The sequence below is a fragment of the bacterium genome (assembly GCA_016124905.1).
Taxonomy (GTDB): domain Bacteria; phylum Pseudomonadota; class Alphaproteobacteria; order Rickettsiales; family RI-342; genus RI-342.
Genome location: WGMV01000046.1, coordinates 1 through 44,511, shown reverse-complemented (window position 1 = coordinate 44,511; position 44,511 = coordinate 1). Strand labels below are relative to the sequence as shown.

At 58.9% G+C, this 44,511-nt stretch carries 38 protein-coding genes; 22 read left to right on the top strand and 16 right to left on the bottom strand.

The window, feature by feature from the left end:
• Positions 1 to 157 precede the first annotated feature (157 nt).
• Positions 158 to 3,481 (bottom strand): hypothetical protein, encoded by a 3,324-nt coding sequence (locus GC177_10970; GenBank protein MBI1276472.1) that lies wholly within the window; start codon positions 3,479 to 3,481, stop codon positions 158 to 160.
• A gap of 111 nt (positions 3,482 to 3,592) precedes the next feature.
• Between GC177_10970 and GC177_10965 the strand changes: the two genes are divergently transcribed.
• Together GC177_10965 and GC177_10960 are read left to right on the top strand one after the other, a co-directional pair.
• Positions 3,593 to 6,556, top strand: a complete 2,964-nt coding sequence (locus tag GC177_10965) for a bifunctional [glutamine synthetase] adenylyltransferase/[glutamine synthetase]-adenylyl-L-tyrosine phosphorylase (protein MBI1276471.1) — start codon at positions 3,593 to 3,595, stop codon at positions 6,554 to 6,556.
• A gap of 36 nt (positions 6,557 to 6,592) precedes the next feature.
• Positions 6,593 to 7,090 (top strand): thioredoxin-dependent thiol peroxidase, encoded by a 498-nt coding sequence (locus GC177_10960; protein ID MBI1276470.1) that lies wholly within the window; start codon positions 6,593 to 6,595, stop codon positions 7,088 to 7,090.
• On the opposite strand, the gene GC177_10955 is transcribed toward GC177_10960, so the two are convergent.
• Entirely contained in the window at positions 7,091 to 7,825 is a 735-nt protein-coding gene (locus GC177_10955) for an NAD-dependent deacylase (protein ID MBI1276469.1), read from the bottom strand.
• A 116-nt stretch (positions 7,826 to 7,941) separates the two neighbouring features.
• Here GC177_10955 and GC177_10950 point away from each other — a divergent pair, with 116 nt between their 5' ends.
• From GC177_10950 to GC177_10910, 9 genes are all read left to right on the top strand, one after another.
• Positions 7,942 to 10,335: a prepilin-type N-terminal cleavage/methylation domain-containing protein gene (locus GC177_10950; protein ID MBI1276468.1), complete on the top strand. Its 2,394-nt coding sequence runs from the start codon at positions 7,942 to 7,944 to the stop codon at positions 10,333 to 10,335.
• A 13-nt stretch (positions 10,336 to 10,348) separates the two neighbouring features.
• The gene (locus GC177_10945; GenBank protein MBI1276467.1) at positions 10,349 to 11,659 is read left to right on the top strand and encodes a hypothetical protein; all 1,311 of its coding nucleotides are present in this window, start codon (positions 10,349 to 10,351) and stop codon (positions 11,657 to 11,659) included.
• 75 nt (positions 11,660 to 11,734) lie between these two features.
• Positions 11,735 to 12,202: an SUF system Fe-S cluster assembly regulator gene (locus tag GC177_10940; protein ID MBI1276466.1), complete on the top strand. Its 468-nt coding sequence runs from the start codon at positions 11,735 to 11,737 to the stop codon at positions 12,200 to 12,202.
• Between the two features lie 11 nt (positions 12,203 to 12,213).
• On the top strand, positions 12,214 to 13,662 hold the full coding sequence (sufB, locus tag GC177_10935; GenBank protein MBI1276465.1) for a Fe-S cluster assembly protein SufB: 1,449 nt from the start codon (positions 12,214 to 12,216) through the stop codon (positions 13,660 to 13,662).
• A 13-nt stretch (positions 13,663 to 13,675) separates the two neighbouring features.
• Positions 13,676 to 14,434 carry a Fe-S cluster assembly ATPase SufC gene (gene sufC, locus GC177_10930; GenBank protein MBI1276464.1) on the top strand — a complete coding sequence of 253 codons (759 nt, stop codon included), beginning with the start codon at positions 13,676 to 13,678 and terminating at the stop codon, positions 14,432 to 14,434.
• A 3-nt stretch (positions 14,435 to 14,437) separates the two neighbouring features.
• Entirely contained in the window at positions 14,438 to 15,730 is a 1,293-nt protein-coding gene (locus GC177_10925) for a hypothetical protein (protein MBI1276463.1), read from the top strand.
• The gene (sufS, locus tag GC177_10920) at positions 15,714 to 16,982 is read left to right on the top strand and encodes a SufS family cysteine desulfurase (protein ID MBI1276462.1); all 1,269 of its coding nucleotides are present in this window, start codon (positions 15,714 to 15,716) and stop codon (positions 16,980 to 16,982) included. The genes GC177_10925 and sufS overlap by 17 nt, the downstream gene beginning before the upstream one ends.
• Position 16,983: 1 nt before the next feature.
• The gene (locus tag GC177_10915; GenBank protein MBI1276461.1) at positions 16,984 to 17,352 is read left to right on the top strand and encodes an SUF system Fe-S cluster assembly protein; all 369 of its coding nucleotides are present in this window, start codon (positions 16,984 to 16,986) and stop codon (positions 17,350 to 17,352) included.
• Positions 17,353 to 17,380: 28 nt separating this feature from the next.
• Positions 17,381 to 17,740 (top strand): iron-sulfur cluster assembly accessory protein, encoded by a 360-nt coding sequence (locus GC177_10910; GenBank protein MBI1276460.1) that lies wholly within the window; start codon positions 17,381 to 17,383, stop codon positions 17,738 to 17,740.
• A gap of 219 nt (positions 17,741 to 17,959) precedes the next feature.
• Here the strand turns inward: GC177_10910 and GC177_10905 are convergent, their stop codons facing one another.
• The 7 genes from GC177_10905 to dusB all read right to left on the bottom strand — a co-directional run bounded on the left by GC177_10905 (position 17,960) and on the right by dusB (position 29,006).
• On the bottom strand, positions 17,960 to 19,399 hold the full coding sequence (locus GC177_10905; protein MBI1276459.1) for a hypothetical protein: 1,440 nt from the start codon (positions 19,397 to 19,399) through the stop codon (positions 17,960 to 17,962).
• On the bottom strand, positions 19,399 to 21,030 hold the full coding sequence (locus GC177_10900; protein ID MBI1276458.1) for a hypothetical protein: 1,632 nt from the start codon (positions 21,028 to 21,030) through the stop codon (positions 19,399 to 19,401). The genes GC177_10905 and GC177_10900 overlap by 1 nt, the downstream gene beginning before the upstream one ends.
• Positions 20,837 to 22,540: a hypothetical protein gene (locus tag GC177_10895; GenBank protein ID MBI1276457.1), complete on the bottom strand. Its 1,704-nt coding sequence runs from the start codon at positions 22,538 to 22,540 to the stop codon at positions 20,837 to 20,839. Before GC177_10895 ends, GC177_10900 begins: the two co-directional genes overlap by 194 nt.
• On the bottom strand, positions 22,533 to 24,938 hold the full coding sequence (locus tag GC177_10890; GenBank protein ID MBI1276456.1) for a VirB4 family type IV secretion/conjugal transfer ATPase: 2,406 nt from the start codon (positions 24,936 to 24,938) through the stop codon (positions 22,533 to 22,535). The genes GC177_10895 and GC177_10890 overlap by 8 nt, the downstream gene beginning before the upstream one ends.
• Positions 24,939 to 24,950: 12 nt before the next feature.
• The gene (locus GC177_10885) at positions 24,951 to 25,250 is read right to left on the bottom strand and encodes a type IV secretion system protein VirB3 (protein MBI1276455.1); all 300 of its coding nucleotides are present in this window, start codon (positions 25,248 to 25,250) and stop codon (positions 24,951 to 24,953) included.
• A gap of 191 nt (positions 25,251 to 25,441) precedes the next feature.
• Positions 25,442 to 27,601 (bottom strand): HAMP domain-containing protein, encoded by a 2,160-nt coding sequence (locus GC177_10880; protein MBI1276454.1) that lies wholly within the window; start codon positions 27,599 to 27,601, stop codon positions 25,442 to 25,444.
• A gap of 355 nt (positions 27,602 to 27,956) precedes the next feature.
• On the bottom strand, positions 27,957 to 29,006 hold the full coding sequence (gene dusB, locus GC177_10875) for a tRNA dihydrouridine synthase DusB (protein MBI1276453.1): 1,050 nt from the start codon (positions 29,004 to 29,006) through the stop codon (positions 27,957 to 27,959).
• Positions 29,007 to 29,099: 93 nt separating this feature from the next.
• On the opposite strand from dusB, the gene ispD reads away from it, so the two are divergent.
• From ispD to GC177_10860, 3 genes are read left to right on the top strand one after another with little or no spacing between them, the layout of a single operon-like run.
• A complete protein-coding gene (gene ispD / locus GC177_10870; GenBank protein ID MBI1276452.1) occupies positions 29,100 to 30,317 on the top strand; it encodes a 2-C-methyl-D-erythritol 4-phosphate cytidylyltransferase in 1,218 nt (405 codons plus the stop codon).
• Between the two features lie 11 nt (positions 30,318 to 30,328).
• Positions 30,329 to 30,895 (top strand): phosphatidylglycerophosphatase A, encoded by a 567-nt coding sequence (locus GC177_10865; GenBank protein ID MBI1276451.1) that lies wholly within the window; start codon positions 30,329 to 30,331, stop codon positions 30,893 to 30,895.
• On the top strand, positions 30,885 to 31,388 hold the full coding sequence (locus GC177_10860; GenBank protein MBI1276450.1) for a nicotinamide-nucleotide amidohydrolase family protein: 504 nt from the start codon (positions 30,885 to 30,887) through the stop codon (positions 31,386 to 31,388). Before GC177_10865 ends, GC177_10860 begins: the two co-directional genes overlap by 11 nt.
• Here the strand turns inward: GC177_10860 and gshA are convergent.
• Together gshA and GC177_10850 are read right to left on the bottom strand one after the other, a co-directional pair.
• The gene (gshA, locus tag GC177_10855) at positions 31,377 to 32,639 is read right to left on the bottom strand and encodes a glutamate--cysteine ligase (GenBank protein ID MBI1276449.1); all 1,263 of its coding nucleotides are present in this window, start codon (positions 32,637 to 32,639) and stop codon (positions 31,377 to 31,379) included. The two genes, GC177_10860 and gshA, sit on opposite strands and share 12 nt — an antisense overlap.
• Before the next feature lie 105 nt (positions 32,640 to 32,744).
• Positions 32,745 to 33,536 (bottom strand): 16S rRNA (uracil(1498)-N(3))-methyltransferase, encoded by a 792-nt coding sequence (locus GC177_10850; GenBank protein ID MBI1276448.1) that lies wholly within the window; start codon positions 33,534 to 33,536, stop codon positions 32,745 to 32,747.
• Positions 33,537 to 33,603: 67 nt separating this feature from the next.
• On the opposite strand from GC177_10850, the gene GC177_10845 reads away from it, so the two are divergent.
• Both GC177_10845 and GC177_10840 read left to right on the top strand, forming a co-directional pair.
• Positions 33,604 to 34,518: a 4-hydroxybenzoate octaprenyltransferase gene (locus GC177_10845; GenBank protein ID MBI1276447.1), complete on the top strand. Its 915-nt coding sequence runs from the start codon at positions 33,604 to 33,606 to the stop codon at positions 34,516 to 34,518.
• The gene (locus GC177_10840; GenBank protein ID MBI1276446.1) at positions 34,515 to 35,123 is read left to right on the top strand and encodes an NUDIX domain-containing protein; all 609 of its coding nucleotides are present in this window, start codon (positions 34,515 to 34,517) and stop codon (positions 35,121 to 35,123) included. Before GC177_10845 ends, GC177_10840 begins: the two co-directional genes overlap by 4 nt.
• A 17-nt stretch (positions 35,124 to 35,140) precedes the next feature.
• Here the strand turns inward: GC177_10840 and GC177_10835 are convergent, their stop codons facing one another.
• From GC177_10835 to GC177_10815, 5 genes are all read right to left on the bottom strand, one after another.
• A complete protein-coding gene (locus tag GC177_10835; protein ID MBI1276445.1) occupies positions 35,141 to 35,539 on the bottom strand; it encodes a hypothetical protein in 399 nt (132 codons plus the stop codon).
• Between the two features lie 104 nt (positions 35,540 to 35,643).
• A complete protein-coding gene (gene ddpX, locus GC177_10830; protein ID MBI1276444.1) occupies positions 35,644 to 36,207 on the bottom strand; it encodes a D-alanyl-D-alanine dipeptidase in 564 nt (187 codons plus the stop codon).
• A gap of 3 nt (positions 36,208 to 36,210) precedes the next feature.
• Complete coding sequence (locus GC177_10825) at positions 36,211 to 37,395, bottom strand: DUF2914 domain-containing protein (protein ID MBI1276443.1); 1,185 nt, start codon at positions 37,393 to 37,395, stop codon at positions 36,211 to 36,213.
• Positions 37,392 to 38,174, bottom strand: coding sequence for an exodeoxyribonuclease III (gene xth, locus GC177_10820; protein MBI1276442.1), 783 nt, complete (start codon positions 38,172 to 38,174; stop codon positions 37,392 to 37,394). The genes GC177_10825 and xth overlap by 4 nt, the downstream gene beginning before the upstream one ends.
• Positions 38,175 to 38,246: 72 nt before the next feature.
• On the bottom strand, positions 38,247 to 38,858 hold the full coding sequence (locus GC177_10815; protein MBI1276441.1) for a hypothetical protein: 612 nt from the start codon (positions 38,856 to 38,858) through the stop codon (positions 38,247 to 38,249).
• A gap of 118 nt (positions 38,859 to 38,976) precedes the next feature.
• Between GC177_10815 and GC177_10810 the strand changes: the two genes are divergently transcribed.
• The 6 genes from GC177_10810 to GC177_10785 form a co-directional block, all read left to right on the top strand.
• Positions 38,977 to 39,741 carry a methyltransferase domain-containing protein gene (locus tag GC177_10810; protein MBI1276440.1) on the top strand — a complete coding sequence of 255 codons (765 nt, stop codon included), beginning with the start codon at positions 38,977 to 38,979 and terminating at the stop codon, positions 39,739 to 39,741.
• Entirely contained in the window at positions 39,738 to 40,814 is a 1,077-nt protein-coding gene (locus GC177_10805; protein MBI1276439.1) for an NAD(P)-binding protein, read from the top strand. The genes GC177_10810 and GC177_10805 overlap by 4 nt, the downstream gene beginning before the upstream one ends.
• Positions 40,815 to 40,929: 115 nt before the next feature.
• Entirely contained in the window at positions 40,930 to 42,822 is a 1,893-nt protein-coding gene (locus tag GC177_10800) for a hypothetical protein (GenBank protein MBI1276438.1), read from the top strand.
• 70 nt (positions 42,823 to 42,892) lie between these two features.
• Positions 42,893 to 43,129: a 50S ribosomal protein L31 gene (locus GC177_10795; protein MBI1276437.1), complete on the top strand. Its 237-nt coding sequence runs from the start codon at positions 42,893 to 42,895 to the stop codon at positions 43,127 to 43,129.
• 191 nt (positions 43,130 to 43,320) lie between these two features.
• Positions 43,321 to 44,031 (top strand): hypothetical protein, encoded by a 711-nt coding sequence (locus GC177_10790; protein MBI1276436.1) that lies wholly within the window; start codon positions 43,321 to 43,323, stop codon positions 44,029 to 44,031.
• A partial coding sequence (locus GC177_10785; protein MBI1276435.1) for a hypothetical protein occupies positions 44,028 to 44,511 on the top strand: 484 nt, incomplete at its 3' end. The genes GC177_10790 and GC177_10785, both read left to right, overlap by 4 nt.

Sequence of the window (44,511 nt, the reverse complement as noted above, 5' to 3'; positions counted from 1 at the left end):
CGACTGGGCACGACCGTGCCCCGCGCCTTATTGGCGCGTAACAGCGAGCAGCGCGAGCCAACAAAAAGCCGGAGCGAAGCGACTGGGCACGACCGTGCCCCGCGCCTTATTGGCGCGTAACAGCGAGCAGCGCGAGCCAATAAAAACCAGAGCCACGCTACTTCCTGTTAGGAGACCCCATCGGCTTACCAGCGGCAGGCTTGCTGTCCTTTTCAATCGCATCGCCAATCTGCGGTGCGCCGCTGGCGCTGTCCGCCATGGCGGCGGGAATATCGAAAATCTTGCGCAGAAATCCAGGTGTAAGAATGGAAAGTGGGTTCACCGTCACGTCCGGGTCTTTCAACGATCCTTTCATGCTGTAATTCACCGCGAACAAGCCGCCCTTGGAATCCCCGCCTGTCAGCAATTTGCCCAGAATGGGAATGCTGCCGAGAATGCCGTTGACCATGTAGGACGGAATCACCGCGCCGTCGGCATCAATGATCTCCTGTTTCGTATCCACCTTGCCGGTGAAGGTGATGCCGAGCGACGGCCCGATGGAATAGGCATCCTTCACTTCCAGAATGCCATGCCCGAACACAAACGGCGCATGCAATTTCTCAAACCCGATGCCGCCGCCTTCCAGCAATTCGGTAATGCCGGTGAGGGATGCCACGTTCAGCAGCTTGGCCAGCGCATTGGCGCGTGAGGTTTTGAACTTGGTCACGTTCAGCCTGCCCACCAGCGGATGCCCCGGTTTGGTGTCGTCATAATAGCCTTTGAGGTCGAGCTTGCCGCCCATCACATTGTCGCTGATATCCAGCACGCGGAAAAACTCCCCGGCATTTTCCGTCCCCATGCTCACGCTGCGTTTACCCTCGGCGTTCTTTTCCAGCTTATAGGTAACGATTTCTCCGCTACCAAAGGAGCCTTTGCCCTCGGCCTTGCTGCATAAATCCGCATTACAGCTCATGGTGAAGCTGACATTCTTCAGCTCGCGCTTATCGCCGAAAAGCATGCGTGACACGCTTGCATCCACTTCCATCGGCGAGGAATTCTTGGCGCCGTCATCCATCAGCTCATCGCTCTGGTCCAGCAATGAGGATGCATCGAGCACATCGCCTCTCAGCTTCACATTCACCACCCCGCCTTTACGGGTCATCTCCAGCTGCACATCGCTTTTGCCCATGCGCAGCACGGGCAGTTTCACTTCGCGCCAGCCGCCATCCCCATTGCTGCCATCCACCACGATGCTGCCCTGAAGGTTCAGCCCCTCGCCCGTCAGCTTGAGGTCCGGAATGCCGGTGATTTTGGTGGTATCGTCATAGGTTGCCGTCAGGCTGGCGCTGGCGGGTTTTCCGGCCGGCTTGCTGTAACCCAGCACCGGTACGTCCAGCGTGGCGTTCTTCAGGTCCGCCTGCACCTTGGTGATTTCACGCCCCTTGCGGACATTGGCCTCCACCTTGATCTGGCTGGTGCCGCCGAGCGTGCCCATCGGCCCGTTCGGCACGCCAAAGCCAAGGCGCGTCAGCCCTGCGCCGTCCGTGTCCACTTCCGCCGTGTAATCCACCGCCTCATCGGCCGAGCCGATAGCATAGCTCACGTTCAGTTTCGCGGGTACGTCGTTCAGCCTGGCGCTGCCCTGCAGCGTGAGCCTGTCATTAACGATCTTCAGTTTCCCATTCGCCGCGGAGACGTCATACCGGTCAAGCAGATTCGGGTTGCTCACATCGTGCAAATCCGCATCCACGCCGTAATGCATTGTCACCTTGCCTGCCGTGCCGATTTCCAGATGCATGGTATATTCACCGCTCACGCGCCCACCGGCATGTGCGGCATCAAGCCCCACCAGCTGTGATACCTCCAGCACGGGGTGCGAGAGATACGAAGCAACCGCCGAGGCGGGCCCTTCCACATGCGCGCGTAAATGCAAATTGGTGATGGGAATGAGAAAATCCTCCATATCCAGCGCCGCGTCGGTCACCTTCGCTTCGCCGATGCGCCCTTCCGCAAGCCGCGCCTTCAACCCACGCCCGGTAAACTGCACAAAGCCGTTCACACCGGTCACCGGCGTCATGTCATCGTAATAGCCGATGGTGGCATTCTCGAGTTCGAGCTGCGCAAAAAGCGTCTGGCCGAACGTGCGCTTGGCCGCATAGTCCGCCGCGCTCATGCGGAAGCGTCCCACCGCCTTGCTCACCGTGCCTTCGGTAATGTGCGTCAGCACCCATTCGCGCGGATCGGCCCCGGCGGTTTTCGGCCAGTAGCCTCCCAAGGCGGAGGCAGGAAAATTCTCCACCCGCGTGGTCACGTCAAACACGGGCCTGGGGCCTGAAACATCGAGCATTCCCTCAGCAGAGGCAGTGGCCTGCATGGTTTTGACCGATGCATCCTTCAGCAGCCACACGCCGGGCTTACCGCCCATGGTGACATGCGCCTGAAAATCGCGGTAATCGACCGGCTGATCATACCATTCATGCTGCACATAGGCGCCATGTTCGCTGGTGAGTGTGAGGTTGGCGCTGGTAAGTCCGCCCCAGGGGTTGAGCACAGCGTCGAGCGTGGCGTTGACGGTGCCGCGCAACCCCGCCACCGGCGCGAGTTGAGAATCCAGCAATGCGGCGATTGCCAGCGGTATGTTCCTGGCTTCCATATGCGCCTTGCCCTGCTGACGCGCTGTTTTGGCGGAAGCGCCAGACCCTACACCGGACCCTACACCGGGCCATTGAGCATCCACATGCAGCTGCGCCTCGCCGCTGGTCACCAGCGGTTTATCGCCCTCATCCGGCACAAAGGGGCCGTATAAATCCTTGGGCCTTGCATTGGCAGCCGTCACCGGCTTGACGGTTAGCTCTCCCGTTTTTTCATCGGCGGTCATCACTTCAAGCACCGGCAGCTGGTAGGTAAAGCCGGCATCCAGTTTCCCGCTCATGCCGCCATTCGCATCTGGCGCGGTGGTGATGCTCGCGCCCACCATCTCCCAGTGGATATCTTGCGCGGGCTGACGATAGGTGATGTCGATCTTCTCCAGATAGACTTCCGGCACATGCGTGCTGGTAAAAAAGTGATTGGCCATCCTCACAATATCCCATGACTGGCTTTTGGCCTGCTGGGTTTTGGATGTCACCACCCCCACGCGTGAGATAATCGCGGTGCGGATATAGGGCGACCGCAGCGACGTGACAGGACGGCCGTTCATCAAGCCGGGAAGGGAAATTTCCAACGTCAGCCTTGGCGCTTTGATCACCCAGCTATGCTGGCGATCCTCGATCTTCAGCCCGTCCACATCCAGCCGGTATTCGCCACTCCAGCCGTTGCGCGTAAAAACGGCCTGCTGGCTGGTGAGGTTTGAATCGAACGACCCGTTCAGCACATGGACGATCCTGAGTACCCACCCCACCTGTTGCGGGGACGGGCTGGCAAACAGCCATAGCAGCACGCCGAACACAGCCCCGGCCATGCCCGCCATTCCATAGATCAGCCATTGACGCGTCCGTCGCATCCTGTTCCTGCTTTAAAACCAACTGTTAAACGATGGAGCATGGGCTTTCCTTCTCACCCATGCCAGTTAAGACCAAAAAGAGCTAGTAAATAGCGCATGAATTCTTAAAACATGATTATGGCCGCCCTCACCAATATTCTGCTGAATGCACCCGCTTCCGGCCCCATGCCGGTGGTGATGGATGAAAACGCCGCGGCCGAGGCTGTTGAAACCTGGCGTCAGCTTTATGCCGAGGCCGGGCTGGAACCGGCCTTCGCCGCCCTGCTTGAAAATCCGCAGGCCGCCACATTGCTGAAAGCCGTTGGTGCGGCAAGCCCCTACCTGACCAAGCTGATCGGCCGCCACCCGCGCACGGTGCTGAACCTCTTTGAAAGCGGGCCCGACCAGGTGCTGGAAAGCTGGCTGGCCGAACCGCTGGACGACAGCTCCACCGATGCGCTCATGGCGGCGCTCCGCATCCTGAAATCGCGCTCCGCCATCATCATCGCCCTGGCCGATCTGGGCGGCTGGTGGCAGCCGGAACAGGTCACCCTCGCCCTTTCGCGCGTGGCCACCATGGCCATTGAGGCGGCCTACGCGCAAATATTGAAAAACCTCATCGCCAAGGGCCATCTGAAACCCTGCATCCCCGATGACAGCGGCATTTTCGTGCTCGCCATGGGTAAGCTCGGTGCCAGCGAGCTCAACTATTCCAGCGATGTGGACCTGATCCTTTATTTCGACCCCGAGCGCCTGCCCTCCACCGGCGACGACGCCCCCCGTCAGGCGCTGGTGCGCGCCACGCAGGAATTCGTCACCCTGCTGAACGAACGCACCGCCGACGGCTATGTCCACCGGGTCGATCTCCGCCTGCGGCCGGACCCCTTTTCCACCCCCATCATCATGTCCACCCACGCCGCGCTGACCTATTACGAAACCGTAGGGCAGAACTGGGAACGCGCCTGCTATATCAAAGCGAGTTATGTCGCGGGTGACCGTACGGCGGCGGATGCATTCCTCAAATCCCTCGTGCCCTATGTCTGGCGCAAGCACCTGGATTTCGCCGCCATCGCCGATATCCAGTCCATCAAACGGCAGATCGACAGCCAGCACGGCATCGCGCCGGAACATCTCGGCGGGCACAACATCAAACTCAGCGCGGGGGGCATTCGCGATATCGAACTCTTCGTGCAGACCATGCAGCTCATCTGGGGTGGCCGCGTACCGGAATTCCGCCTGCGCGGCACGGTGCAGACGCTGCATGCGCTGGCGGCCAAAACCCTGATTGGCGAGGACACGCGCGATGAGCTGACCGATGCCTACCACGCGCTGCGCCAGCTGGAACACGCCATCCAGATGATTGATGACCAGCAGGAGCACCGCATCCCCGATGACGAGACCGGCCTCAGGCGTGTGGCCGCCCTCATGGGCTTTGCCGATACGAACCAGTTCCGCCAGGCCGTGCATCACGTTCTGGCTACGGTGATGAAACATTGCCGCCCGCTATTCGCCGAGCACAAACCGCTGAACGTCCAGACCGGACCGGAGAACGATCACTCCGGCCGCGCCAACCTCGTCTTCACCGGCAACGACGAAGACCCCGAAACCACCCGCACCCTTACCGCGCTCGGTTATCAGGACCCAAGCATTGTGGCCCAGCTCATTCGCCAGTGGCATTCCGGCACCTGCCGCGCCATGCGCAGCGCCAAGGCGCGGGAGCTGATGACCGAGCTCATCCCCGACATTCTCACCGCCCTGGCCGCCACCAGCCAGCCCGACCGCTGCTTCCGCGATTTCAACAGCCTCCTCTTCGCCCTGCCCGCGGGCGTGCAATTCCTCTCGCTCCTCTATCACCAGAGCGAGATGATCCGCCTTGTGGCCGCCATCCTCGACAGCTCACCCAGGCTGGCCGACATTCTTAGCCATTTCCCCTTCGTGCTTGACCGCTACCTGGCGCTGCGCCGCCTGCGCGAATGGCCCGGCAGGGAAAGCCTGGCGCGCGAGCTCTCCTCCATGCTCGCCAATACCACCGACCGCGAGGCCGCCCTCCACCTCTGCCGCCAGTTCAACCATGAATACGGCTTTGTGATTGGCACGCGCCTGCTGATGCAGGAAATGCCGCTGGAAGAAGCCGGGCAGCGCTTCTCCGACCTTGCCGACGTGGTGGTGGAGCAGGTCTGGCAGCAGGTCAGCCAGGACATGGCAGAACAATACGGCACGCCCCAAGGCGGCGCGGCAGGCATTCTGGCGCTGGGCAAATGGGGCGGCCAGCAGCTGACGCTCGCCTCCGATCTCGACATCATCATCCTCTTCGATGCCGCCGAACAGGGCGACTGCAAACTCTCGCCCGAAATCTATTACAACCGCCTGGCGCAGCGTCTTGTCACCGCTATCAGCGCCCGCATGCAGTACGGCCAGCTTTACAGCCTGGACCTGCGCCTGCGCCCCTATGGCAAGGACGGCGCCACCGCCTGCTCCTTCGCCGCGCTCAAGGAATATTACGCCGAAGGCGGCCCCGCATGGACCTACGAAAAACTGGCCATGACGCGCGCGCGCCTCGCCATCGGCCCGGAGTTACTTCAACAGCAGACGGAAGAATGGCTGCGCGGCATGCTTAGTCATCATGCCAAAGGAAAGGATTACCTGGCCGACCTGCGCGAGCTGCGCGCCAAAATTCGTCAGAATCTCCCACCCAAGGCCTGGTGGGACGTCAAGCACCACGCGGGGGGCCTGCTGGATCATGAATTGCTCATCCAGTGGCTGCTGCTCACCCATTTGCCGAAATACCCCGACGCCTGGCACCCCAACATCCTCACCGCCCTGCATCGGCTGACGGAGACCGGCGCCATCCCCCGCGCCGAAGCCAGGGCAATGGGCGCCAGGCTGCAACGCCTCTCCGCCATTCAGCAGCTGGTGCGCCTGTGTTATCACGACCCCAGCGAGGATACCGGCGGCGAGCACGAGCTCACCCCCCATGCCAGCCTGCGCATGGCGCACCTGCTCGGCCTGGAAACGCCGGAAAGCCTGAAGCAAAGCCTGCTCGCCATCTATGCGGAGGGCAACAAGGCGATTGAGGGCTGGCTGGAAAAGGGCTAAAGATAGCTCCCCTCACATTCAGGATGGAGCAAATCCATGCCAGGCACCGCCAGCGCCCTTTCCAACAACGGCCCTCAGGCCGGCGACAAGGCGCCCGCCTTTAACGCGCTTCCCGCCAGCGGCGGACAGACATTAAGCCTGAAGGATTATGCAGGCAAAAAACTGGTGCTTTATTTTTACCCAAAGGACGACACGCCTGGCTGCACCACCGAAGGCATCGACTTCAGCCATGCCAAGCATGAATTCGAAAAGCTGGGCGCCGTCATCCTAGGCGCATCCAAGGACAGCCCCAAGAGCCATGATAAATTCTGCCAGAAACACAGCCTCACCATCGATCTGGTTTCCGACGAGAGCGGCAGCCTGTGCGAGGCCTACGGCGTCTGGGTGGAAAAATCCATGTATGGCAAAAAATACATGGGCATCGAACGCGCCACGTTCCTGATTGATGAACAGGGCATCGTCCGCCAGGTGTGGCGCAGCGTAAAAGTGCCCGGGCATGTGCAGGATGTGCTGGCCGCTGTCAGAGGCCTTTAATCAGAGGCCTGTAGAAAGCAGCTCCTCCACGAATAAGGGCACCTGCGCCCCGGCCAGGCCATAATAGCCACGGTCGAATAATCCTCGCTGCACGGTGGGCTCCAGGTTGATTTCAACCGTCTCCGCCCCAGCCGCGCGTGCCAGCTGCACAAACCCTGCCGCCGGATACACCGCGCCCGATGTGCCGATGGAAACAAACAGGTCGCATTGCGCCACCGCCCGCTCAATCGCATGCATCATCAGCGGCATTTCGCCGAACCAGACGATATGCGGCCGCAGCACGCCATTTTGGCACACGCAGGCGCTGTGCACCTCCAGATCCGCCCTCCAGTGGCACACCTGTTCGCATTCGGTGCAGCGGGCCTTCAGCAATTCGCCATGCATATGAATAAGGCCCGGACGCCCGGCGAACGCATCCCGCCGCCCCAGTTCCGGATAGGCATCCCGGGCCCGGTCATGCAGGTCATCCACATTCTGCGTCACCAGCAGGTAATCCCCATCCCAGTCCCGCTCCAGCCGCGCAAGCGCGTGGTGCGCGTCATTGGGCTGCACCTCCCGCAGCTGCGCCCGCCGCGTGTTGTAGAATGACTGGACCAGCACGGGGTTTCGTTCATAGGCTTCCGGCGTGGCCACATCCTCCACCCGGTGGCCGCACCACAATCCATCCTGCGCGCGAAAAGTTGGCACGCCGGACTCGGCGGAAATCCCCGCCCCTGTAAGAATCACAATATTCATGCATTTTTCCGGTTTTCAGGTATCTTGCATTTTAGGTAAAATTAAGCCTTGCTTAAGACAAGTGCCATAAAGTTTTCAAATACACTGGGCACATTCTATGCCCTCGGGGAGTTATTATGAAAAAGCTGCGCGCACCTTCGGGTTTTTCCCTTCTTGAGCTGGCAGTAGCGATTGCGGTCGCGGGTTTATTGATCGCAGGGGTGATGGCCGGAAGGCAGCTGATGGATTCCGGCAAGGCCACATCCGTGGTCACCGACACCGAAGAAGTTCAGCGAGCGGTCGCCCAGTTTGTCAAGACCTACGGCGCCCTTCCCGGCGACATGGCCAATGCCAGCACACGCCTCGGCGTTTCCCCCGATGGCACCGCCACGTTCAACGGGAATGGCAATGGCGAGATCGACAACAACAACGAGCGCCAGGCCCTGTGGCAGCACCTTGCTCTGGCCGGTCTTATCAAAGGCCAATATAACCCGACAGTCGCAGCAGCTCCCGGCACGAGCCTGAAAACCAGCAAATTCGGCCGCGATGTCGGCATGCAGGTCTATATTGAACCGGTTTCCAGCCAGGTCATGATTGAATATTCCCGCTTTCAGGGCGGCGCCGGTGATTACGGCTTCCTGACCGCCGAAGAAGCCCGCCGCATCGACCAGAAATACGACGACGGCAACCCCACCACCGGCCGCATCCGCGCAGCCGACGGCACCGGTGGCACCTGCCTGAACGGCACCAATTTCGATCTGACGCGTAAAGGCCGCGACTGCTACCTGCGCATGGCCGCCAACGCGCTGGATCAGAACAACATCACCGTTGCCGCCACCGACAACGCCAACATCAACCCGACCGATACCAGCACCTCTGTGCTGAAATGCGCGGGTGGTGTGGCGGTGGGCGGGCGCATCCAGTTTGACTGCCCCGATAATGCCGCGCAAAAATATTTTAAAATTTGCCGCAAAGGCGGCATCTTTGAAGTCGACCCGAATGGTTACGGCTGTCAATACCCCGCCTGTAATGCAATCTGGTTCAATGACCGCAAAGGCAATCCTGTTTATTTTGCCGGTGTAGCCGTTGGCACCACGTCTTCAGGCATCTGTGCAACCGCAACAGGCAGCACATCGCAAGCCACTTACCGCTGGGGCTTTGATGACGGCGGCAATATCATCAAGCAGGACACCTACACCAACCCGGCTCTTAAATGCTTAAGCCCCGGAGCGGATGAAGGCTGGCATTACGCCGATAACCTTCAGCATATGAGCGGCTATTGCGATACGATTTGCCGGTATGCTCAAATTCCCAATGCCAATATCGACATCGATCCCAAACCGATGGATAGCTGGCTGGATTCCAAAGGCTTCACCGCGCGCGACAACCAGGTAGTCATCACCTGTAAAGCCGGCTTCAGTGATTCAGGCCGCGCAGAAACCACCGCCGAAGTAAGCGGTGAATCCAACGCCATTACCTGCAACCCCACTGCAGGCGCAGGCTACACCAGCTCAAGCCTGGATTGTAAGGCGGATTGCAGCCCTGTAACCACCATGGGCGGTTACAATGCAACCCGCATGGTTATAACAGACAGCGCTCCCATGCCTGTTCCTCCGGGCCCTGTCGGCACCGGCCTGGGCAATGTCCGCCATGGCTCTACGGTTACGGTGAGCTGTGCAACCGGTTACTCCTACGGCCTTGGCGTGGATCAGACCGTGACGGTAAGCTGCAATAGCGGCGCAAAAACCATCAAGGTTCACAACAATACGACCAATACGGATACCTTCCCTGCAAGCCTGCCCTACTGCTACAAAAACTGTATAACCGTGGCCACATCGGCAAATAACTTCTACTCGCCTATGACTATGCCCGGCGGCGCAGCGCCTGGCACAGCGCTACACAACACTACACAGGCCATTACCTGTAACAACTCGAATTATTTTGGCTCGCAAAGCAATCCTAATCCCTCCACCACGGCAATCTGCAATGATGGCACCTGGAGCATTCCATTGCCGGCATGCTACCGCAAATGCGGCGGCACCCGCCATGGCGGCACGCAAAGCTGTAACCCGGGCGGCTGTGGCTGCGGCGTCAGCAGCCAGGGTTCGCAAACCTGCAATGACGGCTCATGGGGCGGCTGTTCCGGCGGCAGCTGCAACAGCTGCGGCGGCGGCGGCGGCGGTTGCGAATGCGGCGGCCATTGCTGCGGTTGCGGTGCGATTGCCAACTGCTGCTGCCAGGTCTATGGCGGCGGCGGCACCTGCTCGCCCTCCAGCAGCTGGTGCCAGAGCACGGATTGCTGCTCTGACCAGCGCCTGAAGACCGACATCCGCTTTGCTGGCATGCAGCATGGCATCCCGCTCTATCACTTCCGCTACATCAATGACCCGAGCCACGCCATGTATGAGGGTGTGATGGCCCAGGATGTGTCTTACATCCCCGGCGCCGTGAACCCGGCCTCAGCGCATTGCGGCGGATATATGAGTGTCAATTACGATGTGATTGGTGTAAAGTTCAAACGTCTGGACTAACATAGGGCATCGTATGAAGAAAACGCTCATCGGGCTTATGATGGCCCCGCTCTTTGGCGCGCTTGCGATCACCTCTCCCCTTATGGCGGAGGATAAAGACGCCTCCACCTGGGGAAACTGGGGGGATACCGGCAAATGCGACAATGACGATATTCACATGGTGACCACGCCGGATGCGCTTTATTCACGCGCCATGCTGCCGCTGAAAAGCAAGGCGGAGGTAAGCACCCTGCTCGATGGCACCACAAAATACCCAAGCCTGGTTTACAAGGCTTCTGATATTTTCCAGCATTATTACATGGTCAAAAACAACCGCATCTACCATGTGGGCCTGACCTATTTCGGCGAATACCTGCCCGATCCTCCCGGATTTGTGGAACAGAAATTTTATACCCGCTGCCCGGGCGAACCCAACCCCGGCCTGCTGCCCAAGGGCAGCATTCCCTTCCCGCCCAAGCCGCGTGTGGAAATCCGCGCCCAGGTCGTCACCAACATGATGGCCCGGCAGGAGCCGATGGAAAAAATCAAGCCCGTGCTGGATTCCATTGATACTCTGAAAGATGTGAGCATTTCGCCCTTTGACGGCACGCTTCAAAAAGTATGGCCGGCAGGCATGCTGCCACCGCTCACCTGGGCCGTGGTCAACCATGCAAACCCGGAATATGTCAAAGCCCTGCTCGCCAAAGGAGCCGACCCGAAAATAAAATACAACAGCAAGCCGCTGGCTTTCTATGCCGCCTGCGATGATGAAACGCTGAAACTCATCACCGCTGCGGGCGCAAACGTGAAAGAGAAAAGCGACGACGGTAAAACCATCGAGGATATGAAAAAAACCTGCGTGGTGCAAAACGCCCTCGGCCAGACAGGCCATGCCACCAGCAAGTCCTCCCTCTCGCAGGAAGCGCAGGAACAGCTTTACACCCTTTCCAGCCAGATTGTTGCCAACAAGCCGCTGGCTGACATCAAAAGCACCCTTTTCCCCATCGCCGGGCTAAATATTCTGCCAAGCGACGTAAACGGCAATATCATCGGCACCGATAAACCCTTTATCGATCCCCTGGTTGCCGCCGTCACGCTTAACCGCGATGTTGGCGTGGTGGAGGCCCTGCTCGGCAAACAGGCCGCCCCCAACAAAACCTACAAACAAGTGCCGATCATTTTTTATGCGGTTTGTAACGGCAACCTGCCGGTCACACAGTCATTGCTGAAAGCGGGAGTTGACCCGGCCATCAAGCACCCCAACGGCATGGGCCTGAAGGAATTCGCCAACAAGTGCAATAAACCAGATGTTGCGACAGCGCTGTCCTCCACTCCCAAATCCTAGAAATGCTGGGTTTTCTTGACAGTTGATGCCTACCGGCGCTAAATAGGACGAAATTAGTCCTATTTGAGCAACGCAATGATTCGCCTCAGCCGCATGGCCGATTATGCCGTCGTCATCATGAGCCGCCTGGCCATGGATGGTACCGATGCGCCTGTGCCGCAGAGCGCGCTTCAACTCAGCGATGCCACCGGGCTCAGCCAGCCGACCGTCAGCAAAATACTGAAACATCTGGTGAAAGCGGGCATCGCCACTTCCGCGCGTGGCAGCCAGGGCGGCCACTTGCTGGCCCGCCTACCCACCGCCATCACCGTGGCGGATATCATCGAGGCCGTGGACGGCCCCATCGCCCTCACCGATTGCAGCGACCACCACAGCACATCCTGCGACATCGAAAAACTCTGCCCCACCAGCAAAGGCTGGAAAAAGCTCAATCATGCCGTTAAACAGGCCCTCGCCACCGTCACCCTGGCGGACATGATGATGGAACCCTGGGAGCAATTCCCCCTGCCCGCATCCAGAACAACCGCCCTCAGCGTGGCCTAGAAAGCAAACACATGGATCAGATTCACGCCATCACCCAACGGGAATATCAGCACGGCTTCGTGACCGATATCGCCATGGAAACCGCGCCGAAAGGCCTGGGTGAGGATACGATCCGCTATATCTCCGCCAAGAAGAACGAGCCCGAATGGCTGCTGGAATGGCGCCTGAAGGCGCTCCGCACCTGGCAAAGCATGCAAGACCCGCAAGCATGGGCCAAGGTCTGCTATGAGAATATCGACTATCAGGACATCTGCTATTACGCCGCACCGAAAGGCAACAAGCCCAAAAGCCTGGACGAAGTGGATCCCGAGCTGCTGAAAACCTTCGCCAAGCTCGGCGTCCCCTTGAAGGAATATGAACGCCTCGCGGGCGTGGAAATGCCCAAAGTCGCCGTCGATGCCGTGTTCGACAGCGTCTCCATCGGCACCTCTTACAAAGAAAAACTCGGCGAACTCGGCATTATCTTCTGCTCCTTCTCCGAAGCCGTGCAGGAACATCCCGAGCTCATCAAGAAATATCTCGGCTCCGTCGTGCCGGTCGGCGATAACTTCTTCGCCGCACTCAACTCCGCCGTCTTCAGCGATGGCTCCTTCGTCTACATCCCACCCGGCGTGCGCTGCCCGATGGAGCTTTCCACCTATTTCCGCATCAACGCCGCCGAAACCGGTCAGTTCGAGCGCACGCTGATTGTTGCCGACAAGGGCAGCTATGTCAGCTACCTCGAAGGCTGCACCGCCCCGCGCCGCGACGAAAACCAGCTCCACGCCGCCGTGGTGGCACTGGTGACGCTTGATGATGCCGAAATCAAATATTCGACTGTGCAGAACTGGTACCCCGGCGACGAGAACGGCAAAGGCGGCATCTATAATTTCGTTACCAAACGCGGCGCCTGCCGTGGCGACCGCTCCAAGATATCATGGACGCAGGTCGAAACCGGCTCCGCCATCACCTGGAAATACCCGAGCTGCATTTTGCAGGGCGATGATTCGGTGGGCGAGTTCTATTCCGTTGCCGTCACCAACCACCGCCAGCAGGCCGACACCGGCACCAAAATGATCCATATTGGCAAACGCACGCGTTCCACCATCATCGCCAAAGGCATCTCCGCCGGTCATTCGGACAGCACCTACCGCGGCCTTGTACGCATCCTGCCCAAGGCCGAAGGCGCGCGCAACTTCACCCAGTGCGATTCGCTGCTCATCGGCAGCGATTGCAGCGCCAACACCGTGCCCTATATCGAGGTGAAGAACAACGGCGCGCAGGTGGAACACGAAGCCACCACCTCCAAAATCAGCGAAGACCAGCTTTACTATTGCATGCAGCGCGGCCTCACGCAGGAAGACGCCGTGACGACCATCGTCAACGGCTTCTGCAAATCCGTGTTGCAGAAACTCCCCATGGAATTCGCCGTGGAAGCGCAAAATCTTTTAAGCGTCAGCCTTGAAGGCGCCGTCGGATAATAAGGAAAAAGACATGTTAGAGATCAAAAACCTCCACGCCACCGTGCATGGCAAAGACATTCTAAAAGGCATCAACCTCACCGTAAAACCCGGTGAAACCCATGCCATCATGGGCCCCAACGGCTCCGGCAAAAGCACGCTCAGCCATGTCATCGCCGGGCGCGATGGCTATAAGGTGACCGAAGGCGACATCCTCTGGAACGGTGAAAGCCTGCTGGAGAAGAACGTCGCCGAGCGCGCGCACGAAGGCGTGTTCCTCGCCTTCCAATACCCGGTGGAAATCCCCGGTGTCACCTCCATGACCTTCCTGAAATCTGCCGTCAATGCAGTGAAGCGCGCCCGCGAGGAAGAAGAGCTCGACGCATTCGCCTTCATGAAGCTCGTCAAGCAAGCCGCAAAAGATCTCGGCATGGACGAAGCCATGCTGAAACGCGCCGTGAATGTCGGCTTCTCCGGCGGTGAGAAAAAACGTTTCGACATTTTGCAGATGGCACTCCTCCAGCCCACCCTCGCCATTCTGGATGAAACCGATTCCGGCCTGGACGTGGATGCGCTGCGCACCGTCAGCGAAGGCGTTAATCGCCTGCGCAGCCCGGAGCGTGCCTTCGTGGTCATTACCCATTATCAGCGCCTGCTCAGCCTCATCGTGCCCGACCAGGTGCATGTGCTGGCGGGTGGGCAGATCATCGCCAGCGGCGACAAAAACCTCGCGCTGGAGATTGAGGAAAAAGGCTACCGCATGTTCGGCATCACCGGTGAAGCAGCAGCATAGGCAATGAGTATCGTGGCAATGCAAACGGCAAACAATTATCAGGAGCCTTTCGAAACCTGGCTTGCCTCGCGCGAAGCCGCCGGGGAAGGCATTGCCTGGCGCCAGTGGCGTCAGCAGGCCTTCAGCCGCTACCTTCAGCTCGGCCTGCCCACCCGCAAGGATGAACGCTGGAAATATGCCCGCCTGAGCATGATCAGCGAAGGCCGCTTCCTGCCCAAACCCGCCCCGGCCGATACCGCCGTGGTGGTCACAACGCCGATGGAATGGCTGCGCCTGACACTGGGAAATGCTCATGTCGTGCATCAATCCCACATGCCCGCCGGCATCACGGTTGCCCAACTCAAAACAGACGGCACACTACCTGCGGAATGTCAGAAACTGCTGGAACAAAGCCGCGACGGTCTCGCTGCCCTTTCGCTCGCCTTCGCACAGCAGTTCCTGCTGGTGGAAGTCGCCCCCGGCGCCATCATCGACCAGCCGCTTTTCATTGATCACCTGTGCCAAGGTCACGGCCAGGCCGAGCACAGCGTTATCATCATCCGCATGGGCAGCCGCAGCGGCATGGCCCTGATGGAACACCTGAGCGGCAACGAAAACTACTGGCGCAGCCAGCGCCTGTTTGTCCGCCTGGATGAAGCCGCCGCCCTCACCCACTACCGCCTGCAGAACGAAAGCGACGCCAGTTGGCACCACACTGATCTGCTGGGCGATATCGGCCAACATGCCCATTATCAGCAGATACTCGTGGCCAATGGCGCGGGCGTGGCACGTTTCGCCACCGACCTTCACCTGAGCGGCGAACAGGCGCAGGCCCATTGCCATGCCTTGTACATGGGTGCGGAGAATCAGCAGCTGGAACAAAGCCTGCACCTGCACCATGATGCAAAAAACACCCGCAGCAACCAGCATGTGCGCGGGTTGCTTTCCGGCAAAAGCCACGGCATTTTCTACGGCAGCATCACCGTGCCGGAACAGGTGACCAACTGCGCCGCGCACCAGCAGAGCAAGGTGCTGCTCCTCTCGCCGGAATCCGAGGCCAGCAACCGCCCGGAACTCACCATCTTAAACGACCAGGTGGAATGCTCCCACGGCTCCGCCATCGGCAGCCTGGATGAAGAGGCGCTCTATTACCTGCAGGCACGCGGCATTGAAAAAGCCGAAGCCATGCAGCTGATGGTTGGCGGTTTTGCCGCTGCCCTGCTGGAACAATTGCCGGAAAGCCCGGCACGTGATTGGCTGATGAACCACAGCCTTGCGCTGCTGGAGAAAGTGAGCCGCCATGCCAGCCGCCGCTAAAGCCATGCAGCCAGCAACTTATCCCATCGAAAAAATCCGCGCGGATTTCCCGATCCTTTCCACCACCGTGCGCGGCAAGCCGCTCGTGTTTTTAGATACTGCCGCCAGCGCGCAGAAACCACGCGCTGTGATCGACAGCATTACGAAAACCTACGAAAGCGGCTACGCCAATATCCATCGCGGCCTCTATTACCTGAGCCAGAATGCGACCGACGCATTCGAAGCCGCCCGCGAGAAAATTCGCGCCTTCATTAATGCCAAACAACATGAGGAAATCATCCTCGTGCGCGGCGCGACCGAGGGCATCAACCTGGTCGCGCAGACATGGGGCCGCACCCACCTGAAAACGGGTGACGCCGTCATCATCTCCGCCATCGAGCATCACGCCAACATTGTGCCCTGGCAAATGCTGCGCGATGAGAAAAATATCGAACTGCGCATCATCCCGGTGCTGGATAATGGCGAGCTGGATTTCGCCGCATTCAAAACGCTGCTCACGCCGGAAGTGAAACTACTGGCGCTGACGCAGGTCTCCAACAGCCTCGGCACCGTGGTGCCAGTGGCAGATTATATTGCTGAAGCCAAACAGCGCGGCATCATCACCCTCATCGACGGCTGCCAGGCCGCCACCCACATGCAGGTGGACGTGCAACAGCTCGGCACAGATTTTTACGTCTTCTCCGGCCACAAGCTCTACGGCCCCTCCGGCATCGGCGTGCTCTATGGTCGCAAGGCGCTGCTTGACCAAATGCCCCCCTGGCAAGGCGGTGGCGAGATGATCAAGGAAGTACGCTTCGAAAAAACCACCTACAACGACGCCCCTTTCCGTTTCGAGGCAGGCACCCCTGCCATCGAAGCCAACATCGGCCTGGGTGCTGCGATTGATTACGTCACCGGCATCGGCATGGATGCCATCCACGCGCACGAAGCCGCCATCACCGCCCACGCGCTGGAAGCCATGAGCACCATCCCCGGCCTGCATATCATCGCCCCCCCCGATAGTATTTATAGCGGCGCACGCGCCAGCATCGTGCCCTTCATCATGGATGGCGGCCATGCCTCCGACATCGGTGCATTGCTGGACCAGCAGGGCATCGCTATCCGCACCGGCCACCATTGCGCCATGCCGGTGATGGAACGCTTCGGCGTGCCCGCCACCGCACGCGCCTCCTTCGGTATTTACACCAGCCACGGTGACATCGACGCCTTCGCCGCCGCCCTGCACAAAACCGCCAAGCTGCTGGGGGCGTAAGATGCACGACTTGCAAATCAAACCGCTGGACGAAACCACCCTCAACACTATCAAAACCGCTGAGGGCACCGGCCTGCACGACAAGGTCGTCGCCATACTGAAAACCGTCTACGACCCCGAGATCCCCGTCAATATCTGGGAACTCGGCCTCATCTACCGGGCCGAAGTGCTGGAAGACGGCAAGGTCGAAATCGACATGACCCTCACCGCCCCCGCCTGCCCCGTGGCCGGCACCATGCCCGGCGAAGTGCAGACGCGCATATTACAAATCCCCGGCGTGAAGGACGTGAACGTGGAACTCGTCTGGGAACCTGCCTGGACGCAGGACCGCATGACCGACGAAGCACGCCTTGAACTCGGATTATTTTAGGAGAATGAGCATGGCCAAACGTCAACTCATGAGCATCAGCGACAAGGCGGCAGAGCGCATCCAGGCGCTGCTGGCGAAAGCGGAAGCCCCCGTGGCAGGCCTGCGCATCTCCGTCACCACCAAGGGCTGCTCCGGCTTATCTTACAAAGTGGAATATGCCGATGCCGCCAAAACCGGAGACGAAGTCATCAACGACAAAGGCGTCACCGTCATGGTGGACCCCGCTGCCGTGATGTTCCTCATCGGCACGGAAATGGACTATGTGGAAACGCGCGTCAAATCGGGTTTTGAATTCAACAACCCGAATGAATCAGGCCGCTGCGGCTGCGGCGAATCCTTTTATGTCGACCGCGACAAACTTTCGCAGATGAAGCCGGAAGCGAACTAGACGTTCAGCGGACCATTGACTGGACGGCGCACGCAGGGTGAACCTTCGGCACCCACGCACGGGCTTTTCAGCTCGGTGTCTTTTTTTAAATTTGTGCAGGCAGGCAGACCGCATACAAGTGCCGCGCACATCACCAAACGAACCAGCATATCCATCCCTCCGGTAGCATTTAGGTCACTATAGCCCAATCCATTCCGGCTGCACCAGATTTTTCAGCCGTCATTTCCGGTTGAAGAACTTGTCCAGCCCGCCCAGGCCGACCTCCTGCAATGCCCCGGTCGAGTTGCCTTTCAGCATCTGCACCGCGGCCCCCTGCACGCCACTTCCTGCCTTGTCCATCATATCTCGGATGGGGCTGGTGGAGGAACTGTCGATATTCACAAAACCACCGGATATGTCGTTGGCGATATCCACCACGTTATTATAAAACTGGAACGCCACATAGCACAGCAGCAGGAAGCTGAGCACATCCATCAGGTTAAGGGGAAAGCCGCCTTCCAGCCCGGGGCAAGTCGTTTCCACACCGCCCTGCTCGGTCACGCAGCGGCAGCCGCTGGCTTCGCAGGTGGCCACCATCACCTGGTCATTGACCTTGAATTGAAGGCCATAGCTCGTGGAGCTGCCGCCCTGCGCTTCGGCAATGGAGAACAGCTCCCCGAAGCAGGCTTCGAATTTCAGCATGTTTTTCACCGAATAATCCAGCAGCACCACAAAAAAGGTGATGAAGGTGAACATCAGAATGGGCTGCAAAGTAAAGTTGACGATCTGCGCCAGCCACTGCTGAAACATGCCCTTGGTGCGTTCAAACAGCAAGGTCACCACGAACAGCGGCGCCAGGCCGAACAGGAAAGACATTGCCAGCACGGATACCAGATATACCCACAAGGCGCGCGCCACCGCACCAATAAGAAAAATACCGCCCACCACCAGAATCAGCACATAAATCACCCCATAAGGCGGCGTATCGATGGCGGCTTGAAGCGTCATCAGCGTGCTGGGCTGGATGATCTGCGCAAAGAGCGTATCAATTGGAGCGAACACAGGCACATCGGCATTCTGCATATCCACCGTCGTCCCCACGGCCCCGCCGGTATAGGAGGCCATGGTCTGCAGCATCTGCCCGATAATATAATCCCGGCCCGATGTGAAAAGCTGGATCACGTAATCGTTGAAGAAGGTCCAGCCACCCGGCCCCACAACGGAGGCCACCACCAGCATCTTCACGATACGCACCAGCATCTCATTCAATGGCGCCTGCACCATGCCAAGCGTGAACATGGCGGCGAAAATCAGGACGTACAGCACCAGCACACTGGCAACCAGGCTGGCAAATCCGCCGCCGATAATGCCTTCATAAAGCTTCTGCGCGGCATCGCTGATCGTGTCGTTAATCTGCTTGGCGGTTTTGGAAACAAACCCGTTGCCGGATTGCATGTCGGTCAGCATCTTTGCCTGGTCGAGCATTTTCTGGCCGCCTGCTGGGTCCGTGGCAAGTTTGGCCTGCCCCATCTGGTTGAGGTGATCGATCTGCGACTGCAGGGTATATTGATCGCTGCAGCTCCCCGGCATGCCACCGCTAATGGGAGATTGGGCCCATGCCGAACCGTTAACCCCCATCAACATTATCGCCAGCGCGAGCATGAAAAAAAGCCGCTTCATCACTTCATCCCCAATGCATTGAATATATTCGAGAAGTTTTCCGGATTCACAAATTGCCCCGCCACGCTTTCACCCGGTACTTCCATGGTGCCAAGGCGTGAGACGCGCGGCGAGAAGACAAGCTCGCGCGCCATGTCGGGCACCACGTCGGCCAGCATGAACATGAGCATGCACATCATGCCCACCACCATCAGCTGAATCAGCAAAAACGGTCCAAGCTGGTCGTCGCATAATTTATGGCTGATGGCCACGCCGACATTTGCCGCCCCTTCCAGCGGGCGCATGGCGCCGAACACCACATCCCCCATCTGGTCGCACATATTCGTCATGGTCTCGCTCAGCATGGCGGTGCCCGCGCCATCGCCAACCTGCTGAAGAATGCGGCGGCAGTTGCTGAGGTCGGGGATATTCTCCACCAGCCCAATATCATGAAATTCGGTGCAGGTGCTGCCGCTAAGATGGTCGGCAATGCCGTTCTGGAAATCCGCCAGGCTGGTGGCGGGCCGGCCCATCAGCACGGTGGCGATGGAATAATCCCCGCGAAACACCGAATAATCCAGCATCACGATGAACATGGAAAGATAGGCAAACAGCACCAGTGGCTGCACCATGTAGGAGAGAATCCCCATCGCCCATTTGTTGAAATAAGTATAAGTCCCCCGCAGCATGATGAAGGGCATGAAAATGGGCGCCAACCCGAACAAAAAGGCGATCACGATCTTGGCGCAGATATAGCCGATCACCGCCCGCCCCACGGCCAGGAACAGCGTCAAGGCCATGCCGATGCCCGCCGTGGCAATCATCACCCCGATATCGGTCATGTTGACCATGTTACCAAGAAATGTAGTAAAAAGCCCTCCCACGGCGGCCACACCCGAGGTCATCACCCCAAAGCCGAACATGGTGCCGAGAATGCAATCCACCCGCGCCCAGATATCCGCCCCATTGCTGATGCCACTGGTGGTGGCGGTGGCTGCTGGGCAGGCGATAACACCGGTCAATAAAGGCTCGGTGACGATGCGTATCAGGTCGTCAATGGCGGCCAGCACATCGGGATACCAGGTGGGAAACGCTTCCATCACATAAACCACCGCCGCCATCTTGGCGACCGTGATACCGATTTCGGCAAATGGGCGGCGCACCGCGCCGGATGTTAGCTTCAACCCGAACCCGATAACCGCCAGCATGATGAAGCTGGCAATGGCGGGCTGCAATGCCGTGTACATCTGGATGAACAGGGCCGTGGCAGCCTGTTGCAGCGGCGCGGTGATGCAATTGACGATCGGCCCGACAAAGCCTTCGCCCAGATTGCATACCGTCGGCCCAACCGGTGTAACAGGTGGCGGCAGCGGCATGCCGATCCCCGTATCCACACCGGCCATTGCAGGCATGGAAACCAACGAAATAAACACACAGATAAAAAGGGAAAGGAGACGCTTAACCACCGGTCCCTCCCCCCCCGTTATTCCCGCCACGATTGCTCGTATTAGGGTTCGGGCGCGTCCATAACAGGTCGCGCATCGCATCGCCCACACCCAGCGGCAGGCTGCCCTGCACGTTGCTGTCCACGGCAAACAGCGTATCGGCAAATGCCGTGGCCGCGCCTTGAACCTTATTGCCCTGCGCATCATAACCACCGATATACGCACGCGTCACTGCGCTCACATCGCCCCCGCTCACAATGCCTGGCAACAGCCCCATATCCTTGTTACCCATGGCAGTGGCTTTAGCCCTGTCCAACGCATCGGAGAAGCGTTGCTCACCCGGCAGCTGGTAGGACAGCTTCAGGCGGAAGCTCTGCTCCACCAGCATTGGCAGAATCTGGTCGAACACATCCAGAAGCGAGTTGATGAGCATAATGCCGATCATCAAGGCAAAAAGCGACATCATGACACGATTGAGAAAGAAGGTCGTATCCATGCTTGCGCTGGCGGGGTTGAGGTTGGAATTGGCAAAGCAATTCTGTGCATCAATGCCCTGCAGGAATATGCCGAGAAAGGATTTCGCCGTGCGTCCGAACAGGTTGACCGTTTCGCTTTGGGCGGGTGCATTGGCGATATCGGTCTGGTCGCGCACGGTCTGGTCGCTGGTGATTTGCGCGCCGAACTGCTCGCCCGAGCAGCGGCTGACCAGCTCATCAAGATTATGCTGAAAACTGCTGGGCGTGCATTTCTGGGTAGGGTCCGCGCTCAGGGCCTGGCAGATGGAGAAATCACCGCGATAGAGGATTTCGTTCATGAAAATCGCCATGAAAATCACAAACGCCATCAGCAGCACCGGCTGCAGAATGAAAGAGATGGTCAGTTTCAGCCATTTATCGAAATATTGCTGGGTTGCATCGAACAACAGCAGCGGCACAAAGAACGGAGAAATGACAAAGGCGAATGCCAGGCTCATCATGGAGGCGGCAAACATGTAACCCACGCGCAGAACCGAGAAAAGCAGCCCCGTCATGGCGCTGATGCCGGCAAAGGTGATGACGATGCCGAAATGCCCGCTCACCGCCGTGGAAACAAGGAACCCGATCAGCGCGCTGATGGCGCTGCCGCCCAGCGCAAGCGCCAGAAACTGAATGAACAGACAGTCGATGATCAGCCACGGTCGCGCCATTTCCGGGTTCACCCCGAAACCGGAGACATCGACCCCCGCCATGAATTCACTGCAATCAATGTCCATCATCCCTTCAAACGCCTGGGAAACGACCCCCATCAGGTCTTCGGTAATATCGAAGAACAGCGGCACCCATTCATGCATGTTGCGCGTGAACTCCATCACGAACATGATCTTGATGACGGTAACGGGAATCTCCGCCCAGGGGCTACTCACGGCGCCGGAAATCAGCTTGATGCCGAACAAAATGACCGCAAACAGCAGGATCATGCCGATCACGGGCTCCCACATGGTGTAGACCTTATCCAGCATCGTATCGAGAACGATATGCTCCAGCCCGGCCTTAATGACCACGATCAGCTTGGTGATAAGCCCCTTGTCCAATTGATCGAAAAGGCTGTCGAGCGAGATATCGGAACCCGGCAGAAATGCGCCGTCTGTCTGCGCCATGGCCTTAACCGGTATAAACACCCCCATCAGGGTAATCATCATTACCCAGCATCGCACCAGCAAATGGGTGTGTTTAGGCATTTTTGCGCCGTTGAACCTCTTCGAGGAAATGCGGTATCCACATATCAGGATTATCACCGAATTGTGACCGTATGACGTCAAGCACGGCCACGGTCTCCGCCCGGCCGGACAGGATGGTGATCACATCCTCCATTCCGGAAAGGTCGATCCGGGCCACCACCACGTCGCTTCCCTGCTTCAACAGGAAATAGCGGGACCCCGGGTCCGTGGTCTTGAGCAGGTTGAATTCCCGCTCCGAAAGCATGAAGGTTTTGCGGTATTCCTCGGTCGCCTTGGGGTTGGGAAGGAAGATCTGGGTGGCCGTCTGCTGCACCAGGGTGTCACTGATGTTGGATTTGCTGGCATCCTCCACGCTCTGGGTAGCGAACACCACCATGGCATTGAGTTTCCTCAAGGTTTTCAGCCAGTCCTTGATTTTTGGGGCGAATACCTGGTTATCAATCAGCGCCCAGGCCTCATCCAGCACGATCATGGTCGGCGTGCCGTCCAGCGATAGTTGAATGCGGTGGAAAAGGTACAGAAGCACGGGCGAAAGCGTGTTCTTGTCGGAAAGTACCTCGCCCATCTCGAAGCCAAACACGTTATTTTTGGTAAAGTCCATGGAATCTTCAGGATTATCAAAGACTCCGGCATATTGCCCGTTTGTGTGCCACGGCTTCAGACGCGACGCAATCTTGCCCGGCCCTTCTAGCCCGAAGAAGGGTGCAATATTTCGTAATTGCCTGTCTTCCTTAGCTAATTTGTAATTCCCACGCACCGCTTCCTGGATATAGGCCACATCCTCGGCCGTCAGCTGCTCGCCATGGATCGTCACCAGGGTCGCCAGCCATTCCGAGATGAAGGTTCGGTTTTCGTGCGTATCCGGCAGCTGAAGGGGGTTGAACCCGCAATGCCCGCCCGGATGAATGACCGTGTAACTGCCCGCCAGCGCACGGATGAAAATCTCCGCGCCGCGGTCCTTGTCGAAAAAGAACATGCGGCAGCGGAATTTCTGCGCCTGCGCGCAGAGGAAGTTCATCAGCACCGTTTTACCGGCGCCCGTCGGCCCGATGATGGTGGTATGCCCCACATCCCGCAGGTGGAAATTGAAAAAATAGGGCGTGCCCGAGGTGGTGTCGAACACCGTCACCGCATTGCCCCAGTGGTTGCGGTCGAACCGCCCGACGGGGTAATTGTGAAGCGAGGCGAAACTGGCCAGGTTCAGCGTGTTGATTTTCGCCAGGCGGCCCACATAGTCGAAATTGCAGGGCAGCTGCGCCCAATAGGCCTGCTCCTGGAAGAAGGTCTCCCGCACGGCCTTGATGCCGAGATTGGTGAATTCCGCAATCGCCATGGAGGTGGAATCCTCAAGCGATTTCAAATCATCCTCCAGCACCAGCAGCGTCAGGTGATGGTTGCCGAAGGCCACATGCCCGCTCATGGCCATGTCGAGCGCGTCGGAAATCTCGGCCACCTGGCTCACGGCCACGTCTTCGGTGTTCATCATGCGCCGCTGCTGCAGCTGCATTTTCTCAATCGCCGTCTGGCGGTTGATGAATACATAGGATTGCGAAATAATGAATTCGAACGGCAACTGCAAAAACGCATCCATCATGCTCGCCGCCGTGGCGGAGGCATATTCCTGAATCGTCACCAGCGCGGCAAACCGCCGCCGCGTGGGAGAGCGCACCTCAATGGCGCGCGGGCCGAAATAAAGCCGCGCGGTGGGCAGGTAATGCGACAGGTCGATCAGCGGCACCAGCATGGGCTGGCTTTCACCGCAATTGACTATTCTTCCTAAAAATTCAAGCGGTTCGGAGAAAGCGCCAGCCTCCGTCTGCACCACCGTGAGCTGGCGCGGGTTATATTCCCGCAAACTGGCCATCACGCGGTAGGTTGCCTCACACAGCTCCTTATGCGCATCGCGCATTGCCGCCTCGCGGGATTCCTTGTCGGCCGCCTCCAGCAGCTGCATCAGCACGTGCTCGATCTTCGCCGCGCCTTCCGTATCCGCCTTGCGGATCACCGTGATGTAATGCTCGTTGACGTATGTGTCCTTCGTATGATGCTTGGATTTCCACTGCTCGTTGATGTAATTGGCATAGCCCGGGTTGAAATCCCCGTTCGGAAAGGCCGACTGCCGCCGCCGCACCGTATGGAACCACAACGCGAACTTGCCCGCCGCCAGGCCTTTCAGCATGGAATTGCGGACGGCCTTTTTCATGTCCACATCTTCATCATCGGCCGTCTCGAACGCAAACCCGTCCACCTTGATGACCTGAATCATCTCACGCTTTTTGGTGATAATCGTGTTTTTGTCCCAGTGGCAGTAGTAGGGGATGTAATCCGCCGTCGAGATTTCCTTGCGGCTCACTTCGGCTTTGCTGGTCGCCCGTCGCTGGAGTTTTAAGTTTAGCACCTAACTGTCGCCTCAATACGGGTCATAGGAATTGGTATGGCCATGAAACCGGCGGTTCTTGCATCGCATGGTTTTGGCCCCGCGTATGGCGAACAGCTCAATGGCGCGTGGTTCGCGCAGACAGATCATGTAACCGATGCCGTGCACCATCGGGAAAATCACAAACAGCACGCGCAGATCTTCCATGTTGATGAAAAAGCACATGCAGATCGAGAAATTGATGATGAAATACATGTAGCTGACGCCCAGCATCATGGGCGGGCGCGTGAGGCCCTGGAACAATTGGTCTGCCTTGAGTTTACCGCCTGCCATGCATCATCCTTCATGCCTTGATTACAAGCCTTTACGAGCGCCGCGAGTTGGGCCCCATGCTTTTTATGGGAGACCCCGCCTGCTAATGCAGGCGTAACCCCTCGCGCAGCGATGGTTAGGCAAGGTTATAGTTCCGTAGGAACTATAATATAGGTGCCATTCCTTGCGCAATCCTTACGATTTCAAGCATCCTAAACGGCGGTCGCCGGCACCGGCAACACGATGGTTACTTTGGCGCCTTTCGTGCTGTTGGCCAGTTCCAGCCTGCCTTTGTGGTCCTCGATGATCTTTTTGACGATGGCCAGGCCCAGCCCCGTGCCTTTCTGCCGGGTGGTGATGTAGGGTTCCGTCAGCTGCGACATCAGCTCCCGCGGGAATCCGGGGCCGTTATCCTGCACCACGATGAAAAGGTTACCCTTGGTCTGGCGCATCTGCACCGTGATGCTGGGTTGCGCCGTGCCTTCCAGCGCTTCAATGGCGTTTTTGATGATGTTGGAAAGCGCCCGGCGCAGCTGGCTGGGGTCCACCATCGCCTCCACCGGCTGCTGAGGCAGTTTCAGCACATAGGCCACCTGCTCATGGCGTACTTCTTCAGAAAACACCGTATCGCGGATGAGCTTGCCCATATCCGTCATCACCGGCTGCGGCGCGGGCATGCGGGCGAAGGAGACGAACTCTTCCACCATACGGCCAATATCCCCCACATGGCGGACGATGGTTTCCGTATATTTTTCAAACAGATCCTTATCTTCACCTTCCATATGGCGGCCCCATTTGCGCTTCAGACGCTCGGCGGCAAGCTGGATGGGAGTGAGCGGGTTTTTGATCTCATGGGCGATGCGCCGCGCCACATTGGCCCAGGCGGCCCGGCGCTGGGCCGTCTGCAGCTCGGTGATGTCGTCAAACGTCACCACAAAGCCCGTGATCTCCCCGTTCTGCCATTCCGCCGCCACCCGCACCAGCAGTACCAGCAATTTATCATCCCGGGAGTAATCCACCTGGCCGTCGGCAATGGTTTCGGGGTCCTGTATGGCCTTTTCGAGCAGGGGGGCCAGCATGGGCATGAGTTCCACGATATGATGGCCGCTCATGTCCTGCTCTTCCTGCCCCAGAAGCTGCCCTGCTGCGCGGTTATGCAGGGTGATGCGCCGTTCGGCGTCCAGTGCCACCACGCTGGAGGATACCCCCGCCAGCACGGCCTCAATAAAGCGTCGCCGGGCATCGAGCTGCTGGTTGGCCTCCAGAATGGCCTCGCGCTGCTGCTTGAGCTGCTCCGTCATGCGGTTGAACGCATGGCCGAGCATCGCCAATTCATCCTCGTTGGGCCGGGTCGGCACCCGGGCGGTCAGGTCCCCCGCCCTCACCCGCTCGGCCGCATCGGCCAAGGCGCTGACGGAGGTGATCAAGTCGGTCGCAAACCCCATCCCGAACCAGAGGGACATCACCAGCATCACCACCGCCACCAGCATGAACAGCCCGAACAGCCGCCATTGCAGCGTGCCCGCCTGTTCCTGCAGTTCCTTATAGCCCGACACCGCATCCCGCGTGCGCTCCACGTGGCCGATGACCTTGGGGTCGATAAACCGCCCCACCAGCAGATAGGCGTTAATCGGCATATCCAGCCGCACCAGCGCCCGCACCTGGTCGTTATCCTCGTCGTCCAGCAGCACCACCTCACCTGCATCCGCGCGGCGCAGCACATCCATGGACAGCCGGTCGAAGGTAAAGCTGAAGGTCAGCACCGACCGGGCGATCATCTTGTCCGGCTGAAACACCACGGCTTCCGAAAGCGAGCGCATGCTCGCCTGCGCCGTCAAAAACCGGTTGAACATGGGCGTGTTGCCCACCAGCAGCGGCGATTCACGCTTGAGATCATTGGCCATGCCGAGGATATCGGCACGGATGATCTGCCGGTGTTCCACCAGGTAGGCTTCCGCCACTTCCATGGATTCGTTCACCGCATCCGCCACACGTGGCGCAAACCAGCCTTGCACGCCGAAATAAAAGAGATAGCCCGCGAAAATCAGCACCACGACGCTCGGCAGTACGGCTACCAGCGCGAATGCCAGCGAAACCTTGCGGTGCAGCCGCAGCCCCACCCCCGCTTCACGCACCGCGCGAAGCATGCCGAGCGCCTGCTTGGTCACCAGCGCGCACAGGCTGAGCAGCAGCACCGCATTCAGCGTCACCATGCCGATCAGCAATCCGTGATGTTCAGCCGCGTTCTGCTGCTGACGAGCCAGCAGCATAAACCCCATGGCCGATGCCACCAGCGACATCAGCGCCAGCAGCACGTTCCAGCCCCGCTTTTGCCAGGGCAGGTCGGAATTGAGCAGGGTCAGGCTTTTCATGGGGCCACACTACGGCGCGCTACGACCTTGAGCAAGCACGATAAACGGAGCGAAGCGACTGGGCGCGACCGCGCCCCGCGCCTTATTGGCGCGTAATAGCGAGCAGAGCGAGCCAGCAAAAGGCGGAGCGAAGCGACTGGCCCATTGAGGGCCCGTGCCCTAATGGGCGCGTAATAGCGAGCAGAGCGAGCCAGCAAAAGACGGAGCGAAGCGACTGGCCCATTGAGGGCCCGCGCCCTAATGGGCGCGTAATAGCGAGCAGAGCGAGCCAGCAAAAGGCGGAGCGAAGCGACTGGCCCATTGAGGGCCCGCGCCCTAATGGGCGCGTAATAGCGAGCAGAGCGAGCCAATATAACTAGTGAATATTGCGGACAATACCAGCTTCAACAAGGGGGCTGTAAAAGCCGCGTATGGCATCCAGCGCATCGGATGCCTTGATCAACGCATTGAAACGATGACGGAATTCCGCCGAGGAATGCAGGCCCGACGTGTACCAGCCCACATGCTTGCGGGCGATGCGGATGCCCGCTTCTTCCCCGTAAAAATCGATCATTTCCTGATAATGGCCGAGCACGATGCCCATCTGCTCTTCCAGCGTCGGCTCGGCGGGGATGCTCCCTGTCTGCAGCCACTCGGCCATCTGCCCGGGGAACCAGGGCCGCCCGTAGGAGCCACGGCCGATCATCACCCCGTCCGCGCCGGAAAGCGCCACCGCATTCGCCACATCCTGCACGGTCGTGATGTCGCCATTGGCGATCACCGGAATATTCACCGCATCCTTCACCTTGCGGATAAAACCCCAGTCCGCCTGCCCTTTATAGAACTGGCAACGCGTGCGCCCGTGAATGGTCAGCATCTGGATGCCCGTATCCTCGGCGATTTTCGCCAGCTTAGGTGCATTGAGGGATTTTTCGTCCCACCCCATGCGCATCTTCAGCGTCACGGGAATCTTCACAGCCTTCGTCACTGCTTCCAGAATGGCCGCCGCCAGCGGTTCGTTGCGCATCAGGGCGGAGCCCGCATCGCCATTCACCACCTTCTTCACCGGGCAACCGAAATTGATGTCGATCAGCGTGGCCCCCATATCCTCGTTCAGCTTGGCCGCCTCGGCCATCACCTCGGGGTCGCAACCCGCCAGCTGGACGGACATCGGGTATTCCGCCGGTACATTCATCGCCTTTTGCATGGCGTTGCGCGCTTCCATCACCATCGCGCGGCTGGCAATCATTTCCGACACCACCATGCCCACGCCAAAGCGTTTGGCCAGCTTGCGAAACGGCAGGTCGCTCACCCCCGTCATCGGGGCCAGCAGCACCGGGTTTGGCACGTCGATATGCGCAATGCGCAACGGCTTCAGCGCCACCGGCGAAGGCAGCGGCCCCTCATGCTGCACCCTTGCGGGCATGGATTCATCGTAGCCGGACATTTGGTTTCCTCATTGCCGCCAAGGCAAAGCGTGATAAAAGCGGCAGGATAGTTTCAGCGCCATATAGATCAAATGCGTCCCTCAAACAAGCATGACACATATCCGTCATCGGCAGCCGTCATCCTGGTAGCTGGCGGCAGCGGCGAGCGCATGGGCGGCAACATCCCCAAGCAATTTCAGCCGCTTGCGGGCAAACCCATGCTCCAGCAAACGCTGGAAAGCGTCCACCGTTGGGGCAAAGCCTCGCAGATCATGGTCGTCACCCACGCCGAATGGAAACAAAAAACCATTGAAATAGCGAAAGAAACCGGCATCAACATCCTCTGGGCGGAAGGTGGCGACACCCGCCAGGCCTCCGTCAAAGCCGGGCTGGAAGCCCTCGTCCCACTGAACCCCACCCACGTGCTGGTGCATGACGCCGCCCGCCCACTGGCCAGCCCAGCCCTGTTCGACCGTGTGCTGGGAGCATTGGGCGAGAACCTGTCCGTCATCCCCGCCATCGCCGTGGCCGACAGCCTGAAACAGGGCAAAGGCGGCCTGGTCACCGGAGCCGTAGCCCGCGAAGGCCTCTACCGCGCCCAGACCCCGCAGGGCTTCGCCTTTTCCGCTATTTACGACGCCCACACCCGCCTAGCCGGGCAGAACCTCAGCGACGACGCCGCCCTGATGGAAAAAATCGGCGTGGACACCGCCCTGGTGGAAGGCGACGCCCGCAACATCAAAATCACCGTGCCGGAGGACAGGATGCAGGCCGAACAATGGCTTTCTCCCCAATGGGAATACCGCCCCCTGGAATACCGTACGGGCCACGGCGTGGATGTGCATCCGCTGGTGGAGGACGCAACCCGCCCCCTCATGCTTGGCGGCGCGGAAATCCCCTCCCCCCTCGCGCTCGCAGGCCATTCGGATGCCGACGTGCTGTTGCACGCCTTGACCGATGCCCTGCTCGGCGCCTTGGGCGAAGGCGATATCGGCATGCATTTCCCCCCGTCGGACGCCAAATGGAAAAACGCCGCCTCCGCCCAGTTCGTCGAACATGCGCTGCACCTGCTGAAAGCCCGCGGCGGCAAACTCACCCACATCGACATCACCCTGATGGGCGAAGCCCCGCGCCTATCGCCCCATCGCCAGCCGATTCTCGAAAGCCTCTCCCGCATCACCGGCCTGCCGCAAACCCGCATCGGTCTGAAAGCCACCACCACGGAAAAGCTCGGCTTCCTTGGCCGTGGCGAAGGCGCCATGGCCATGGCCACCGTCACCATTGCCCTGCCTGCCCAGGTAGATGCATGATGAGTGGATGCATGACTCCCGCCCTGCCCTTCCGCCATCCCGCCACCCTTATCGGCACCGTACTGGGGCTGGGTTTGCTGGGCAAAGGCCAGGGCACCATTGCCTCTCTCGCCGCCCTTATCCCCGGCATGGCCATGCTGCTGCTCGGCCATGAGATTGCAGGCCCATTGGGCGGTGCCATCGTGTTGCTGGCCGCCAGCGCCAAGGCCACCGCATCCGGCACCTGGGCTTCTCATATCTACCTGAATGCTAAAAAAAGAATCGGCCAGGGCGAGGATACCGACCCTTCCGAAATCGTCATCGACGAAGTAGCGGGCCAATGGCTCCTGCTGGCCTTCGTACCGCCAACCGTGCTCGGCATGGTAACGGCCTTCATCCTCTTTCGCCTGTTTGACATCACCAAGCCCGGCCCTGTAGGCTGGGCCGACCGGCACATCAAGGGCGCATGGGGCGTGATGTTCGACGACATCGTCGCCGCCATCATGGGCATCGTGACATTGGCGCTGCTGCAATTCATCTGGCTGGCCTGGCATGGCCACCAGCTTTTTACAGGGGGTATCATCGGCTATGTGGGATAGACTTTACATCCAGAAAACGGCCGATCTTCAGGACCGTTTCCGCCGCCATCACCTCAAGCTTGGCCTGGCGGAATCCTGCACCGGCGGGCTTCTCTCCGCCCTCATGACCGAGATCCCCGGCTCGTCGGACGTGTTTGAGCGCGGCTTCATCACCTACAGCAACCTGGCCAAGCAGCAACTGCTCGGCGTGCAGGAACTCACGCTGCAGACCAGCGGCGCGGTCAGCGAGGCCACGGCGCTGGCCATGGCCGAAGGCGTGCTGAAACATTCCCCGGCGGATATCGCCCTGTCCGTCACCGGCATCGCCGGCCCAAGCGGCGGCAGCGAATTGAAGCCCGTCGGCCTGGTCTATATCGGCGTGGCCATTCGCGGCAAACACAGCGAGGCAGGGCGTTTCCTCTTCACCGGCACGCGCCACATCATCCGCATGGCCGCAGTACATGCGGCGCTGGATGCGCTCAACAGCTGCCTGAATTCCTATTTAGAGGGATAAAGCGACGGATTCGTTAGCCGCGCAGGCTACTTCCGTATGCACATATTCCTCGCGCGCAACGGCCAGTGCCGCCAGCCGCGAAATGACGCCAAGCACTTTGAAATCGCAATGTTCCGGAATATCCCGCTGCCCCGGCTCGCAGCAAAGCGGCACGAAGCGCATGCCCACCGCATTCAGGCTGTCCCTGTCGTCCTTATCCTCATGCACGCGGTAGGCGCCGCCCACCGGCACGCCGCCCAGCACATAGACCATCGGCTCCGCCACATGGTTGTTGATGCGGTCAATCGTCGGAATGCCTTCCTGAATCACCACGGTGCTGTTCACCACACCGCCCTTGATGGCATGCATTTTCTTGCGCACCTTGCGGTTCATGCTCATCACCTCCTCGCCCGATCGCGCGGTCATGATGCCCATGCCGTAGGTCCCGTTGTCGGATTTGATGAACACGAACGGATCACCTGCAATGCCCTCGGCCTTGTATTGTTCCTTCAGCTTCTGAATCAGCGCTTCCACCTGCAACGCCAACGGCTCAAGCCCCGTCATTTCCATGAAGTCCACACCTTCGGCCACGCTGTAAAGCGAGGTCAGCCGTGCGGCATGCATGCCGAAGGCACTGGAGAACTGCTCAGCCAGCAGGTTATAAGCGCGGAAATGCTCCGACTTGCGGCGGCGATACCACCCAAGCGTGGCGGGTGGCAGCACCGGCTGCGCCAGGCAGATGATCCAGTTCGGCGGCGGCGAGGTGAAATCATTATTGAGGATGATCTGGTCCGGCACGAACCCGTCCAGCGTCTGCAGCTTCTTATGCTCCAGCTTCAGCGGCTGCTGCATAATCTCCATGCCCGAGGCCGATTCCAGCGCCATGGATTCCCGGCTTTCCAGGTCCAGCTGGCCAATCACCACCTCATGCCCGGCCTTGCTCAGCAAATCGGCAAGAATCGCCAGTGAATCCAGATACTTAAGGTTGCGAGTATGCTCTTCCGGCAGAATCAGCAGTTTTTGAGGTGTGGGAAACTGCCTGGCAATCGCCTCCACCGCCTTCAGGCGTGAACGGCCGGTCAGGTTGTTGAACCCCGCCGGATACAGGTTGGTATCCACCGGCACCAGCTTATCCCCGCTGTAACGCACATCCACGGAATTGGTGAAGAGATAGGGGGTTTCCTTGGCCCGCTCGGCAAACCAGCCCTCCAGTTCCTCGCCGCGTTCATCCACCAGCTGGCGAATCTGCTGCATCAGGGTGCGTGTGGTCATCGGGCGGTCCCTTATCGTGGTGGCCTTGCGGCACGGAGGTGGAAAATAGGTGGCTTCGCGCCAGCTTACAAGATGTTCATCACGCTATGCCCATTTCTAAGGCTTCTAAGGCGCAACCGACCGAAGCTCCGGCACCCCGGCGCCATCTCCCCAGATGGCCTGAAGGCAGGCCAGCGCCGCCAGCGCTGCCGTGTCCGCCCGCAGGATGCGCGGGCCGAGCGCTGCCGGTTTCACCTGCGGCAATCCATGCAGCCGCGTGCGCTCCTCCTGCGTGAATCCCCCTTCCGGCCCGATCAGCAGGGCCAGCGGCACCGCGCTGGCGATGCTGCCCGCCAGGGCGGCAATCGGCGTGCCGCCGCCTTCGTCGGCAAACACCAGCAGCCGTTCCTGCGGCCAGTTGGCCAGGTAATGCTCCAGCGGCTGCAACGCCTCAATATCCGGCACATCCAGCCGTTCGGACTGCTCGGCGGCCTCCACGGCATGCTTGCGCATTTTTTCATCATTCACGCGGTTGACGATACTCCGCCGCGTCAGCACCGGCATCAGCCGCGCTGCGCCCAGTTCGGTCGCTTTTTCCACCAGAAAGTCCATATGCCCGTGCTTGAGGGGGGCAAACATCAGCCAGATATCCGGCCCCGCCTGCTGCGCGCGCAGCCGCTGCAGTAGCTCCACCCGCGCATCGCGCTTGCCGACCTCGGCGATGCGAGCCAGCCATTCGCCGTCGTGCCCGTTGAACATCACGAGCTTCTCACCCACCGTGCGCCGCATCACACGGATCAGGTAATGCGCCTGGGCCTCTTCCAGCGCAACCGTCTCTCCCTCTAGCAGATCATTCGCCACGAACAATCTGGGTAGTTGATGAAGCGGAACATCGCTATTGTCAGTTGCAGTTTGCATAGGGGGTTTTATAACCATTTTATCATGCGGGGACAGTAAGAAAACAGTCCCCCGGCAGGGTAGCGATATGGCGGAGCAGAATAGCTGGATATTGTTTTTGCCTATGCGCTGGCACCCTTATGCGCGACTCATGCGGCTGCATCAGCCTGTGGGTGCCCTGCTCGCCATGTGGCCGGGCCTCTGGGGGCTTTACCTTGCGCCGCAGGGCATCAACGCCGCCCAGCTCGGCATCACCACCGCCATCATGATGGTGGGCGCCTTTCTGGCGCGCAGCGCCGGGTGCATCATGAACGACCTGGCCGACCGCGAAATCGACATGCGTGTGGAACGCACCAGGGATCGCCCCCTGGCCAGTGGTGAAATCACCCCGGCCGCGGCCCGCAGGCTTATGTATTTTCTGGGTAGCGTAGCGGCCGTTCTGATGCTGTTATTGCCCTGGCAGACCTGGATCTTCTGCGCGCTGGCCGCCTGCATGGCCGCCATCTATCCCTATATGAAACGGTTTTTCGCCTGGCCTCAGCTATGGCTCGGCCTCACCTTCAGCATGGCCGTGCCCATTGGGGCGCTGGCGGGGCATGGCGAGGCGGGCTTTGGCGTCTGGATGCTCTATCTGGCCAACACATTCTGGACCCTGGGATACGATACCATCTACGCGTGTCAGGATAAAAAGGACGATGCCAAGGTCGGCATCCATTCCACCGCGCTGTGGGCCAAACGCCGTGTGCGCATCCTTGTGGCCTTCGGCTATTGCCTGGCGGTCATCGGGCTGTTTGCGGGCATCTCCATCGGCACTCAGGGCAACATCATGCTTTGCGGCCTCACGGGGGCTGCCGGGTTTGCCGCGCACCTCCTGTGGCAGATGGAAAATCTGGATGAGGACAAATCCTATCTCTGCGCTATGCTCTTTCGCCAGAACGGCCTGACTGGCATGTTTCCTGCAGTCGGGCTGTTAGCCGGTGTTCTTGCCAACATGTTTTTATGACCGAACCGAACGACCCGCGTTACCGTATTCATATCCCCCGGTTTTTAGCCATTCCGGGAGATTTGATGGAAATCCCCGAACGTCAGAGCTACCTGGCGGGCCTGGTGCCTTTCAACTATGCAAAAAACGGCGCCATGCAATTTTACGTCGCCCGCCCGCAGGCCCGCAAGCCGGACCTCCCTCCGCCTGACTTCCAGATAGGCAAGGGCACGCGCATGATGCTGGATAACGGGCAATGGCGCGACATCCGGCAGGAGGACCTGCCGCTCAAGGAAAGCGACGATGCCGAGGCCCTCTACGTCACCGCCCTGCGCGAGGCAGAAGAGGAACTGGGCCTCAAGCCGGAATCCGTCACCAACCCTATCTACGCCTTTGGTGTGCACCGTTTCTTTTCCGCCACCACGCGCGAGCCCAAGGACATGGCCCTTTTCTTCACCGAACTGCATGCCGGGCACCGCTTTTCAGCGCCCGATGCCACCCACGGTAAAACCCAGGAATGCCGCTGGCTTACCCTGCCCGAGCACGAAACGCTGATGCGCCCGAACCATGCCAAGGCGCTCGACCGGTTTGAAACCTGGCTGAAAGCACGCGCAAAGGCCGCGTAGAACATATCGATAGGTTGTTAGGAAACGGAAATATCCAGCAATGCCTTGGACGTATCCTGATCGGTTTTGATGACCGACAGATTGGCCTTATAGGCCTGTGCGGCCAGCAGGCGGTTCACCACCTCGTCTTCCTGGCTCACATTGGGGTAATTCACGAGGCCGTTTTCATCCGCCACGCTGCTGCTAGGGTCATAAAGCTGAACCGAGGCCGGTTCGGAAAGCAGCGTCACCGGGCGCGCACCGCCCTGCTGAAGCGACTGGCTCAACACATCCTGCGGCTGATAGGGCGCATTCACGGGTTTGCCCGCATCATCCTCACCATAGGTGGAAAGCGCATTGGCTGTGTTATTGGCGCTGACATTCAGGCGAGTCTGCGAAACATCCAGCCCTGAAAGTGCATTATTGATGACCGACATTCATTCCCTCCGGCGATAGCCGCTCGCGGCGGTTCACCATGCACAGCATGGGCCCACCTTATCTCCCCACGCTACGCCCAAATGGTTAACAATCGTTAAAAATATCACATCATACCCGTCTGGGCGTCCGCATCGCTCAGCACCACATAATCCCGGCGGCTGTTGAACAACTGATAATGCCACCACTCGTTCCGGTAAAAATCCCAGCCCGCCGTGGTCATCATTCCCATCAACAGCAGACGGTTTTTCTGCGCTTCCAGGCTCACCCCGTCATTGCCATGGTGTGAAAGCGGGGTGAAGGCATCGAACCCCGTGCCCATATCCAGGTCGTTACCCTGCCCGTCCACCAGCGTCAGGTCCACCGCCACCCCGCGCGAATGCGGCGAGCCGATATCCGGCGGACAGAGAAAATCCGGGTCGGGCGTGTGGTTCCACAGTTTTTGCTGCGCTTCCGCCGGGCGGAACGCGTCGAAAATCCTTAAGCGATAGCCCAAACGCCGCGCGATTTCCGCCGCCGTGACGAGCTTTTCCATCGCCGCCGGATGCAGCAATGCGCGCGGCTTCGCATAAACAGGCTTGCCGGTGAAATTATCATCTGTCGCATAACGTATATCAATGATGGCATCCGGCAGCGCACTGGCGATATCGACAAGGGTGACATCCGCCATGGTCTAGGATTTCACCTCGATGGACTCGGACCCGACCACCTTGCCGTCGCTCAGCATTTCCACCGTGATGGTGCCCACATAATTCGGCTTGAGCCAAAGCTGCGACCAGGTGCGCCATTCATTCGAGGCCACGGGGAAGCGGCGCTCTTCCACCACCTTGCCGTTCACTTTCCAGCGATGCAGCAGGCTTTTGCCGCCCATGCCCTGCACCTCGCTGAAAAACATCAGCTTGCCATCGGCAATCACAGCGGAGCTTTGACGATCCACCGGGCTGCGGTCCACCACGTTACGGGTGAATTGCCCGGCCACCTGAACCGGCATGCTCGGCTTGGCCACCGATGCCATCTGCATGGGCGCATCGCGCTCGGCCACACCGGCGGCAGGCGCGATAGCGGCTAGTTGCTGAATTTCCGCATCCGGCGCGTTGGAAGCCAGTTGTTGATTCGGCACATCCTTCACATCCGGCATGGCCGCGCGCGCTTCCTTCACCGGCAGCGACGGCGGCATAAGGGCGGAGCCTCCCTGCACCGGCACCAGCGTGGCATTGGCCAGCACCGGCTCCACATTATCAAACGCCTGTTCCACTTTGCTTTTCGAGGCAACCTCTTTCTTCGCCGCATTATCCGGAATAACCGGCAGCGCGGGGGGCAGGTCATTCGCCGTCTTCACGCTGCGCTCCGGCTTGGCCACGGGTGCGGGCAAGGCCGCCACCCGCACCGGCATGACCTTGGCCTCGTTCACCGTGCCGGGTTTGGGCATGCGGGGCGCAACGCTGGAAAGCTCGAAACGCGGGCCTTTTTTTGCATTGCGCGCCTCCTTGGCCGGATCAAACGCGATGTAGCTGTTATCCCGTTTGGGAGCGGTGGGTTTTTTTGCAGGAACCGGCAGGGATGCAAGTTTCATCGGGGGTGCATCTTCTACCGCCGCCGCCTGAGCAGGCACAACAGGCTTGGCAGCCGGCGTGGTAATGGAAGGCAACGGATTAAGGGAAGGCTTGGCCACCGGTATCGCCACCGTTTTCACGCGTGGCGCATCGCCTTTCCCTTCGTTGAGAAATTCCAGAATTCGGGCGGCCTTGGCATTTCCCACCTGCGCGGCGAGAGACGGGTTCACATATTCCCCCGCGGCCAGGGCTATCCCCGGCCAGCATACCGCAACTGCCAATGCCATCATCCGCGGTAGTTTCATGCCACATCACACCATACAGGCACATGGTCCGAAGGCTTGTCCTTCGCCCGTTCATCCTTGTCCACCCCGGCGTCGCGCAGCCTGTCGGCGGCAGCGGGGCTTAAAAGAAGATGGTCGATGTTCAGGCCGTGGTTTCGCTCCCATGCGCGTTCACGATAATCCCACCAGGAATATATCCTCTCCTCTTCATGGATGCAACGCACAGCATTGCGCATGCCGCCATAAAGCAGCGCGCGAAAGCCCGCCCGCTCGCTCGGGTGAAAGCAAACCGTGCCGTCCAGGCCTTTCGGGTCGTAGACATCGATGGGTTCGGGCGCCACATTGTAATCGCCGCCCATGATCCAGGCCTCATTCTGCGGCAGCACACGCTCCGCATGCTGGCGAAGCCGCTCGAAGAAACGGAGCTTGTAGGCGAATTTGTCACTCCCCACTTCCTGCCCGTTCGGCACATAGACCGACGACACGCGATAGACCTGCCCGTTCAGGGTGGTGACCGCCTCGATGTAACGCGCCTGTTCATCCTCCGGCTCTCCGGGAAGGCTCGTCGTCACATCCTCCAGCGGCCCGCGTGAAAGAATCGCCACGCCGTTGAAGGTTTTCTGCCCATGAATGGCGAGATTATAGCCCAGATCCTCCACCGCTTCCCGGGGGAATGCATCATTCAGCACCTTGGTTTCCTGCAGCATCACCACATCGGGCTGGCGCAGGCGCAGCCAGTCGCTCAGATGCTCCAGACGTGGGCGGATGGAGTTGATGTTCCAGGTGGCGAAAACGGGCATGGCGGCACCATAGAACCCGCCCAATCTTGTGACAAGAAGACAAAGTGCTTGCCATGAAAAACGGCGGGCGGCTTAGTCGTCGCCTCCGCCACCGCCGCCCACGCTGGAGGGCGACACCGCCAGCTTGACCGTGCACAGCCCCGTTTCACCGGCAAACATGCCTTGGGTGACGAAATCATAATTCAAAATAATGTGCGACCCGTCGGCGAACGTGTACATCAGCACGCCGCCGCGGCCGTACCGGCGGCCCTCCTCACGCGGGGCCCAGTCCGGCGCCTGGTAATTATGCTGAAGTTTGACGTAGATGGCCTGAAACAGCCCCTGGCAGTCCGAAAGCGGCATGGGTCGCTGTCCGTCGCCGGCATAGGCTTCCGCCTTGCCCGCCTTGCCCTTGTCGTCGAAATACTGTACCACGCGCACCGGCACGTAATCCACATAATCATCGTAAATCAGCACATCGCTTTTGCCGTTGGAGGCCCGCTGAAACTGCCCCCGCCCGCCAATAGCGGCAAATGCCCGGTTCTTATCCATCCCAAACGTAATGGCGCCATACCCATGGATCGTCGGCCCGTGCGACTTCGCACTGCCCTTGTCGCTGCTGCCCATCAGCCCCGCGGGCAGCGCGCACCCGCCCAGCGCCAGCAGCGCGGCAAGCATTGCAACAATGGAAGAACACTTATGCATGCAACCAGAAATAGGTAAGCCGCCCCGAAAGCGAAAGTGAAGTTTTTGTTGCACCGGCAAATCTTTGGAGAATTTTTACCTTGTGAACGGTAAGCTGCGCCAAGGAAGGTGAACCATTATGTCCGAATTCGGCGCAGCCAAAACCATCGACAATGCCGAGGATCTTCATGCGCTGCATGAGCAGGCATATCAGGAAATCTGCAAACAGGGGCTTGAACCCAGGCTGAATTTCCTGCGGCAGTTCATGAGCATTTATGACGTCCGTGCGAAAAACTTCGTCCCCGCTCCCGCCCTGCAAAATGCATTGCTGCTGGGCGAACTCGTCAAACGCGAAAAAAGTCAACGCACTGTCGACGTCGTGGAATATGGCTGCCTTACGTCTTTTTCTTCCATATCCCTGCTGGATGGCATCAGAAACTCTACCATTACCTTCATCGATCAGTCCGATATCATGCTGGATATCAGCCGCCTGCGCTTTGCCGAGATGGGCGAACGCGTTGGCTACATCAAGGCCAATATGGGCGAATTTGTGCAGCCCAACCTGTTTGATGCCGCGCGCTTCGGCTACATCCTTTCCGGATACCGGGATGATCAGAAAAGTCGAATGTTGGCCTCCGCTTTCGCATCACTGAAGCCGGGCGGCATTTTGCTGGTGCAGGAATTCTCCTGGCGCGACGACGAAAAGCTCAATCAGCTGGCGCATAACATCAACGACCTGCTCATTACCTCCCTTGGCCTGCATAGCGAGCTATACAAGGACTACATGCACATCATCCAAGAATCCGCCCTCAAACAGTTGATCGAACAGGCTGGCTTCGTGGATGTGACCCTTCCCTTCAGCTGCCTGAACTTCGTCACCTTCATGGCGCGCAAACCATCATGAAGCTTCCGGCAATCACCGATGTCGCCATCATCGGCGCAGGAATTTCCGGCCTAACTGTAGCCCGCCATTGCCATGACACCGGCATCCCCTACATCGTGCTTGAAGCAACCGGCCGAATCGGCGGACGCGTGCATACCGTCCACCACAATCACTGTCCAATCGATCTGGGAGCCAGTTGGCTGCACTCAGGTGATGTGAACCCGCTCAGGGAAGATGCACTAAAGGCCGGATGCAAGCTTGAACCAACCGATACAACCCTCATGGTATGGCAGGATGGCGCATGGCTCGATGAGGAGGGCTACAGGCGCTATATCACCCCCTACGAGGCGACCCGGCGCGACATCGTGGCAACCACCGGCCAGATTGATACCAATAACGAACAGTATATTTCTGGCGGAGCGGAAAAACTGATCACCCGATGGGCGGACGGCCTGGCGATCGAACAGAATTGCCCCGTGTCGCATATTGAATGGTCCGCCGATGGGGCCTTGGTTCAAACCGCCCAGGGTCCATGCCGGGCAAAGCATGTCGTGCTTGCGGTTAACGCCAATGTGATCAGGCAGCAAAAAATCACCTTTTTACCTACGCTTCCCGACACCACTCAGAAAATATTCGCATCCCTCATACCAGTCACCCTTCAGAAACTGGTATTGCTTTTGGAAAAGCCGCTTCCCCCGCATTGGCGAAATCATTACCTGATCCATGCGGATCACCCTCAATGGATATTGTTTGCCCCGCCGGAATTGCAGGCGATAACGGTGCTGTACCATCATTTCGGGGATGAGCTTCCACCCGCTCACCAGACTATGCAGGAGCATGGCATTGCCATCCTCGCTGAATGGCTGGGCTACAAGCCTTCGGTTGATCACTCCTTATATATGAACTGGCAGACCGATCCCTGGCAGGGATGCACCCATTTCTGGCCTATGCCGGCAGATTCGGTTAGCCATCTCCAAAAACCCTTCGGCCCCATCCATTTCGCAGGGGATTACCTTTCCGTTCCCTGGGCAGGGCAGATGAGCGGCGCATATGCGCGGGCGCTCGAGATTTGCACCAAGTTAAAGGGTTCATAAATACTTCACATAGGCGTGTTACCTTACAATTAAGTGTAATTAGGAGCATCATGCTATGCCAGCTTTCCTTCTTCCCTTGGTTCCCTTAGTTCCCTGGATTGTAGGCGGCCTCACCGTGGCAGCAGGCGCAGCGACGGTTGCAACCAAGGTTATTCCGGCGGCAAATAATAACTTTCCGGTCGACCAACAGGTACGCAATGGATTCAGCAACCTGGAAAACCTCTATGGCATGAGCGAGCAAGACAAGGGTTACCTCACGGCAGCTTCAGAAACCCTTGGCGGCAGTGCACTGAACCGTATTTTGACAAGCTGGTCCAACACGAGCAATCCCCTTGTTATTCGCGGACGCCCCTATGTAGAAGCGGTCTACCAGTTCCAACTGCAACAACCGATTACGCACACAGTTACGGGGCAGGATGGCGCACCGCATGAAACCAGCATTGCGCCGGGCACGCCTGAATTCAATTATGAAATTGTGAAATCGGCCATTGAAGGCCTGCAGGCCGTTGCTTACGGCACGGCCAATGCCGAAACCCCATTAAGCCCACAAGACAGGCTTGAGACCTTCCTTCGTTTCGCAGAGGATCAGGAACATGGGCAGGAACGCGCCGTTGAATTCCTCTCGGAAAAACTTCGCGCCGCGCATCCCGACCTGAACGAAGCGCAAATTGCCAACCTGGCCCAGATAACCTTTCTGGAAAACATGGTCTTCTTCCAGGAAGCTACCACCAACCAACAAGGTCCGGAATACAACGCCGTTATCGGCCTGCTGGGGGGGCCGAACTCTCCAAATGCGGCTAAGGTCTTCTCCGCAGTCAGCAGCATTACGCCAAACTGGCAGGATATTGCCGAACATCTGGTTGGCAAGGATGCCAAACTCTTTGACCCGAGCGGCGTTCACTGGCCCAACAACATTGATCCTGAAATTGCAGCCCAAGTTCGTACCGAGCAAACAAACAACGAAAATGCTACCACCAACCAGCAAACGATGAGCAACATCATGAACCGCATCATGGATGCGATTCTTGGCCTCATCAACCGCATCCTCGGCGGCGTTCTGGGTGGCGAAGGCGCATCTGCAGCCGCCACGCAGGGAGCCACCAGCACCGGCATGAACCTCGACAATGAGGCTCTGTCCGCGCTGCGCGACAATGAACATCTCACCATTCCAGATGGCCTGGACGAAACCAAGACCATCGACCAACTCAACAATACCGAAATCCAGAGCATGATTGCCGCCAACCCGACCAATGGCGAATTCATCACCAGCGCCACACGCAAGATGCTGCAGGATATCGATCCGGATGAAATTGCCGAACTGGTGGAATTCATGCGCCAGCAATCGCAAACCAGCCCGCAGGCTGCCGGTTACATGCTTGGCGCCATGATCGACAGCAGCATCCGCGGCAACACACCGCCGCTTAATGCCGAGCAGCTTCAACAGGTGTTTGATACAGCCCGCGGCGCGGCCAATGGCGAGCAATTCGCCAATTACATGATCTCCGCCATGCTGGAGAGCAACCGCATTAACGATATCACCATCCCGGCAGAGGCGATAACCAGCTTCATCAACGAATCGCTGACGCAGGAAAAAGGCTTCTTCGCCATCGCCGAGCTGATCAACGAGAGCAACAGCGCCGACGTGGTAAGCACCCTTGCCGCCAGCAATGCGGATGCCACTACGCTGGCCAAGGTTGTGCTGAACCTCGCACCGGAAAAGCTCAATGGCTTCCTCACCGCCGTCGGCGGCGATCGCCAGACGGAGATTCTGACCGCCATCGGCGCTATGAGCACCGACGAGATCATCGCCTCTCTGCGCACGGCCAACCCGCAAACCCTTCAGTTACTCTCCACCCAGGCCCATTCGGAAGCCCTGGTGACGGCCATTTCCACCATCAGCCAGGCCAATGGCGCAGCCATTCCGGGCGTGGAACTGGGTGGCAGCAACTACAACATTACAGCCGCCTACAACCCGGTTCAGCAGGAAGCCGAACGCACCATCCATTAAAAGCTTAATTAATACTTGAACGTAAAAGGGCTTTGCGCTATGCAGCAAAGCTCTTTTTTTGGGGACTGTTATGAAACAAGGCATCCATCCGGATTACCACAAGATCAAAGTCATCATGACCGATGGCACTGAATATTATACCCATTCCACCTATGGCAAGGAAGGCGACACGCTGCAGCTGGACGTGGACCCCAAAACCCATTCCGCATGGACCGGCGGCTTCAACATCAAGAAAACCGGCCAGGTCGAGAAATTCTCCCAGCGTTTCGGGAATTTCAACTTCGCCGCCAAGAAAGCCTCTTCCTAAGTCATTTACTGGCAGGCGCACAACCCCGTCATGGCATGGCCAGGCGGGGTTTTTTGCATCCTGCGGTCGGGTTAGGTCACCATAACACAACATATGGTGTCATACATCCGTCATGAAAGGCTTGTATCGGATAGTGGAACGCAGTATCTTGTGTTTTGGCTGGGTGGATACCGGCCGTTGCAGGCATACCGATGAGCTTATTTAAAAAGAAAACCACATCGCAGGACATGCTGGCGCCGGGCAAGCACCTGAGCGACCAGAAGAACTGGTATGCCGACCGCTATCAGGCCATGGTGGTTCAGCGAAACATCCTGGCGCTTGTCACGCTCATCAGCCTGGTCGCCACATTGATTTCGGCCCTGTCTGTTTCCCTGCTCACGCCGCTGAAATCGGTTCAGCCGTTCGTGATTCAGGTGGATGAGAAAAGCGGCATGACCCAGGTGGTCACGCCCCTTTCCCGCAAAGAACTGGAAAGCCAGAAAGAGTTGGCGCAATATTTCGTCATCAAATATGTCCGCGCCCGCGAAGCCTACGACGCCGCGCTTTATACGGAAAACTACAAAACCGTGCGCCTGATGAGCGAGGCTAAGATCGCCGAGGAATACAAGAAGCTCTTCAACAGCAACAACCCCCAAAGCCCGAGCAATCTCTACGGCCAGGAAATCAAGCGCGTCATCAACGTGCGCTCCTTCCAGTTCACGGGTGACAACAGCGCGCAGGTTCGCATCCGTGTCACGCTGGAAGGCGACACCGTCATCAACAAGGACCCCGTGGATTACATCGTCTGGGTCAGCTATGAATTTCAGGCGCTGGAGCTGACGGCGGAACAACGTTATATTAACCCTGTCGGGTTTAAGGTCACGAGCTACACGGTCGATCAGGAGTTTGGTGCGGCACAATGATGATCCGTTCGATACTGCGCATGGGGAGAACAGGGTTGCTGATAGCGGGCGTGGCCATGGCTGCCTCGGGGGCGCAGGCCCAGTCCATGACGACGGACAGCCGCATCAAAACCCTCATTTACGACCCCAACGAAGTCTATGCCATCACCACGCATTATGGCTACCAGTCCAACATCGAGTTCGACCGCAACGAGCGCATCCTCACCATTTCCGTGGGCGACCTGGTTTCCTGGCAGATTATTCCGGCCGATACGCACCTCTTCATCCGCGCCCTCAGCGAGGATGCGCACACCAACATGACCATCATCACCGACAAGCGCAGCTACCAGTTCGACCTCTTCGCCAAGCCGCTGAAAAATGCCGGCAGCAGGGACCTGGCCTATGTGGTGCGCTTCTATTACCCGGATGAATATACCAGCGATGCCGGCCCCATGATGGCCAGCTCCCCTCCCCCGGCGGATGCCAGCTCCATGCCGAGCT

Coding starts and splice junctions, on each gene's coding strand:
- GC177_10970 (MBI1276472.1), bottom strand. CDS start 3,481: ATGCGACGGACGCGTCAATGGCTGATCTATGGAATGGCGGGCATGGCC.
- GC177_10965 (MBI1276471.1), top strand. CDS start 3,593: ATGATTATGGCCGCCCTCACCAATATTCTGCTGAATGCACCCGCTTCC.
- GC177_10960 (MBI1276470.1), top strand. CDS start 6,593: ATGCCAGGCACCGCCAGCGCCCTTTCCAACAACGGCCCTCAGGCCGGC.
- GC177_10955 (MBI1276469.1), bottom strand. CDS start 7,825: ATGAATATTGTGATTCTTACAGGGGCGGGGATTTCCGCCGAGTCCGGC.
- GC177_10950 (MBI1276468.1), top strand. CDS start 7,942: ATGAAAAAGCTGCGCGCACCTTCGGGTTTTTCCCTTCTTGAGCTGGCA.
- GC177_10945 (MBI1276467.1), top strand. CDS start 10,349: ATGAAGAAAACGCTCATCGGGCTTATGATGGCCCCGCTCTTTGGCGCG.
- GC177_10940 (MBI1276466.1), top strand. CDS start 11,735: ATGATTCGCCTCAGCCGCATGGCCGATTATGCCGTCGTCATCATGAGC.
- sufB (MBI1276465.1), top strand. CDS start 12,214: ATGGATCAGATTCACGCCATCACCCAACGGGAATATCAGCACGGCTTC.
- sufC (MBI1276464.1), top strand. CDS start 13,676: ATGTTAGAGATCAAAAACCTCCACGCCACCGTGCATGGCAAAGACATT.
- GC177_10925 (MBI1276463.1), top strand. CDS start 14,438: ATGAGTATCGTGGCAATGCAAACGGCAAACAATTATCAGGAGCCTTTC.
- sufS (MBI1276462.1), top strand. CDS start 15,714: ATGCCAGCCGCCGCTAAAGCCATGCAGCCAGCAACTTATCCCATCGAA.
- GC177_10915 (MBI1276461.1), top strand. CDS start 16,984: ATGCACGACTTGCAAATCAAACCGCTGGACGAAACCACCCTCAACACT.
- GC177_10910 (MBI1276460.1), top strand. CDS start 17,381: ATGAGCATCAGCGACAAGGCGGCAGAGCGCATCCAGGCGCTGCTGGCG.
- GC177_10905 (MBI1276459.1), bottom strand. CDS start 19,399: ATGAAGCGGCTTTTTTTCATGCTCGCGCTGGCGATAATGTTGATGGGG.
- GC177_10900 (MBI1276458.1), bottom strand. CDS start 21,030: ATGATGCGCAGGGCAATAAGGTTCAAGGCGCGGCCACGGCATTTGCCG.
- GC177_10895 (MBI1276457.1), bottom strand. CDS start 22,540: ATGCCTAAACACACCCATTTGCTGGTGCGATGCTGGGTAATGATGATT.
- GC177_10885 (MBI1276455.1), bottom strand. CDS start 25,250: ATGGCAGGCGGTAAACTCAAGGCAGACCAATTGTTCCAGGGCCTCACG.
- GC177_10880 (MBI1276454.1), bottom strand. CDS start 27,601: ATGAAAAGCCTGACCCTGCTCAATTCCGACCTGCCCTGGCAAAAGCGG.
- dusB (MBI1276453.1), bottom strand. CDS start 29,006: ATGCCCGCAAGGGTGCAGCATGAGGGGCCGCTGCCTTCGCCGGTGGCG.
- ispD (MBI1276452.1), top strand. CDS start 29,100: ATGCGTCCCTCAAACAAGCATGACACATATCCGTCATCGGCAGCCGTC.
- GC177_10865 (MBI1276451.1), top strand. CDS start 30,329: ATGACTCCCGCCCTGCCCTTCCGCCATCCCGCCACCCTTATCGGCACC.
- GC177_10860 (MBI1276450.1), top strand. CDS start 30,885: ATGTGGGATAGACTTTACATCCAGAAAACGGCCGATCTTCAGGACCGT.
- gshA (MBI1276449.1), bottom strand. CDS start 32,639: ATGACCACACGCACCCTGATGCAGCAGATTCGCCAGCTGGTGGATGAA.
- GC177_10850 (MBI1276448.1), bottom strand. CDS start 33,536: ATGCAAACTGCAACTGACAATAGCGATGTTCCGCTTCATCAACTACCC.
- GC177_10845 (MBI1276447.1), top strand. CDS start 33,604: ATGGCGGAGCAGAATAGCTGGATATTGTTTTTGCCTATGCGCTGGCAC.
- GC177_10840 (MBI1276446.1), top strand. CDS start 34,515: ATGACCGAACCGAACGACCCGCGTTACCGTATTCATATCCCCCGGTTT.
- GC177_10835 (MBI1276445.1), bottom strand. CDS start 35,539: ATGTCGGTCATCAATAATGCACTTTCAGGGCTGGATGTTTCGCAGACT.
- ddpX (MBI1276444.1), bottom strand. CDS start 36,207: ATGGCGGATGTCACCCTTGTCGATATCGCCAGTGCGCTGCCGGATGCC.
- GC177_10825 (MBI1276443.1), bottom strand. CDS start 37,395: ATGAAACTACCGCGGATGATGGCATTGGCAGTTGCGGTATGCTGGCCG.
- xth (MBI1276442.1), bottom strand. CDS start 38,174: ATGCCCGTTTTCGCCACCTGGAACATCAACTCCATCCGCCCACGTCTG.
- GC177_10815 (MBI1276441.1), bottom strand. CDS start 38,858: ATGCATAAGTGTTCTTCCATTGTTGCAATGCTTGCCGCGCTGCTGGCG.
- GC177_10810 (MBI1276440.1), top strand. CDS start 38,977: ATGTCCGAATTCGGCGCAGCCAAAACCATCGACAATGCCGAGGATCTT.
- GC177_10805 (MBI1276439.1), top strand. CDS start 39,738: ATGAAGCTTCCGGCAATCACCGATGTCGCCATCATCGGCGCAGGAATT.
- GC177_10795 (MBI1276437.1), top strand. CDS start 42,893: ATGAAACAAGGCATCCATCCGGATTACCACAAGATCAAAGTCATCATG.
- GC177_10790 (MBI1276436.1), top strand. CDS start 43,321: ATGAGCTTATTTAAAAAGAAAACCACATCGCAGGACATGCTGGCGCCG.